The organism is Acinetobacter sp. BSP-28 (assembly GCF_044130285.1).
Taxonomy (GTDB): Bacteria; Pseudomonadota; Gammaproteobacteria; order Pseudomonadales; family Moraxellaceae; genus Acinetobacter.
On the sequence record NZ_JBIQOB010000005.1, the window covers coordinates 57672 to 115342 of the forward strand.

Annotated in this window: 52 protein-coding genes and 1 riboswitch (1 of these 53 only partly in view); of the genes, 38 read left to right on the forward strand and 14 right to left on the reverse strand. The window is 42.9% G+C overall.

Annotation, left to right across the window (positions count from 1 at the left end; all coding sequences use genetic code 11):
• Positions 1 to 719: the 3' end of a glutamate--cysteine ligase gene (gshA, locus tag ACE01R_RS04980; protein ID WP_395548468.1), read on the forward strand. It extends 859 nt beyond the left edge of the window; only the last 719 of its 1578 coding nucleotides appear in the window; its start codon lies off the left edge, out of view; the stop codon is at positions 717 to 719.
• Between the two features lie 18 nt (positions 720 to 737).
• Positions 738 to 1262 carry a disulfide bond formation protein B gene (locus tag ACE01R_RS04985; protein ID WP_395548481.1) on the forward strand — a complete coding sequence of 175 codons (525 nt, stop codon included), beginning with the start codon at positions 738 to 740 and terminating at the stop codon, positions 1260 to 1262.
• Positions 1263 to 1311: 49 nt separating this feature from the next.
• On the opposite strand, the gene ACE01R_RS04990 is transcribed toward ACE01R_RS04985, so the two are convergent.
• Positions 1312 to 2643 carry a hypothetical protein gene (locus tag ACE01R_RS04990; RefSeq protein ID WP_395548490.1) on the reverse strand — a complete coding sequence of 444 codons (1332 nt, stop codon included), beginning with the start codon at positions 2641 to 2643 and terminating at the stop codon, positions 1312 to 1314.
• Between the two features lie 248 nt (positions 2644 to 2891).
• On the opposite strand from ACE01R_RS04990, the gene ACE01R_RS04995 reads away from it, so the two are divergent.
• Both ACE01R_RS04995 and parE read left to right on the forward strand, forming a co-directional pair.
• Positions 2892 to 3476, forward strand: coding sequence for a YqiA/YcfP family alpha/beta fold hydrolase (locus ACE01R_RS04995; RefSeq protein WP_395548492.1), 585 nt, complete (start codon positions 2892 to 2894; stop codon positions 3474 to 3476).
• A gap of 14 nt (positions 3477 to 3490) precedes the next feature.
• The gene (gene parE, locus ACE01R_RS05000; protein WP_395548497.1) at positions 3491 to 5371 is read left to right on the forward strand and encodes a DNA topoisomerase IV subunit B; all 1881 of its coding nucleotides are present in this window, start codon (positions 3491 to 3493) and stop codon (positions 5369 to 5371) included.
• 46 nt (positions 5372 to 5417) lie between these two features.
• On the opposite strand, the gene ACE01R_RS05005 is transcribed toward parE, so the two are convergent.
• A complete protein-coding gene (locus ACE01R_RS05005) occupies positions 5418 to 5924 on the reverse strand; it encodes a GNAT family N-acetyltransferase (protein ID WP_395548499.1) in 507 nt (168 codons plus the stop codon).
• 111 nt (positions 5925 to 6035) lie between these two features.
• On the reverse strand, positions 6036 to 6785 hold the full coding sequence (locus tag ACE01R_RS05010) for an outer membrane protein OmpK (protein ID WP_395548500.1): 750 nt from the start codon (positions 6783 to 6785) through the stop codon (positions 6036 to 6038).
• 490 nt (positions 6786 to 7275) lie between these two features.
• On the opposite strand from ACE01R_RS05010, the gene ACE01R_RS05015 reads away from it, so the two are divergent.
• The 5 genes from ACE01R_RS05015 to ACE01R_RS05035 all read left to right on the forward strand — a co-directional run bounded on the left by ACE01R_RS05015 (position 7276) and on the right by ACE01R_RS05035 (position 11697).
• Positions 7276 to 7653, forward strand: coding sequence for an HPF/RaiA family ribosome-associated protein (locus tag ACE01R_RS05015; protein ID WP_395548502.1), 378 nt, complete (start codon positions 7276 to 7278; stop codon positions 7651 to 7653).
• Between the two features lie 180 nt (positions 7654 to 7833).
• Positions 7834 to 8376, forward strand: a complete 543-nt coding sequence (locus ACE01R_RS05020) for an ankyrin repeat domain-containing protein (RefSeq protein WP_395548504.1) — start codon at positions 7834 to 7836, stop codon at positions 8374 to 8376.
• A gap of 15 nt (positions 8377 to 8391) precedes the next feature.
• Complete coding sequence (locus ACE01R_RS05025) at positions 8392 to 9162, forward strand: transporter (RefSeq protein WP_395548506.1); 771 nt, start codon at positions 8392 to 8394, stop codon at positions 9160 to 9162.
• An 11-nt stretch (positions 9163 to 9173) separates the two neighbouring features.
• Positions 9174 to 11012: a protein-disulfide reductase DsbD gene (gene dsbD, locus ACE01R_RS05030; RefSeq protein ID WP_395548512.1), complete on the forward strand. Its 1839-nt coding sequence runs from the start codon at positions 9174 to 9176 to the stop codon at positions 11010 to 11012.
• Positions 11013 to 11016: 4 nt separating this feature from the next.
• Positions 11017 to 11697 carry a glutathione S-transferase family protein gene (locus tag ACE01R_RS05035; protein ID WP_395548515.1) on the forward strand — a complete coding sequence of 227 codons (681 nt, stop codon included), beginning with the start codon at positions 11017 to 11019 and terminating at the stop codon, positions 11695 to 11697.
• On the opposite strand, the gene ACE01R_RS05040 is transcribed toward ACE01R_RS05035, so the two are convergent.
• The gene (locus ACE01R_RS05040; protein WP_395548516.1) at positions 11694 to 12893 is read right to left on the reverse strand and encodes a GGDEF domain-containing protein; all 1200 of its coding nucleotides are present in this window, start codon (positions 12891 to 12893) and stop codon (positions 11694 to 11696) included. The two genes, ACE01R_RS05035 and ACE01R_RS05040, sit on opposite strands and share 4 nt — an antisense overlap.
• A 257-nt stretch (positions 12894 to 13150) precedes the next feature.
• Here ACE01R_RS05040 and ACE01R_RS05045 point away from each other — a divergent pair, with 257 nt between their 5' ends.
• Entirely contained in the window at positions 13151 to 13717 is a 567-nt protein-coding gene (locus tag ACE01R_RS05045) for an FMN-dependent NADH-azoreductase (protein ID WP_395548517.1), read from the forward strand.
• Positions 13718 to 13804: 87 nt separating this feature from the next.
• On the opposite strand, the gene ACE01R_RS05050 is transcribed toward ACE01R_RS05045, so the two are convergent.
• A complete protein-coding gene (locus tag ACE01R_RS05050; RefSeq protein WP_395548521.1) occupies positions 13805 to 14716 on the reverse strand; it encodes an alpha/beta hydrolase in 912 nt (303 codons plus the stop codon).
• Between the two features lie 155 nt (positions 14717 to 14871).
• On the opposite strand from ACE01R_RS05050, the gene ACE01R_RS05055 reads away from it, so the two are divergent.
• Positions 14872 to 15309 carry a DUF2147 domain-containing protein gene (locus ACE01R_RS05055; RefSeq protein ID WP_395548523.1) on the forward strand — a complete coding sequence of 146 codons (438 nt, stop codon included), beginning with the start codon at positions 14872 to 14874 and terminating at the stop codon, positions 15307 to 15309.
• A 76-nt stretch (positions 15310 to 15385) separates the two neighbouring features.
• Here the strand turns inward: ACE01R_RS05055 and ACE01R_RS05060 are convergent, their stop codons facing one another.
• Positions 15386 to 15733, reverse strand: a complete 348-nt coding sequence (locus ACE01R_RS05060; RefSeq protein WP_395548524.1) for a Spx/MgsR family RNA polymerase-binding regulatory protein — start codon at positions 15731 to 15733, stop codon at positions 15386 to 15388.
• A 482-nt stretch (positions 15734 to 16215) separates the two neighbouring features.
• A complete protein-coding gene (locus ACE01R_RS05065) occupies positions 16216 to 17034 on the reverse strand; it encodes an exodeoxyribonuclease III (protein ID WP_395549497.1) in 819 nt (272 codons plus the stop codon).
• 40 nt (positions 17035 to 17074) lie between these two features.
• On the opposite strand from ACE01R_RS05065, the gene pyrE reads away from it, so the two are divergent.
• Complete coding sequence (pyrE, locus tag ACE01R_RS05070; protein ID WP_395548526.1) at positions 17075 to 17725, forward strand: orotate phosphoribosyltransferase; 651 nt, start codon at positions 17075 to 17077, stop codon at positions 17723 to 17725.
• A 964-nt stretch (positions 17726 to 18689) separates the two neighbouring features.
• Complete coding sequence (locus tag ACE01R_RS05075; protein WP_395548527.1) at positions 18690 to 19154, forward strand: MarR family winged helix-turn-helix transcriptional regulator; 465 nt, start codon at positions 18690 to 18692, stop codon at positions 19152 to 19154.
• 374 nt (positions 19155 to 19528) lie between these two features.
• Here the strand turns inward: ACE01R_RS05075 and ACE01R_RS05080 are convergent, their stop codons facing one another.
• Positions 19529 to 19720, reverse strand: coding sequence for a DUF3565 domain-containing protein (locus tag ACE01R_RS05080; RefSeq protein WP_395548528.1), 192 nt, complete (start codon positions 19718 to 19720; stop codon positions 19529 to 19531).
• A gap of 117 nt (positions 19721 to 19837) precedes the next feature.
• Between ACE01R_RS05080 and gshB the strand changes: the two genes are divergently transcribed.
• Positions 19838 to 20782: a glutathione synthase gene (gene gshB / locus ACE01R_RS05085; protein WP_395548529.1), complete on the forward strand. Its 945-nt coding sequence runs from the start codon at positions 19838 to 19840 to the stop codon at positions 20780 to 20782.
• A 47-nt stretch (positions 20783 to 20829) separates the two neighbouring features.
• Here the strand turns inward: gshB and ACE01R_RS05090 are convergent, their stop codons facing one another.
• Entirely contained in the window at positions 20830 to 22035 is a 1206-nt protein-coding gene (locus ACE01R_RS05090; protein WP_395548531.1) for a CynX/NimT family MFS transporter, read from the reverse strand.
• A 419-nt stretch (positions 22036 to 22454) separates the two neighbouring features.
• On the opposite strand from ACE01R_RS05090, the gene murG reads away from it, so the two are divergent.
• The 7 genes from murG (at position 22455) to lpxC (ending at position 30570) form a co-directional block, all read left to right on the forward strand.
• The gene (murG, locus tag ACE01R_RS05095) at positions 22455 to 23552 is read left to right on the forward strand and encodes an undecaprenyldiphospho-muramoylpentapeptide beta-N-acetylglucosaminyltransferase (RefSeq protein WP_395548538.1); all 1098 of its coding nucleotides are present in this window, start codon (positions 22455 to 22457) and stop codon (positions 23550 to 23552) included.
• Positions 23553 to 23565: 13 nt separating this feature from the next.
• Entirely contained in the window at positions 23566 to 25014 is a 1449-nt protein-coding gene (gene murC, locus ACE01R_RS05100) for a UDP-N-acetylmuramate--L-alanine ligase (protein WP_395548548.1), read from the forward strand.
• A 56-nt stretch (positions 25015 to 25070) separates the two neighbouring features.
• Positions 25071 to 26000, forward strand: a complete 930-nt coding sequence (locus ACE01R_RS05105) for a D-alanine--D-alanine ligase (RefSeq protein WP_395548566.1) — start codon at positions 25071 to 25073, stop codon at positions 25998 to 26000.
• A gap of 3 nt (positions 26001 to 26003) precedes the next feature.
• A complete protein-coding gene (locus tag ACE01R_RS05110; RefSeq protein ID WP_395548584.1) occupies positions 26004 to 26858 on the forward strand; it encodes a cell division protein FtsQ/DivIB in 855 nt (284 codons plus the stop codon).
• Between the two features lie 71 nt (positions 26859 to 26929).
• Positions 26930 to 28192 carry a cell division protein FtsA gene (ftsA, locus tag ACE01R_RS05115; protein WP_395548593.1) on the forward strand — a complete coding sequence of 421 codons (1263 nt, stop codon included), beginning with the start codon at positions 26930 to 26932 and terminating at the stop codon, positions 28190 to 28192.
• 160 nt (positions 28193 to 28352) lie between these two features.
• Positions 28353 to 29543 carry a cell division protein FtsZ gene (gene ftsZ, locus ACE01R_RS05120; protein ID WP_395548598.1) on the forward strand — a complete coding sequence of 397 codons (1191 nt, stop codon included), beginning with the start codon at positions 28353 to 28355 and terminating at the stop codon, positions 29541 to 29543.
• Between the two features lie 124 nt (positions 29544 to 29667).
• Positions 29668 to 30570: a UDP-3-O-acyl-N-acetylglucosamine deacetylase gene (lpxC, locus tag ACE01R_RS05125; protein WP_395548600.1), complete on the forward strand. Its 903-nt coding sequence runs from the start codon at positions 29668 to 29670 to the stop codon at positions 30568 to 30570.
• 97 nt (positions 30571 to 30667) lie between these two features.
• Here lpxC and ACE01R_RS05130 read toward each other — a convergent pair whose 3' ends face one another.
• Positions 30668 to 31108 carry a DUF721 domain-containing protein gene (locus ACE01R_RS05130; protein ID WP_395548601.1) on the reverse strand — a complete coding sequence of 147 codons (441 nt, stop codon included), beginning with the start codon at positions 31106 to 31108 and terminating at the stop codon, positions 30668 to 30670.
• A 107-nt stretch (positions 31109 to 31215) separates the two neighbouring features.
• On the opposite strand from ACE01R_RS05130, the gene ACE01R_RS05135 reads away from it, so the two are divergent.
• The 10 genes from ACE01R_RS05135 to recJ all read left to right on the forward strand — a co-directional run bounded on the left by ACE01R_RS05135 (position 31216) and on the right by recJ (position 45042).
• Entirely contained in the window at positions 31216 to 31905 is a 690-nt protein-coding gene (locus tag ACE01R_RS05135; protein ID WP_395548603.1) for a M23 family metallopeptidase, read from the forward strand.
• Between the two features lie 304 nt (positions 31906 to 32209).
• A complete protein-coding gene (gene aceE / locus ACE01R_RS05140; RefSeq protein WP_395548604.1) occupies positions 32210 to 34924 on the forward strand; it encodes a pyruvate dehydrogenase (acetyl-transferring), homodimeric type in 2715 nt (904 codons plus the stop codon).
• 2 nt (positions 34925 to 34926) lie between these two features.
• Positions 34927 to 36954 carry a 2-oxo acid dehydrogenase subunit E2 gene (locus tag ACE01R_RS05145; RefSeq protein WP_395548606.1) on the forward strand — a complete coding sequence of 676 codons (2028 nt, stop codon included), beginning with the start codon at positions 34927 to 34929 and terminating at the stop codon, positions 36952 to 36954.
• Positions 36955 to 37143: 189 nt separating this feature from the next.
• Positions 37144 to 37284, forward strand: a riboswitch (yybP-ykoY riboswitch).
• A 73-nt stretch (positions 37285 to 37357) separates the two neighbouring features.
• Positions 37358 to 37933, forward strand: coding sequence for a TMEM165/GDT1 family protein (locus ACE01R_RS05150; protein WP_395548608.1), 576 nt, complete (start codon positions 37358 to 37360; stop codon positions 37931 to 37933).
• A 181-nt stretch (positions 37934 to 38114) separates the two neighbouring features.
• The gene (locus ACE01R_RS05155; protein WP_395548610.1) at positions 38115 to 38912 is read left to right on the forward strand and encodes an MBL fold metallo-hydrolase; all 798 of its coding nucleotides are present in this window, start codon (positions 38115 to 38117) and stop codon (positions 38910 to 38912) included.
• Between the two features lie 98 nt (positions 38913 to 39010).
• The gene (locus tag ACE01R_RS05160) at positions 39011 to 39376 is read left to right on the forward strand and encodes a YkgJ family cysteine cluster protein (protein ID WP_395548611.1); all 366 of its coding nucleotides are present in this window, start codon (positions 39011 to 39013) and stop codon (positions 39374 to 39376) included.
• 373 nt (positions 39377 to 39749) lie between these two features.
• Entirely contained in the window at positions 39750 to 41216 is a 1467-nt protein-coding gene (guaB, locus tag ACE01R_RS05165; RefSeq protein WP_395548613.1) for an IMP dehydrogenase, read from the forward strand.
• A 125-nt stretch (positions 41217 to 41341) separates the two neighbouring features.
• Positions 41342 to 42673 (forward strand): phosphoglucosamine mutase, encoded by a 1332-nt coding sequence (glmM, locus tag ACE01R_RS05170; protein WP_395548615.1) that lies wholly within the window; start codon positions 41342 to 41344, stop codon positions 42671 to 42673.
• Positions 42674 to 42682: 9 nt separating this feature from the next.
• Positions 42683 to 43339 carry a pyridoxamine 5'-phosphate oxidase gene (pdxH, locus tag ACE01R_RS05175; RefSeq protein WP_395548617.1) on the forward strand — a complete coding sequence of 219 codons (657 nt, stop codon included), beginning with the start codon at positions 42683 to 42685 and terminating at the stop codon, positions 43337 to 43339.
• Complete coding sequence (gene recJ / locus ACE01R_RS05180) at positions 43339 to 45042, forward strand: single-stranded-DNA-specific exonuclease RecJ (RefSeq protein WP_395549498.1); 1704 nt, start codon at positions 43339 to 43341, stop codon at positions 45040 to 45042. The genes pdxH and recJ overlap by 1 nt, the downstream gene beginning before the upstream one ends.
• Positions 45043 to 45086: 44 nt before the next feature.
• Here recJ and ACE01R_RS05185 read toward each other — a convergent pair whose 3' ends face one another.
• Together ACE01R_RS05185 and ACE01R_RS05190 are read right to left on the reverse strand one after the other, a co-directional pair.
• On the reverse strand, positions 45087 to 45842 hold the full coding sequence (locus ACE01R_RS05185; protein ID WP_395548619.1) for a putative porin: 756 nt from the start codon (positions 45840 to 45842) through the stop codon (positions 45087 to 45089).
• Positions 45843 to 46020: 178 nt separating this feature from the next.
• Complete coding sequence (locus tag ACE01R_RS05190; protein WP_395548621.1) at positions 46021 to 46806, reverse strand: putative porin; 786 nt, start codon at positions 46804 to 46806, stop codon at positions 46021 to 46023.
• Between the two features lie 419 nt (positions 46807 to 47225).
• Between ACE01R_RS05190 and prfB the strand changes: the two genes are divergently transcribed.
• From prfB to ACE01R_RS05215, 5 genes are all read left to right on the forward strand, one after another.
• A protein-coding gene (gene prfB / locus ACE01R_RS05195) for a peptide chain release factor 2 (protein ID WP_395548623.1) occupies positions 47226 to 48321 on the forward strand; the annotation gives its coding sequence in 2 pieces (ribosomal slippage) (positions 47226 to 47297 and positions 47299 to 48321; 1095 coding nt in all).
• A gap of 234 nt (positions 48322 to 48555) precedes the next feature.
• Positions 48556 to 48858, forward strand: coding sequence for a helix-turn-helix transcriptional regulator (locus ACE01R_RS05200; protein WP_291354159.1), 303 nt, complete (start codon positions 48556 to 48558; stop codon positions 48856 to 48858).
• 39 nt (positions 48859 to 48897) lie between these two features.
• A complete protein-coding gene (locus ACE01R_RS05205) occupies positions 48898 to 49974 on the forward strand; it encodes an alkene reductase (RefSeq protein WP_395548626.1) in 1077 nt (358 codons plus the stop codon).
• A gap of 109 nt (positions 49975 to 50083) precedes the next feature.
• Positions 50084 to 51364 (forward strand): 3-deoxy-D-manno-octulosonic acid transferase, encoded by a 1281-nt coding sequence (locus tag ACE01R_RS05210; protein ID WP_395548628.1) that lies wholly within the window; start codon positions 50084 to 50086, stop codon positions 51362 to 51364.
• Positions 51365 to 51567: 203 nt separating this feature from the next.
• Positions 51568 to 52281, forward strand: a complete 714-nt coding sequence (locus ACE01R_RS05215; RefSeq protein ID WP_395548637.1) for a 16S rRNA (uracil(1498)-N(3))-methyltransferase — start codon at positions 51568 to 51570, stop codon at positions 52279 to 52281.
• Here the strand turns inward: ACE01R_RS05215 and ACE01R_RS05220 are convergent.
• Together ACE01R_RS05220 and ACE01R_RS05225 are read right to left on the reverse strand one after the other, a co-directional pair.
• Positions 52264 to 53241 carry a mechanosensitive ion channel family protein gene (locus ACE01R_RS05220; protein ID WP_395548640.1) on the reverse strand — a complete coding sequence of 326 codons (978 nt, stop codon included), beginning with the start codon at positions 53239 to 53241 and terminating at the stop codon, positions 52264 to 52266. The genes ACE01R_RS05215 and ACE01R_RS05220 overlap by 18 nt on opposite strands.
• A 111-nt stretch (positions 53242 to 53352) precedes the next feature.
• Entirely contained in the window at positions 53353 to 53934 is a 582-nt protein-coding gene (locus tag ACE01R_RS05225; RefSeq protein WP_395548641.1) for a DUF805 domain-containing protein, read from the reverse strand.
• 293 nt (positions 53935 to 54227) lie between these two features.
• On the opposite strand from ACE01R_RS05225, the gene acs reads away from it, so the two are divergent.
• The gene (acs, locus tag ACE01R_RS05230) at positions 54228 to 56171 is read left to right on the forward strand and encodes an acetate--CoA ligase (protein ID WP_395548643.1); all 1944 of its coding nucleotides are present in this window, start codon (positions 54228 to 54230) and stop codon (positions 56169 to 56171) included.
• 130 nt (positions 56172 to 56301) lie between these two features.
• Entirely contained in the window at positions 56302 to 57483 is a 1182-nt protein-coding gene (locus ACE01R_RS05235; protein ID WP_395548647.1) for an acyl-CoA dehydrogenase family protein, read from the forward strand.
• The last annotated feature ends 188 nt before the right edge of the window (positions 57484 to 57671 follow it).

Below are 57671 nucleotides of genomic sequence, written 5' to 3' on the forward strand. Positions count from 1 at the left end.
ATGATGAACAGGGTGAACCGATTCAAATCAATGATCATGTGCTGCAAATTGAAAACGAATACTACAGCTTGGTTCGTCCGAAACAGGTGCCTCAGGTGGGAGAAACTCCATCCCAGGCACTGCAAAATCGTGGGGTCGGTTATGTTGAGCTTCGCGCAGTCGATGTCAATCCGTATAGCCCGATCGGGATTGATGAAAACACGGCAGCATTTCTGGAAGTTTTGGCCCTGCATTGCCTGGTACAAGAAAGTCCGGATCTGTTGAATGCTGAACAGGAACAGATTGAGCGTAATCAGGCCGAAGTGGTGAATCGTGGTCGTGCACCAAATGCATCGATCATCGATGCAGCTGGAGAGCATCCGATTGAAGATTGGGCACGTGCACATGTCATGGAAATGCAGCCTTGGGCTGATTTACTGGATGCGACCTATAACACCGACATGTATTCAGCAGCCTTAACGGTCATGCTCAGTCGCATTGATGAAGTGGATGAAACCCTGTCAGCACAGGTTATTGCCGATACTTTGGAACATGGTGGGACATGGGGTTTTGGCAGTATGATGGCTCTGCAACATGCAACGACTTATGAACAGCATAAATTAAGCCCGGATACTTTGGCTTATTTTGATGGTTTAGCGGGGAAGTCATTGCAACAACAACAGCAACTGGAACAGGATAATACGCTCAGCTTTGAGCAATATCTTGCCGATTATCGATAAAAATTAAGAGGATTTACCATGCAATGGAGTTATCGCTTCTTGAGTGGTTTTTTGTTTTTGGCCAGCGTCATTGGAATGGCGTTTGCGTTGTATCTGGAACATGTACAAGGACTTGAACCTTGCCCGCTGTGTGTGTTTCAACGTATCGGCTTGATTGGCTTGGGGATTGTTTCTCTGATCGCTTTTTTGCATAATCCGAACTCAAATGCGGTTAAACGTATTTATGCCCTGTTGGGTTTAATCAGTATTCTTTGGTCAGCAGGCGTGGCAGCGCGTCATGTCTGGCTGCAAAATTTGCCACCGGATCAGGTGCCGAGTTGTGGTCCGGGCTTGGACTACTGGATAGAAACTTTACCTTTAAAGTCGGTCTTTGAACAGGTGCTGACAGGTTCGGGCGAATGTGCCAAAGTGGACTGGACTTTCTTGGGGCAATCCCTTCCGGTATGGTCATTGGCTTTCTTTGCTGTACTTGCCTTGATCAGCCTGTGGCAACTGTTGCGTCGCTATCCGTTTGTGAATGCTAAAGCTGCGAAGAAAAAATAAAGATTTTTATAAAAAAAGCCAACTGAATGTTGGCTTTTTTTTATTTTACTTAAGTCAATGCAATGCCCGTCAAATCTTCCAGTTGCATCCGGTATTCATGTACTTCTTCTTTGACCTGTTCATTTTGCGGCGGGTAGAACCATTTCACAATCAGTTCCGCCACACTGGAATGATAGTTAATTTCAAAATGGCTTAAGCCATAAAAGATAGCTTTATGTGATTCCGGTACTTTCAGTTGAAAACGCGGATTTGGATGTTCACCTAAGGCACTTTCCACACTCACCAGATAGTCCCCGAGTACCTTTAAGGTTCGATTCTTTTTATTTTCATATTCAATGGTACCTGCAACCAGGTAGGTATTGATATGTTTTGGTAAGGGCGCCGGTTTACGGTTGTCATCCATGCCGCCAATCCGGGCATGATTATGTTCCCAGTCATCATCGCGGACACTGCCATAGCGCAAATCCAGAATGCCATTGCTGCGGATATTGACAATATGCCGGATGATTTTCACAAAGGGAAAATGCCCGAGTTTGTCCTGCAGAATAAAGCCAAAACGTTCCAGTACTGCACCATGGTGCGGAGAACCCAGGCAGACCAGGTTTTCCGTCAGATGTATCCATTGATACATGTTCTGTTTGCCGTAAAACAGGGCACTGCGTAAGACCAGGCCGCCCATGCTGTGGCCAATTAAATCAATGCTGGTAATGCGCGGATTGCGACGAATCAGATCTTCTAGGGTATGGGAAAGACTACGACCATTGGCCGAGATACGACGTCCGCTATTGTAGTTCAGGTACAGCATGGTGTTGTTGTCACGTTGTGCCAACAATTTCTCGCCTATACCGCCATATTGCGTGTTGCTCCAGTCCAGATGGTTCATGCACAAGCCATGTACAAAAATGACCACACGACCGGATAAATCACCCTTTTGCAGTCCACCATAGTGGTCATACAGCACCATCGGCAGTGCCATCGGGTTCTGGTATTTTAATAAATAATCACCCAGCACCCCGTTGAGTACACCGACCAGAAAGTGCAGGGTAGGCGTTAGTGGTTTGTCATGTAATTTCGGATATTTTTCAATAATCTGACGTAAACCTGGTGCCAAAAGATAGGATCCGTAATTAAGCAGGGTATCGTAGGAAAACTGATACAGTTTTTCGATATAAGGAATTTTTTGTAATTTTTTTGAGCGTTGCTCACTCATGCCAAACACGCTAATTAAAATTTCGCGTTGAATCGCCTGGATCAGATCCTGCATTACGTCGTTGAGACGAGTCGTGACCAGTTGTGCGAGACCTTCCAATACATCAGCCTGACTGGGTGGTGTACGGTCCCATCTACAATAGGTTTCATGTAATGGGGTTAAACTCGGCATTTGATCCTGTCCTTTTTGAGACCATGTTTCCCATACCCTTTATTTTTTCTTGGGATCACGGTATAAACTCTTAACTTTTCATTTTATATCGTTCATCTCGAACAGCTTTTACAATAACGATGATTGAGCTTCGGTATTAATTTTTTTGTCTGACAATCCTTGTTATATCTACATTAAAACAGATGGGTAGCTAAGACTTAGGGATAAAATAAATTTAGTTTAAATTTGACCATGATGCAATAAAAACCATGAACATCATTTATTTACATGGATTTCAAAGCAGTGCTTTATCCATAAAAGGCCAGCAGATTAAAGACTATTGTCAGCAGCAGAGCAATGTTCAGGTTCATCTGCCAGATCTCAACATGCCGCCAGAGCAGACAATGGCGCATGTGGCTGCCATGATTGAAAGTCTGGATCGGGTCGTGCTGGTGGGGAGTAGTTTAGGCGGCTTTTATGCGACACAGCTGGTCGCAAAGTATGGTGTACCGGCTGTTTTAATTAATCCGGCTATGCGACCATGGCAACTGTTCCGCGACTTATTTGGTGCCGAGCAGATTCCCTATGTGGTCAATGCTGAATGGACATTGGATGATAGTCATCTGGATCAACTCGAGCAGATGGCAGTGCCATTTGTGCAAGATGCAGACAAAATTTTAGTGTTATTACAACAAGGTGATGAAGTTTTGGATTATCGTGAAGCACAGCGCTATTATAGTAATGCTCCGCATCAGTCCATGCTGATTACCGAAGCAAATGGCAACCATGCGATGGAAAATTTCGCAGACAAAATACCGATGGCATTACAGTTTTTATCGGATTGTATAAATTAAGGAAGCAGTACAACGTGTCTCAATATACGGCTCAATCACTTGAAGTTCTATCTGGTTTAGATCCGGTACGTCGTCGTCCGGGTATGTATACCGATACCACTCGTCCAAACCATTTGGCGCAAGAAGTCATTGATAATGCTGTGGATGAGGCACTTGCAGGTCATGCCAATAAAATTACCGTCACAGTGTATAAAGATGGTTCCCTGTCGGTTGAAGACAATGGCCGGGGGATGCCGGTGGATATCCATCCTGAATATGGTCAGAGCGGGATTGAAATTATCCTGACCAAGCTGCATGCCGGCGGTAAGTTCAGTACCGATAACTACCAGTTTTCCGGTGGTTTGCATGGAGTAGGGATTTCCGTGGTGAACGCGCTATCGACTCGTGTTGAAGTCGAAGTACAGCGTCAGGGCAACCTGTATAAAATGGCCTTTGAGCAAGGTGAACCGGTTGCACCGCTTGAAGTACTGCAAGGTAAAGCACCGAAACGTGCCACAGGAACCACGGTACATTTCTGGCCAGAAGCCAAATATTTTGATTCGCCCAAGTTTGCCCTCAAAGCATTAAAACATAATTTAAAAGCCAAAGCCGTTTTAGCAGCAGGCCTGGAAATCAATTATGTTGATCAGATCAATGATGAAAAGATCAGCTGGCAGTTCGAAAATGGTCTAGTTGACTACTTAATGGATGAGCTGGAAGACCGTGAAATCATCCCAAGTCCTGCTTTTGTGGCCACTGGCGAAGCTGAACGTGCAAGTGCCGAATTTGCGATTTGCTGGAATGCCGAAGGCGGCGAACAAATCCAGGAAAGCTATGTCAACCTGATTCCAACCGCGCAAGGGGGTACCCATGTCAATGGTCTGCGTTCAGGGGTCACCGATGCCATGCGCGAGTTCTGTGAACTGCGTAATCTGTTGCCGCGTAATTTGAAACTGTCTGCGGAAGATGTCTGGGATGGGGTGAACTATATTCTGTCCTTAAAATTCCAGGAACCACAATTTTCCGGGCAAACCAAAGAACGTCTGTCGAGTCGTGAGGCTTCCGGTATTGTGCTGAATATTGCCAAAGATGCCTTTGCACTGTGGCTCAATCAGAATTCAGACATTGCCATGCAGCTGGCTGAATTAGCGATTGCCAAGGCGGGTCGCCGTTTAAAAGCGGCGAAAAAAGTTGAACGTAAGAAGATTGTTTCCGGACCTGCACTACCGGGTAAACTGGCAGACTGCGTAGGGCATACCCTGGAAGAGTCGGAACTCTTCATTGTGGAGGGAGATTCTGCGGGCGGTTCAGCCAAGCAGGCACGTGACAAGAATTTCCAGGCGATCATGCCGATTCGCGGGAAAATCTTGAATACCTGGGAAGTATCTTCCGATGAAGTCCTGGGTTCTCAGGAAGTACATGACATTGCGATTGCCATTGGGGTGGATCCGGGCAGTGATGACCTGTCAGAACTTCGTTACGGTAAAATTTGTATTCTTGCCGATGCCGATTCTGATGGTTTACATATTGCGACTCTACTTTGTGCTCTGTTTGTAAAACACTTCCCGACCATGGTGGAAGAAGGACATTTGTTTGTAGCGATGCCGCCATTATTCCGTATTGATGATGCTAAAGATGTGCACTATGCACTGGATGAAGACGAGCTGGAAAGCATTCTGAAAAAATGCAAAAGCAAAAATCCGCAAATCACCCGATTCAAAGGTTTGGGTGAAATGAATGCCAGCCAGTTGCGTGAAACCACGATGGATCCGAATACCCGCCGTTTAGTGCAGCTGGATCTGGATGACGCGCATTTTACTGCAGGCCTACTGGACAAATTACTTGCGAAAAAACGTTCATCGGACCGTAAACACTGGTTAGAACAGAAAGGTAATCTGGCTGATCTCGTGGTTTAAGTTCGAGTTATTCCTAAATTAAAAAATCCCGCATGTGCGGGATTTTTTATGTGTTTAAATTGAGTTGCATCAACACCAAATCACGCCATTTTCCAAATTTCTGTCCAACTTCTGGCATATAACCGGTTTGTTTAAAACCTAATTTTTCATGTAACACAATGGATGCCCGATTTTCATGATCAATCGCCGCAACCATGACATGAATGTGATTTTGCCGTGCATGATCAATCAGTTTTAGCATTAAGGCTTTGCCCAGACCTTGTCCGATAAAGTTCGGATGGATAAACACAGAATGTTCAACCGTGTGTTTAAAGCCAGTAATTTGACGAAATGAAGAATAATCGGCATAGCCTGTGATTTGTCTAGATTCGGCATGTTCGGCGATAAATAAAGGAAATTGTTGAGCATGAAGGTCATTAAACCAGTTTATAACATCTTCTAACGATTTTTCCTGGTCATTCCAGGTTGCTGTTCCAGTTAAAATTTCAGCATTATAAATTTTCAGGATGTGTTCTAGGTCTTGTGGTTGAGCAGGGCGGATCAGAAATCCCATGAGCATTTGCCGAACGGATAAATAGACTAGGGATTTTAGAAATAAACCTGATTTTCAGCAATAAAAAAGCAAGACCGAAGCCTTGCTTTTTTAACGTTCAAAACGTGGTGCTTAGAAGTGATATTTAACCAAAGCACTTACGTCGTTTTGATCAACGCCTTGAATACCAAATTTGTTGTTCCAAACTGAGTGTTCGATACCCACATATAATTTGGTTTTAGGTGAAATGTGTTTACCTACATTCCATTTGTACTGGCTGGTCCAGTTCAATTCGCTTGCTTGAGCGCCTTTTTCAGCTGTTGACCAATCCAGGAAGGCATCTACAAGGAAATCTTCAGAACCCAATTTAAATGGAACGGCATAAGTGATTGTCATTTGATAATCATCTTTAGTGAAAGCTGATTTCGAATCGTTATCTACTTTATAGAAGTTCACATTTGCATACTGTGTGTATGGAATATCTAAAGCGAAACCAATACCGTACAGGAAGTTATTAAACTCTTGGTTTTGATCATATCCGGCATTGTGTTCCCAAGTTGTCGCAATAAGGACATCTTTAATTGGACCAAAAGAAAGGTCTTTACCAGATACTTCGCCTAAGCTTAAACGTGGCGCTAACTCTAAATATGTAGATTGTTCATCATTGCCATCTACTTGTTGGTCAACAAAGAAAAATACATCAGAGTATTTAAGTTTAGCTGCATATTCTGCAGTCACAGTAGTACGGTCTTCAGTACCTACTTTATAGTGATCACCATAAAGACCAGTCAAGCTGAAGTCTTGCCATACCACTGGCGAAGCCTGTGTGAACGCAGCAGTTGAAGCCAATGCGCATGTAGCAAAAAATTGTGTAAGTTTCATGAAAAAATATCTCCCCCGAGAAGCACACAAAGGATACAGATTCTTAACCAAAAATAAAGCCAAATTTGATCAATGGATAAAAAAAAGTCTATTTTTCTCAGATCACTCATCATCAAAATCACATACAGCTTTGATACCCAAAAAATACATGTTGATAAAAAAGTAAAACGGTTTGAAGAAGGTATTTTAGCTTCAAAGAAATAATGTGATATTTATCAAATTATTTAAGGGGAAAACTTAAATCACCTATTCTTTATAAGGTATTTAAAAAAATATCAAAATACTACTTGCATAAGCTTCGCTTAGACCCTTATATTCAAAGCATAAGGACACGAATCTGCAGACTCAAAAGTGTTCATCATTCAATGTGGAGGAATTCGTTCCAGACTAAGTTGAAGATGCTCAGCGCTGTTGTTAACAGCAAGGTTAAACGTGCCAAGATAAGAAGTTTTGCACAAAAAGATTTGATGAATAAAGAGGATGAAATTATATGAACATTGAAATCCGTACCGATAAAAACATCCAAAATAGTGATCGTTTAATTACTTATGTTCGTGCAGAACTGAATGCTGAATTCCAACGTTATAGCGAACGTATTACCCATTTTTCAGTTCATTTTAGTGATGAAAATGGTGCCAAAGGTGGTGCAGATGATATTCACTGCATGATCGAAGCGCGCCCAGCAGGGTTAAAACCTGTGGTAGTGAATCATCATGGTCATAATATCGATACTGCTATCCATGGGGCAATAGACCGTTTAAAACGCAGTTTGGAACATTTATTTGAAAAGATTGATGACCCTCGTGCTGCGGTGCCGGCAGTTGCTGAAGATACAGAAACAGCTGATGTAGATGAAGTCAATCATTAAGCGAAATTTTGCTTCAGTCGATAAAAAAAAGCTCTTCGGAGCTTTTTTTTATGGGTTTTTTAATCCATTATTTGTGGATAAATCAAAACACATTAAAAATATATTCGTTATAGATTTAGCTAAAACAAATGACAGTTTATTCGGCATAATAGTCAAAAATGATTGAAGAGTATTTTCTCCATGTTAACAGCGCAACAACAAGTCTTTGTACAGGCAATAGAAGAGCTGGATCTTGCTCAGGTGCAACGTCTTTTGGCAGAAGGTCTCGATCCTAATTTTATTGATCTGGAAAAAGGACCTGCAATTTCTGTCTGGTCAGATGGTTTGTTCCACTGGTGGGAACAGATTTGTGAAGCCTATGAAGCGGGTTCACCTTTATCTGAACAAGAAAAGCAGCAGAATTTGGCTGTTCATCTTGAAATTTTAGAGGCTCTTATTCAAGCCAAGGTGAATTTACATTTATGGGATGCCGAAGAACTGTATGGTCCATTATGGGATGCTGCCAGCTCTGCCTGTGTGCCTGCAGTAAAACGTTTATTGGATGAAAAAGTAGATCCCAATACCAAAGATGAAGATGGTCTGACCATTTTATCTTCCATTAGTGATTTATTCTTTGATTGTGATTTTGATGAAATCAACTGGTCGGAAGCCTTAGCCGAAGAAAAGCAAACTTTAGAATTGCTCCGTAGTTATGGGGCTAAAATGACTAAAGAATTAACATAATTAGTGAGACAACTCATGTCAGTAGTAAAAACAGTAAGTTTCATTTTTGCAGCGGGTTTCAGTATCAATGCGATGGCTGCCGATTTTTCTTTTGACCGTCCAGGTGCGGGAATAGGCACAGGGATTACGCCTGTCGGTCAGCTGGCATGGGAACAAGGCTTACCAAGCCTAAGCTATTCAGAAAGCAGTGATGAAAATGGGGTAAAAGTTAAAAATACCACTTTAAATGCCGACATGCTGTTGCGTACCGGTTTAGCCAAGGATCTTGAATTGCAATTAGGCTGGCAAGGTCCATCCTGGTCAAAAACCAAAACAGCAGGCCAGTCCGTTGAAGAGGATGGTTTGGGCGATGTCAGCATTGGGGTAAAAAAGGCCATCAATCTGGATGATGAAAAGCTTTCTATGGCCATTTTAGCTGAAGCTATTCTTGCAACCGGCAATGATGAGTTTAGCAATGAAGATGATATTTACAGTCTAACTTCGGCTGTTGCTTATGAGTATAGTGATTTAATCAACACCTCTATTACCATCCGTTATGAAGCACAAAACAGCAATTGGTCCGTGACTGCGATTCCAACGATTGAATATAAAATTACTGACAAATTGGCCGGTTTCTCTGAACTGGTCTATCGCAAAGCAGAAAGTGAACATTATGAATATTCACTGGGTTCAGGTGTTATCTATGCACTGAATGACCGTGTGCAAATGGATGCCAGTGTGGGTGTTGACTTAAATGGTCGAGATAAAAGCTACCAGTCAGGTTTGGGTGTTTCATTCCTCTTTTAATTAAAAAATAAATGCATATGAAAAAGCATCTTCAAAATAGTGGGTTCTTGTTTTATTTCGCTGTGAGCGGATTTATTTGTAGCGTCATTTTATTATTTTCAATGACTTTACAAGCCCAAGATCAATTGCTCTCTGCAGAAGATGCTTTTACTTTTTCAGTTGAATCTAATCGTGAGCATGAAGCACAACTGAATTGGAAAATCCCGGATCGTTATTATTTATACCAACATAAGTTTGAAGTCCAGCAAGGGGCTCAGAAACTTGCTTTAAAATTGCCTAAAGCCACCGATTTGTATGATGAAAACTATGGGGAGACCCAAGTTTATTTTCACAATGTCCAATTCACCGTTCCCACCGAAGCATCTAAAACCTATCAGGTGACGTGGCAGGGCTGTGCCCAAGACCGAATTTGCTATCCACCACAAACCATTGAGTTCCAGACCGATATTGATGGCTTGGTGCTGTTGCAGAATCAGGCCAAAACAAGCAAACGTCTACTTGATCTTTCAAACAGTTCAGTCAGTGGTCAAACAACTATTAGTGCTGAACCGAATAGCATCCAACCGAATGAAAAACCTGTCCCGTTAGATACCGCTCAAGACCAAATGTGGTCGGAAAAACTGGCTGAAAGCTCTTTGGTTTATGGCTTATTGCTGTTCTTCGGTTTAGGCATATTATTGGCATTTACGCCGTGTTCATTACCGATGCTGCCGATTTTAACCTCGCTCATTGTCCGTGACAGTAAAGGACTGAAAGCCTGGATGATTGCTTTGGTCTTTGTCTGTAGCATGGCGATGGTCTATGCCATTTTGGGTTTAATCGCATCATCAGCAGGACTGAACTTCCAGCGCTGGTTACAACAGCCTTCCACACTGATTGCTTTTAGCGCGCTCTTTGTTTTGTTCGCCCTGAATTTATTTGGCTTGTTTGAAATTAAATTACCGCATGCTTTAGTGAACCGTTTAGATCGGGTGCATTCACTGCAAAAAGGCGGAAGCTTAGTGGGTGCAGGGGTGATGGGTATGATCTCGGCACTGTTGGTCGGTCCTTGTATGACCGCTCCACTCGCTGGGGCACTGTTATTTATATCCCAGACCCAAAGTCAGTGGCAGGGAGCAATTTTACTGTTCACATTGGGTTTTGGCATGGGAACTCCTTTGCTTCTAGCCAGTGTATTAGGTTCCAGGGTTCTGCCTAAAGCAGGGCTGTGGATGCACCAGATTAAGGTGTTTTTTGCCTTTATTATGTTGGCGTTGGCACTGTATTTTATTCGTCCACTAATTTCTGAAGCTTGGTTGCAATGGCTAAGTTTGGGTTTAGGCATCATTTTTATTGCTTATTTAAGCCCCCGAATCATCCGACAAACCGCCCCATTCAAGTGGCTGTATATTTTGGCATTGCTCGTGGTGGTTCCGTATCTGGCCTATACTCAATATCAACACAGTCAACGCTTCTTTGTTAAAGAAAGCAGTACTCAGGCAACATGGCATGTGGCTAAAACAGCCGACGAATTTCAGCAGTTATTAATCAGTGCACCCTCTGAGCAAGGTATTATTATTGATGTCTATGCAGACTGGTGTGTGGCGTGTCAGCCGATTGAACATCGGGTTTTAAAATCGGCTCAAGTGCAACAAGCTCTTGCTCCGTATTTTCTGATTAAACTGGATTTGAGTGACTATGATGCAACGCATCAGACTTTATTGAATCAATGGGATATTTTAGGGCCACCGACCTATTTGTTTTTAGATGCGAAGCAGCAGGAAATTCGTGGTTTACGTCTAACCGGTGCCTTTAGCGAGGCCGAATTACTGAAACAGCTCGATCTGTTTCACCAGCATATAGGACAATAATGTGATGTATCAGCTCTATATTGCCAATAAAAATTATTCCAGCTGGTCAATGCGCCCTTGGTTAGTGCTAAAAGCGTTTGATTTGCCGTTCGAAGAAATCATGCTTCCCTTTCCGGCAGAACGGAACACTGGCACATTCAAACAGGATGTATTGACCATTAACCCTAATGGTAAAGTTCCGGTATTAGTAGATAATGACTTGATGCTATGGGATTCGCTGGCTATTTGTGAATATCTGGCAGAACGACATCCCGACCAGCATTTATGGCCGAAAGATGTTAAACAGCGGGCACGAGCACGATGTATTTCAGCAGAAATGCACAGTGGATTTACCAGCTTGCGCAATGCCTGCGGTATGAATATCCGTGCCAGTTTAGCTGAGGTGGGCAAATGCTTGTGGCAGGACAATGCTGAACTTCGTCAAGATGTCGCACGTATCGAGCAGATCTGGTCAGAGCGTCCAGATGTGAACGGTTTTTTATGTGGTGAATTTTCAATTGCCGATGCATTTTATGCCCCGGTCGTGACGCGGCTCATGACCTATGCCTTACCAGTCAACCAGTCTACACAGCAATATATGCAGACCATGCTGCAGCATCCGGCTGTGAAACTGTGGATTGAAGAGGCATTGAAAGAAGAAGCCTGGGTGAATTATTTAGAGTCGTATCAACAGCAACCGCTTTAGCAGGGCTTGGGTTCAGTAAAAAACTCTTGCTCATAACACTTGACCTGATTACGTCCGCAGGCTTTGGCAACATACAGCGCCTTGTCTGCCTGGCTTAGCAATTGTTGTGGATTTAGTGAGTTGCTGGATAGCGCAATGCCAAAACTTGCGGTAACCGGAATGATTTTTCCTGAATCACTGCATAAATGAAGTTGTTGGATGGCCTGACGACAACGTTCAGCAATAATTTGTGCCTGTTCCAGAGAAGAGTTATTTAAAATCAGAATAAATTCTTCTCCGCCAAAACGACCGACCACATCGCTATCACGAATAATCTGTGACAGAACTTGACTGACCTGAATCAGGGTTTCATCGCCCTTATCATGCCCGTATTGGTCATTAATGCGCTTAAAATGGTCGAGGTCAATGAGGACCAGGGCATAAGATTTACTTGGCTTGCGTTCCAGTTTTTCCAGGCAGTAATTGATGCTGCGCCGGTTAAGTGCATTGGTCAGTGGGTCAACCTGACTTAAATGTTGAATCAGTTTTTCCCGATGACGCCACTGGCTGAGTAAAATTTCAAATAAAATGAGGCAGGTAATTAAAATAGGTACGATGAAATACATCATCGTGAGCACCCAAAACATATTTTGGTAGGACTGGGTATTTAGATAAAACAACGGGCCGTAGCTGATTTGACCCTGCACACTTAAATACCCGCAAACCAATAAAAATAATGTGGCCGGGAGGAGGGCACAGTAAACGATTTTACGGCTAAACAGCACTAAGCCTACAGTGAGCAGGCACATGTAAGTGATCATGGTGGCGGGACTGAGTACGCCGACCACATAACCATCACGACATAAGGAAATGACTAGAATTCCCACAGATACATAGGGCAACCATTGCTGTACCCAAGCTTTTTTACGCCATACCGAACATGGGTAAATTAGCCCAATAAAAACGGTCAAAATCAGGATATTCAGTCCCAGCTGTAGTTTGAGCAAGGGTAAATTGACCCAAGGCCAGACTTCAGGGGATAAAAGTACAAAAACTTTCCAGATAATCCAGATGATATGCACCGAACTTCCTAAAATGAGCATTAAAATGCATTTATTCAGGACACTCCAGTTCATTACGCCCCCATCTTCTAACAGGTATTTCGTAATTTTGTCTTTGAACGTGAAGTTGAGATTCGGTGAAATGCTTGGCTTCATTCGATAGATATAATCCCTGGTTCTTTAAATCATAAGTTAATGTGAGATAAGTAGATTTATTTTTAATAATTCACAACATAGCACGTTTTTTTGTCAATAGTAATGCCTGTTTTTTGTACTTTTGGGTAAAAAAGTACACCGCTTGAATAGTTGTTGTTTTAAAAATGGAACGGTGTGTTGTGTGTAAACATATTATTCTATTTTTGATGGTCGATTAAAATGCCTACATTGAATAAATAAAGATGAAGGTAACAGGCATGAAAGTTTTACATATCGATTCCAGTATTTTAGGTGATGCTTCTGTTTCACGCCAATTGAGCCAGGCGATTGTCACTCAATTGCAAGCTAAGCATGCAGATGCAACTGTAGAATATCTGGATTTGGCAAAACAGCCCATCCCACATTTAACTGCTGAAATTTTGATGGGGCAAGATGCTGAACAGGCAGCCTTAGGCGAAAAAATTATTCAGCAATATCTGGATGCTGACGTGGTAGTAGTGGGTGCAGCAATGTATAACTTTGGCTTGCCTTCTACGCTAAAAGCCTGGATTGACCGCATTAGTGTGGCGGGTAAAACCTTTAAATATACTGAAAACGGTCCTGTCGGTTTGGCCGGCGAGAAAAAAGCCTATATCGCCAGCAGTCGTGGTGGCGTGTATGGTGAAAATAGCCCGGCAGATTTTCAGGAAGGTTTCTTGAAGACGGTATTTAACTTCACTGGTGTAAGTGATGTCGAAATTATTCGTGCAGAAGGCGTCAATATGGGCGCAGAGTTAAAAGATCAGGCGGTTGCCAGTGCTTTGGCTCAGGTACAAACCCTGTGATGTGAACACATGCAATAGATGATTCCTTTTTGGTCAGCTTCGGCTGACCTTTTTTATGGAAAATGCTTACTTAATCATTGCCTAAATCTAGCTTTGATCCAATGCATGGGCAAACTCGGCCAGATCGGCCATTGCCTGCTTGGCTTCATCAAACCAAGCATGGAACATCTGAAAATTGTGCCACATGCCAGTATAGATTTTAAAGGTCACTGCTACATTGGCCTGTTCCGCTTTTTCCTTAAAGCGCTGCGCATCATCCAACAGAATTTCTTTCGATCCTACTTGTACCAGTGTGGGAGGCAATCCGGTCAAATCTGCAAACAGGGGGGAAATAGCGGGATGTGATTTATCCATAGATTTCGGGACGTAATAATCAATCCCTGTCTCTAAGGTTTCAATCGACAATAAGGCATCATGTTTCTGGTTATAGCGTAAGGATTCACTAGTAAGGGTTAAATCTAAAAACGGTGACAACAGCATCAAACCACTGACTTGAGGCAGCTGTTCATCACGAATTTTAAGCGCCAGGGCCAAAGCCAGATTGGCACCACAGGAGTCCCCGGACAAAATAATATCCTTGGCCTGTATGCCTTGAGCGAGCAAAATATTGTAAACATCAAACAGTGCATCCAGAGCTTCGGGAAAAGGCTGTTCAGGTGCCAACGGATAATCCACATGCAGCGCTTGCATCTGGGTACGTGCCACCATGTCAGATACAAATGCCCGATGGGTATTTAAAGAGCCTAAAAAGAATGCACCGCCGTGAATATGTAAAATCAGCTGTGTGACGTCATTATAAGGTTTGATTTCTTCTGCACGTAAACCGGCAAGACGAATCGGGCGAATACGGACATTCTTATTCTGTGGAAATAGACGGCACATTTGTTCAATGGCAAAATGTGCTGAACTTGGCGGTAAGTTAAACTGGCTCGGTAAACGGATGGTGGTTTTTAAGAAGCTTTCTGTAATTAATTGTTTCCATAACGGACTTATCTTCATGTTTTTTCCATCTTGTTCTATCTTTTGGGGGATAACTGGATATTTACCAATTCAAGTTACAAGATTACACTAAACGGTCACACGGAAAAATTGCAAAAATGTTGTGACTTTTTAATACTAAGGCCGTCTACACTAGACTAGGAAACGAAAAAAAAATGAAAAAAATTGCTCTTGCATTAGGATTGCTCGGATTAACAGCTTTGGCGAATGCTACTGATCCTTTAAATGGCACAGTTTGGAAAACGATTGACGATAAAACAAAACAACCCAAAGCAATCGTAAAATTTACTGAACAAAAAAATGGCACGTTGTCTGCGACTATTCAAAAGACTTTAACACCAGGTGAAGAAAATAGCTGTACCAAATGTGAAGGTCCATATCACAACAAATCATTGAAAGGTTTGAAAATTGTTCACGGTCTTAAAAATGTAGGCGGTACAAGCTATGAAAATGGCACCATTCTTGATCCTTCTTCAGGCAAAACTTACAAGTTAAAGGGTGAACTCGCGAATGGCGGTAAAACACTAGAATTACGCGGTTTTATTGGCGTATCAGTTTTAGGTCGTAACCAAACCTGGATTCGCGCAAACTAAGTTTGCCCAGCCAAATGGATTAAACAAAAAAAGCCTGACATTGTCAGGCTTTTTTAATGTTGGCGATGCAGGACGTTTATTTTAATGCCCGATACGCTTCTTCATCAAAGCCCACGATATAACCTGAAGCTGTTTCAAGCACAGGGCGTTTGATTAAGCTGTTATGGCTGGTAAGCGCTTCAATGAGATTATTTTCACTGGCCAAAGCCGTTTGTTGTTCCGCTTCGCTCAGTTTACGCCAGGTGGTACCTTTTTTATTTAGGATGACCTCCTGACCCTTGGCATCCAGCCATGTTTTTACCGTTTCAGCAGCAATACCTTGTTTCTTGTAATCATGAAACTCATAGGCAAGACCGAGTTCATTGAGCAGGTCAAAGGCTTTTTTCATTGAATTACAGTTTTTGATGCCATAAATTTTAAGCATAAGTGAATTATTCCGTTTTCTATTCTTCAATAGCGTAGCGAAAATCATCCAGAAGCTCTAGAGTGAATTTAAACTATTCAGAATCAAGAAAATAAATGTAAATGTCATCAAACTGACATTAAGATTTGCCAATATAGCGGCATAAATAAGAATAATTTGATTATTTTGAATATAAAAATGGATGATTAAAAAATATAAAAAAGGGATCAATAGAAAAGAGAAAACCCGCATTTAATCATCCTGATTATGCGGGTCTCATTTCAACGTCCATTGTCACATCCTTGCAAAATAAGCTACCGAAGTGGTTTATTCTGTTTCATCCTACGGCGTCCTGTCCTTTTTCAGTCATCCTGACTTATCCCTTTGCCGTGTGGGTATAATGCCCTTAAAACATTTGTATAAAAATACACAAACGCGTCAAGTATTGTAAGATTTTAGAGGGTGTTAAGTGAACACTTGTTCACTTAAAAGAAGGTCATTGTTTAGATTTTATAATCAATAATCACCGGTGCATGGTCGCTAAACCAGCTGTCTTTATATACCCAGGCATTGACAGTACGTGCTTTCCAGTCTGGTGAGCAGGCTTGGTAATCAATACGCCAACCCACATTTTTAGCACGGGCTTGTCCGCGATTTGACCACCATGAATATAGTTCTGCTTCCTTACGCACTTCACGGAAAGTGTCGACATAACCCAGATCATCATAAATATGATCGAGCCAGGCACGTTCATGCGGCAAACAGCCTGAAGATTTCTGGTTGCCTGACCAGTTTTTAATATCAATACGTTTATGCACAATGTTGTAATCACCACAGACAATGATCGATTTATCTTCATCACGCCATTGTTTTAAGATGTCTTGGTATTGGTCTAGGAAATGATCTTTACGGGCTTGGGCTTCTTCACCCGATGAACCTGAAGGCAAATACAGTGAACAGATGTATACTGGCTTGTCTAAACCTAAGTCAAATTCAGCAGATATAAAGCGCCCCTGAGAATCTGCCAATTCAAAGCCTAAACCATTGCTCACTGACACGAAAGGCAAACGGCTATAAATGGCGGTACCGGCATAGCCTGCACGTTCTGCAGGGAACAGGTGCGTATACCAGCCTTCAGGTCTAAATTTTTCAGTCCACTGCGCATGGGTGATCCGGCTTTCCTGCATACAAATGACATCGGCATCTGACTGTTCCATCCACTCAAGCAAGCCTTTGGTCACGGATGAACGCAAACCATTTACGTTAATTGAAACGACTCTTAGAATTTTTTGATCACTTGGATAGCTACTCTTTGGTATCATGCGCAAGTCTTACCTCTATTTATGAATTTTGGAGCACCTCATGACCTCGCCAGCTCAATTTAACCCTCAAGCTTTTATCGAACTTGCATTATCACGTGGTGTGCTTAAATTTGGTGAGTTTACTTTAAAATCGGGTCGAGTGAGTCCTTATTTTTTTAATGCGGGTTTACTGAACGATGGCGAAGCGTTAACGCTATTGGCTTCAGGCTATGCAGACAAATTAACGGCATGTGACAACGTAGAAGTGATTTTTGGCCCTGCATATAAAGGTATTCCATTTGTTGCTGCAACTGCTGTAGCGTTGTCACAAAATCATGGCGTAAGCGTACCTTGGGGTTTTAACCGTAAAGAAGCTAAAGATCACGGTGAAGGTGGGGTGCTGGTCGGCGCTTCAGTTGCAGGTAAAAAAGTCTGGATTATTGATGATGTGATTACTGCAGGCACAGCGATTCGTGAAGTGGTGACGATTCTTAAAAATGCCGGCGCGCAAATTGCCGGTGTATTGGTGGCTTTAGACCGTCAGGAAAAAGGTCAGGGTGAATTGTCTGCCATACAGGAAGTTCAAAAAGAACTGGAAATTCCTGTTCATGCCTTGATTACCATGAAAGATTTGATGAATTTCCTGGATGCCAAAGGTGATAAAGAGGCTTTAGCAAAAATGGAAGCCTATCGTGTAAAATACGGCATCTAATAGCTCGATGCTTAAAAAAGGAAGCCATGTGCTTCCTTTTTTTTAATTTTAAAAAATTGATATGATTGCTAAAAAAATCACATGAAAAGGTATTCAGATCTTAGACAAACCTTTAGCCATATTGATCATGCGTTTATCTTTGGCATGCAAGAATACTCACAAACAGACGCTGTTGAAGTTGAGCTCCATTTTCATCTATAGAGTCTAACCCCGTATTTATGCAGCGCGAAGACAGGAAAAGCTTAAGAGAAAATTCCCTTTTCCTCGGGCTTTATATACGAATAGATCTTTTAAATTTTTGCGGCTCAGAAAACTTGATTTTTCAAAGTAAAAATTATGCTTTAAATTTATTCTATATAAAGATATCTAATAAGTTAATGATTATTCAATAAATTATATAAAATGCATATTGCAATTGATTAATAATGGATTATTTTTCACTCATTTTTTAAAAATCTAAAATTTTATGCTCTAAAGGTATAAAATTTTTATGGATAAAAATACTAAATTAAACAATATTTTATTTTTATCAATAAATATAAAAAATTCATGAATTGAATTTTAACTTATTTTAATAGACCAAAAATTACAGAAAATAGAGGATTTTTCCAAAATAAATAATAATAATTCTGTCATATTTTTAAACATTTACTGAAATAAAATGGTATTTTTTGTGATAGATCATTTAACCATTAAAGTGATTTAATCGGCTTGAAGAATAACAATAGATAAACACAAAAAGGAACTTTATTTAAAGTTTGGCTCTCTAATTCTTTTTATAAAAAGAGGCTCACAGAAGCGAAAAAAGAATTAGGGAGTTAATATTAACTGAGATTGATATAGAGAGCATGAATACCGGATATGGAATGAGTGAAAATGTAAGCTGAAAATAAAGTAGCTACATAAAATGGAATGTATTTTAAAAGAGTTTTAATGATCTTAATAGATTAGAAGAGGTGAGGTTGTGGCAAAAAAGTACAATAAATTTTTATCTGGCTCTGCAGATTTTAATTTGGAAAATTCTCTATATCACTGGATTACTCAAGTCCATGCTCAATATGTACAAAACGTTGATCATGCATTAAAGAAATATGGTTTAGATAATTCACGCCGTCGTATCTTGCTGGCATTAAAATCCAAAAATAAGGCTAGCGTATCTGATCTGTCGGAGATGTTGATTTCTAAAATGTCGACCACCACCAAAGTGGTCTATCGCTTAAGAGATGAAGGATTAGTGAGTACTTATTGTTGTGAACAGGATGCTCGAATTACCCGAGTATTATTAACAGAGAAAGGACAACAAACGATTCAGAAAATTAATGATCTTAGCCTGATTGTGTTAGAACAATCTTTTGATGGTTTAACCCCTCTGCAAATTGAGAAAATGTTGGATAACCTTAAGCATATTTTTAAAAATCTTGCGCCTTAAAATTAGTTGAAGTAAATAGTTATTTAAATAAATTGCTAATAGATTTTTTATGTTGGGGAAAGTTTGATTTCTTTTATTTTGAAATAAAATTGAGAATTATTATTTCATTTAAACTCTAATAGGGGTGGATTTTAGTTTCTGATAAAATAATTATGTTTAATTTTTATTAAATGGAAGTTGAATTGCTTGGGGGTAAATATGGTTAATGTGGATTGTAATTTTTTTAAAATTTTAATTTAAATTCACTATATTTTATTGTTTGAAATATTTCATTTGTGTGGTTGTAAATGAAAATCATTTTTATATGGGTCAATAATATTAAAATATTATATTCTGGATAAATGGTTCATTATTTATCCTTTATATAGAAATAATTAAATTTGTTCTTCACATTTCTTGCATTCCAACATTAGCCCCAGTTTCTCTTTTCGGCCCTGTTCAGTGATGACCCAAGGGCGATTTTGCCAGGGCGGATTATGCCGTACATGCTGCGTATGACCACAGGCTAGGTCAGCGACCCAATGATTTTCTTCATCTAAATGAAATCCAACAATGGCTTGTTGCATCAACTACTCCTTAAACCGCTTTATACAATCATATAAAAGCTTTACTAAAATTGAGAAAAAAGAAAGATTAAACTCCGCTATACTTTTCTCAATTTAAAAATACATGAGCAGATCGATATGCGCGTACTTGTTGTGATGGATCCCATCGAAAATGTAAACCTGAAAAAAGATTCCTCTATGGCAATGCTGTGGGCTGCCAGCCGTCGTGGACATGAGTTGGGTTATGCATTGCAGCAAGATTTATATATCGATCAAGGTAAAGCCTTCGGTTTGATTTCACCACTGAAAGTGTTTGAAGACTATAACCATTATTATGAATTGGGCGAAAAGAAAAAAGAATCCATCGCAGCTTATGACGTGGTGTTGATGCGTAAAGACCCTCCGTTCGACATGAACTTTGTTTATACCACTTACATTCTGGAACAGGCAGAGCGTGAAGGGGCGTGGATTATCAACAAGCCGCAAAGTCTGCGCGATTGTAATGAAAAGCTATTTGCCACTCAGTTCCCAGAACTTCAGGTACCGACTTTGGTAACTTCAAATGAAGGTCTGATCCGAGAGTTTCTGAAAGAACAAGTCGATGTGATTGTAAAACCGCTTGATGGTATGGGTGGTACAGGTATTTTCCGCTTATATCAAGATGGCATCAATATTGGGTCGACGATTGAGATTCTGACCAATAACGGTACCCGACCGATTATGGCGCAGCGTTATATTCCAGAAATTGTTGAGGGCGATAAGCGCATCTTGATGGTGAATGGTGAGCCTGTACCTTACTGTTTGGCACGTATTCCGCAAAATGGCGAAGTCCGTGGCAACTTGGCGGCAGGTGGTTTGGGGCAAGCCCGTCCCTTAACTGAAAATGATAAAGCTATTGCTGCAAAAGTAGGACCTTACTTACGTGAAAAAGGCCTGGTTTTTGTTGGTTTAGACGTAATTGGCAATTACGTGACTGAAATTAATGTCACCAGTCCAACCTGTATCCGTGAAATTGATACGCAATTTGGGACATCAATTGCGGATGATTTATTTGATGTGCTTGAAGCGGGTCAAACAAAATAAATCTGTCAGTCAATGCCTTATAAAAAGAGCCGATATGGCTCTTTTTTTTATGCCGTATCACGTCTGAAAAAATACAGGCTACTGAGTAAGCCGATACACGACAAGCTCGCACAGACCCAAGCGATACTTGACCATTGTTGGCTTTGAGAAATCAAACTTGCCGTGAAGGGCGGAATAAAAAACTGTGCACAGGCAGACAACTGTAATACTAGCCCTACAGAGGCTGCGGCAGCATTGGCACGGGGTACATGTTGTAGGGTAATAGCAAAAATTGTCGTTGGAATTAAGCCCCCCAACAGGGAAAATAAGATCGCGCTAAAGTATTGAAGTTCAAAGCTTAGCCAGTGACCTGTACAGAAAGCTAAAAGGCTGGTCCCACACATGGCGATAAAGCCCAGTATAAGCAGGGTTTTCGCCTGATAGCCCCGTTGTAATAGCATTCCTGCCCCAAATGTTCCGCCTAAATTAGCTAGTACCACAATGGAGACTAATCCGCCTGCAACTTTAAGATCAAATCCATCTGCAACATACATGCTTGGAAGAAAGCCGGTGACGGTGATCCATTGACTGGTGTAACAGGAAAAAATCAGCGCCAGTAATAAAATTGGAGGATGGCTGAGCGTAGCTTTAACGATTTCCCAAAACGAAGAAGTGGCTAGGGGAGTTGAGGTGATTGCAACAGGAGTATCGGGTGGAGCAGGATTAAAGTGTAAATAAAGATGCACCATCCAGGCAATGAAAAATGAACAGAGCCCAAGCATGGCCCATATGCTTTGCCAATTCATCCATTCAAGTAGCTGGGGAATAGTTAAAACGGCAAGACTGACCCCAACTCCCATATAAGAGCTCCAAAGCCCCATCTTAAAACTCAAGTGTTCAGCAGAACTGATTCGTTTCAGGATGGCGGGTGCACATAAAGAAATGGTTAAAAAACCCATCCCTTCTAAAAAGCGAAACAGATACAGGACAGTAATATGCTCAATCCATAAGCCCGCAAGGCTGCTCAGTCCCAAAACAATTAAGGCGGTGATAAGACTGCGTTTCAGTCCCCATTGTTCTGAAAATGCGCCAATCAACAGGGCAAATAACATGCCTGCACCTTGCACCAAAGACAGTGAAAACCCCGCTTGGGTGAAGCTTAACCCCAGTTCTTGTTGCAAGATGGGGATCACTGCAGATAATTTGCCGACATGAATGGCTGCTAAGTAGCCTGCCAAGATAATCCAAAGATCGCGCAGTGAAATTTTAGACATAACCCCTCATGCCATCGCTAAATTTTTTGAGACGGCTCATTATCTATAGGGCTTTGAAATGGAATAACATCTTTTTTGAATGACTCTGAGACAAATTAAGCCTGATTGTGAGCTGTATTTAAAGGTTAAATAATAGGTAATATTTTGAAAAAATTAGATTATTTTTATTTTTTATCGGATTTTGACGTATTTAAGATGGTGAAAATACTTAAAATTTGAATGATATTCATCACTTAAGTCTAACAAAAATAGCAGACCTGATAATAAAACTAGTTTAAACTTTAAAATCTGAAGAAAAAAACAATGAACCGCATGTTGAAAAAAAGTAAATAAACTTTCACGGTTATGCGTTTGTGATTACAATTGTTGGCTTAAAATCAAATTTCGTTATCCTTATTTTAGAATTGAAGAATTAGACTGTGACCGAAGCAACGCAAACAAAGCCCAAACATGTCATGATGATGGCTGCCGGAACCGGTGGACATGTTTTTCCAGCACTTGCTGTTGCCAAGGAATTACAGCAGCAGGGGATTCAGGTGTCTTGGCTGGCAACGCCAACAGGTATGGAAAACCGCTTATTAAAAAATCATAATATTCCAATTTACCAGATTGATATTCAAGGTGTGCGTGGCAATGGTGCTGTGCGTAAGTTATTGGCACCGTTTAAAATTTTAAAAGCCACCCTAAGTGCCATGCGCTATATGAAACAGCTTAAGGTTGATGCTGTTGCCGGTTTTGGCGGTTATGTGGCTGGCCCCGGCGGTTTGGCGGCTCGTGCCTTGGGTATTCCCGTGATTATTCATGAGCAAAATGCCATTGCGGGTTTTACCAATACCCAATTATCGCGTATTGCAAAAAAAGTGTGTCAGGCATTTCCCGACACTTTCGCTGAAAGTGAAAAAATTGTGACCACAGGCAATCCAGTACGTAAAGAAATTACTGAAATTTTAAGCCCGTCTTGGCGTTATCAAGAGCGTGAAAAAGCAGGTTTGCCGCTACGTGTATTGATTGTCGGTGGTTCATTGGGCGCACAAGCATTAAATGAACGTGTGCCAGAAGCCTTAAAACAGCTGAATGTACCGTTGAACGTGTATCATCAGTGTGGTCAAAACCATACCGATGCAACCCAGGCACGCTATGCAGATAAACCGGCATCATTAGCGGTTGAAGTACAGCCCTTTATTGAAGATATGGCCAAAGCCTATTCTGATGCCGATTTGATTATTTGTCGCGCCGGTGCTTTAACCGTGACTGAAATTGCAACTGCAGGTGTGGCAGCCGTTTTTGTGCCGTTGCCAAGTGCGGTAGATGATCACCAAACCGCGAATGCCAAATTTTTAGCCAAAAGTGGGGCGGCAAAAATTTGTCCACAAGCTACCTTAACGCCAGACAGTTTAAAAGAACTTTTAGTCCCGTTGATGAATCGCCAATTGTTGTCTGAAATGGCAGTCAAGGCGCGTCAACAGGCTCAATCAGATGCAACCCAACACGTGGTTCGTTTAATTCAAGAATTGTAAATTAGAGTAATATATGTCTCCATCTACTCCTGCTGATCAAGCAAAAAAGTTAATCAAAGTGCCTGAAATGCGCCGTATCAAACACATTCATTTTGTAGGGATCGGTGGTGCAGGGATGTGCGGCATCGCAGAAGTATTGAAGAACCAGGGCTATCAAGTGTCTGGTTCAGACATCAAAGCGTCTAAAACTACGGCGCAACTTGAAGAAAACGGTATCAAAGTTTATATCGGTCATACGGCTGAAAATATTAAAGATGCCAATGTACTGGTGGTTTCAACCGCAATTGATCCTGAAAACCCGGAAATTAAAGCTGCCATTGAAAGCCGTATTCCAGTGGTTCGCCGTGCAGAAATGCTCGGTGAGCTGATGCGTTACCGTCACGGTATTGCCGTTGCTGGTACGCATGGTAAAACTACCACGACAAGTTTGGTGACGTGTATGCTGGCGGAAGAAAACCTTGATCCAACCTATGTGATTGGTGGCTTGCTGAACCGTACCGGTGTGAATGCAGCACTGGGTGCCAGCCGTTACATCGTGGCTGAAGCCGACGAATCAGATGCATCATTCCTGCATTTGCAACCTATGGCCACGATTGTGACCAACATCGATGCTGACCATATGGATACGTATGGCGGTAGCTTTGATGTCTTGAAAGATACTTTTGTCCAGTTCCTGCAAAAACTGCCATTCTACGGTCTGGCTGTGGTATGTGGTGATGATGCCAACATCCGTGAAATCATGCCGCGTATTGGCCGTCCACTTTTAACTTACGGTTTTAATGAAGACAATGACATCCGTGCGGTAGATGTTGATCAGGACGGTATGCGTACTCACTTTACCGTGCTGCGTAAAAACCGTGAACCGCTTCGTGTAACAGTGAACCAGCCGGGTCTGCACAATGTATTGAATGCCTTGGCGGCAATTGGTATCGCCACCGATGAAGGCGTTTCTGATGGCGCGATCTGCCGTGCACTAGAAGGCTTTAGCGGTGTAGGCCGTCGCTTCCAGGTGCAAGGTGAATTTGAACTTGCAGATGGCAACGTTAAATTGGTGGATGACTATGGTCACCATCCTAAAGAAGTCGAAGCCACCATTAAAGCTGCGCGTCAAAGCCATCCGGACCGTCGTCTGGTAATGATGTTCCAGCCACATCGCTTTAGCCGTACCCGCGACTGCTTTGATGACTTCGTCGATGTATTGTCACAAGTCGACCAATTGTTATTGCTGGAAGTGTATCCTGCAGGCGAAAAACCGATTGTTGGGGCAGACAGTCGCAGTCTGGCGCGCAGTATTCGTTTGCGCGGTGAGGTTGAACCTATTTTGATTGATCCTGTAGATGGTAATTTACAAAATGTGATGCAAAAAGTGTTGCAGCCAAATGACTTGTTATTAACGCAAGGCGCAGGTAATGTGGGTGCTATCTCGATTGAGCTTGCACAAAATAAATTGTATTTAAAATAATCACTTTGTGTGTTTTTGAATGTGATCGTTCAGTTATAAAGTTTAAGGATATAAACGTGGCAAATGCTTCAAAATTCGGCAAAGTTGCTGTATTGCTTGGTGGTAAATCAGCTGAGCGCGAGGTTTCTCTAGATAGTGGTAAAGCTGTGCTTGAAGCATTGGTGCGTTCGGGGGTGAATGCCGAAGCTTTTGACCCGCAAGAGCGTAGTGTGACTGAACTGGTCAACTATGACCGTGCCTTTATTGTGTTGCATGGTCGCGGTGGTGAAGATGGTCAGATTCAAGGTACATTGGAATGGTTGAATTTGCCTTATACCGGTACTGGTGTGCAAGGTTCTGCTATTGGCATGGACAAGGTAAAAACCAAGCAGGTATGGCAAGGTTCAGAGCTGCCAACTGCACCCTATCGCATTGTGACCAAAGACTCTGATCTGGATGAAATTGTTGAGAGCATTGGTCTGCCATTCATTATCAAGCCGGTACATGAAGGTTCAAGTATTGGTATGAGCAAAGTTGAACGTAAAGAAGACTTTGCCGATGCGATTGCCAAAGCGACTGAACATGATGCCGTGGTGATGGCAGAAAAATGGATCACCGGTCGTGAATTTACCATTGTGATTTTAAATGGTCAGGCTTTGCCGATCATTCGCCTGGAACCGCCAAAAGATGTGGCATTCTATGATTATGAAGCCAAATACAACCGTAATGACGTGCAGTACGGCATTCCATGCGGTTTAACCGAAGAAGAAGAGAAACGTCTGCAAGCTTTATGTTTACGTGCTTTCCAGGCCGTAGGTGCAAGCGGTTGGGGCCGTATTGATGCCATGCAGGATGAACAGGGCAACTTCTGGTTATTGGAAGTAAATACTGTTCCGGGCATGACCAGCCATTCTCTGGTACCTAAAGCTGCCAAAGCTGTTGGCTATAGTTTTGAGGAATTGTGTGTGGCTATTTTAGAACAGACTTTAACGGCTGCGGCTCACTAAACTATGGCTCAACTCCCTGCTTCAATGCGTCGTAAACGAGCAGCAATTACCTCCATTCATGATAAGCCACCTACACGTAAGGAAAAGCTTACGAATCTGGGTGGCTGGTTATTGATGCTGGTTGCACTTGTGGTATTGGCTGTGGGGGTATATGGTCTGTATGGTGTCATGACTGATGCACAGGTGGCAAAACTGAGTGTGGTGGGTACACGTTCAGAGGCAGAAAATCGCCAGGTCATGACCCATGTTGCGCCCAAGGTGACTGAAAATTATTTTACCTCTGATCTGGAACAGATCCGCGATCAGGCTTTAGAGTTGTCTTGGGTGGATCGCGTGGTGGTCTCACGTGCCTGGCCCAATTCAATTCGTGTGCGAGTGATGCCTCGTCATGCGATTGCCCGTTGGGGAACCGGGCGATTATTGAGTGATAGTGGCGATATTTTTGCCGAAGTGGTGCCGCAAAATAACCAGAAATTACCTTTGCTGCATGGTCCTGCTTCTCAGTCAAAAATGATGATGCGTCGCTACAATGAAATTAACCAGTTATTTTTGCCGGTCAACATTCGTTTAAAAGAATTATATTTAACAGAACGTATGACCTGGTTCATGCAGTTTGATTCGGGGTTGCGCATTATTGTCGATCAGGATCAGACCATGGGTAAACTTCAACGCTTGAGTCATCTGGCACAAAGTGATTTAAAACCGGTTTGGGCTAAAATTTCATCAGTGGATTTACGTTATCGAAACGGATTGGCCATACAATGGAAGAATTCAGCACCACCAAATATTGTAAATGGTCATTTTGTTGTAACGATTGATGACACAAGCATTGCAGATGTAAGAACGGTAAAGCCATAATTGAGCGGCTTTATATAAAATAGAGGCTTAAGGCCATAAATTAACTAAACACGTAATGGTAGTAGTAGATAATGAATGAAGCTGTTCCCTCGGTTGTTGCGATTGACATTGGGACACACAAAGTTTCAGTTTTGATTGGTAAGGTACATGCGCCAGACAATATCCAAGTGATTGGGATGGCAACAGCTCGTAACCGAGGCATGAATAAAGGGAAAATTGTAAGTCTCGACAAGGTCATCACTGCAATTAAAAATGCCGTACAAGAAGCAGAAGATATGGCTGAATGCCGGGTGCATTCCGCTTGGATTTCAATTCCAAGTGCAGAATTAAAAAGCTTTTATGCATCAGGCCGCACACCGATTGAAAATAGCGACCATACAATTACAACCAGCGAAGTGGTTCGTGCGCTCGAGTTGGCCAAAGCCAGTCATTTGACTTCAGACCATTATCTGGTGAGTGCGGTACCTTTAGGTTTTGAATTGGACGATTCTGCGGAATGGGTGCAAAATCCGATTCGCATGTCTGCACATAGCATGATCGGGCATTATCAGCTCATGATGTTACCGATCAGTACCATGCAGAATCTGGATCGTGCGCTGAAAGGTGCCAATATTGGCGTTGAGAAAATGGTGGTTTCCTGTTTGGCAACAGCTGAAGCCAGTTTGCTGAAAGATGAAAAAGAATATGGTGTATGCTTGGTTGATATCGGTGCCGGCACCACCAATATTGCTGTCTATCTAGATGGTCGCCTGGCATTGACGCATACCTTGCAACGCGGTGGTGAGCATGTCACCCGTGATATTGCTGCGGTATTGCAAACCACAACTGAAGAAGCTGAACGGCTGAAGTTGTTATATGGCTGTGTTGACCTGAAGGTGGTAAAACCTGACCATATGATTCAATTTCAGGGCATTGATGGTCCACAGACCATCAGTCGTATTGAGTTGGCGGAAATCATTATTGCGCGTTATGAAGAAATTCTGACCCAGGTTCATCAAGAGTTACAGCGTAATGGGGCCATTCATGGTTTGTATCATGGGGTCGTTCTGACTGGTGATGCCAGTCAAATTGAAGGCATGGTGAATTTGGCACGTCATCTGTTGGGTGTGTCAGCGCATTTAGGCAATCCGCCGGTACAAGTGCATGCGGATGAACAAAATCAGGCGGCTTTGCGTCGTTCACAATATGCGACTGCTGCCGGTTTGTTGATGTTTAGCCAAAGCGATACGCAAGATACGATTGTAGAGGCGACAGATCCTGAAAAACTGACTGTTTTTAAGCGGGTAGGTCGGGCATGGTCAGCGTTAAACAATCAGTTAAAATCGATATTTTAAGTGAAATTTTTTGGGAATATTGTTAGGAAGTTGTACGTCTAACGGCTTGGACTTGACAAGCTTGTAGTTGAACAGCATCCTAAAACACAATTTTTATTAAGATCAAGGCAGTATACGGGCTTAAGTGACTGCCAATTACGAATTAGGAAATCCAAAGGTCATGGCCTCATTTGAATTTTTAGAAGATGATCAAAACGATAGCAACGGTCAAGCCCGTTTCACTGTATTTGGTGTAGGTGGGGCTGGTGGTAATGCTGTGCAACACATGCTTGAATCCGACATTCAAGGAGTAAAATTTGTTTGCGCTAATACCGACAAGCAAGCTTTAGACCGTATGAATGCCCAATTCAAAATCCAGTTAGGTGAACAAAGCACGCGTGGTTTGGGTGCTGGTGCAAATCCTCAAGTGGGTCAAACCGCTGCTGAAGAAAGTCGTGAGCTGATTCGCCAACATCTGGAAGGTACAGACATGGTATTTGTCACTGCCGGTATGGGTGGTGGTACAGGTACCGGTGCTGCGCCAGTTGTTGCTGAAATTGCGAAAGAAATGGGTATTTTGACCGTAGGTGTGGTGACAACTCCATTTAACTTTGAAGGTAAACGTCGTCAACAGTCTGCTGAAAAAGGCATTGAAGCTTTAGAAGCGCATGTCGATTCACTTATTATTATTCCTAACCAGCGTTTGCTTAAAGTATTCCGCGACATTTCAATGAAAGATGCCTATAAAAAGGCAGATGACGTGTTGTTAAATGCGGTACGTAGTATCTTTGATCTGGTCGTTCGTCCTGGTCATATCAACCTTGACTTCGCCGACTTGAAAACTGCCATGAGTACGCGTGGCTATGCCATGATGGGTGTGGGTTCAGGTCGTGGTGAAACCCGTGCGCGTCAAGCAGCTGAACAGGCTATTCGTAGTCCATTACTCGACAACGTTACCATTATGAATGCCAAAGGTATTTTAATTAACGTGACTGGTGGTGATGATGTGACCTTCGGTGAAATTGAAGAAATTACCGATGTAGTCAACCAGATTGTCGATCTGGATGAAGGTCAGGTGTTCTACGGTACGGTATTCGATCCGGATGCGCGTGATGAAATTAGCGTAACCGTGATTGCAACCGGCTTAACCCGTAATTCTGCGGATTCGGCAGATACAGTAAAACGTCCATCAGTACAGTCTGCAACACGTCCAGTCAATCATACGGCGCAGGCTGTAGTTGAAGATGATGATGTGCCAGCAATTCAGCGTCAGCAAAATGAGGCAGCAACGGCACCCGCTCCAGCAGTGGGTTCAGCACGTCCAACGCCAATGAGTATTCAAGATTATTTGAAAAATCAGCAACGTAAATAAAGATAAATTTATGCAGACTGCATAAATTCAACAGAAAAGGTAGCCTTAGGGCTACCTTTTTATTTTTTATCAATGGCTAAATATGCTAACGTATAGCGGTTTGATGAGCAGATGATAGAAAAACATGTTGAAACAACGTACCCTACAGCGTGTCGTGAAAGCGAGCGGTATTGGTCTTCATAGTGGGCAAAAAGTCTTGATTAACTTTGTGCCGCACCATGTGGATGGGGGTATTGTATTTCGACGTATCGATTTAGATCCGCCGGTGGATATTCCTGCAGATGCAATGCTGATTCAAGAAGCATTCATGTGTTCTAATCTTGTTCAGGAAAATGCCAAAGTCGGTACCATTGAACATGTCATGAGTGCCATTGCGGGATTGGGGATTGATAACCTGATTATTGAAGTTTCGGCTTCAGAAGTTCCGATTATGGACGGTAGTGCAGGTCCATTTATTTACCTGCTGATGCAAGGTGGATTACAAGAACAAGATGCACCGAAAAAATTTATAAAAATTTTAAAACCTGTTGAAGCATTAATTGACGATAAACGTGCAGTATTTCATCCGCATGATGGCTTTCAACTCAACTTTACCATTGATTTTGACCATCCGGCATTCAAAAAAGAATACCAGTCTGCAACCATCGACTTTTCTACCGAAACCTTTGTCTATGAAGTCAGTGGGGCGCGTACCTTTGGTTTTATGAAAGATTTGGACTATTTAAAAGCCAATAATCTGGCCTTAGGTGCCAGCTTGGAAAATGCCATTGGAGTGGATGAAACCGGTGTAGTCAATGAAGAAGGGCTTCGCTTCTCGGATGAATTTGTACGTCACAAAATTCTGGATGCAGTGGGGGATTTATATCTCTTAGGACACCAGATTATTGCCAAATTTGATGGTTATAAGTCTGGGCATGCTTTAAATAATCAATTATTACGCAATGTTAAAAGTGATCCAAGTAATTATGAAATTGTAACATTTGATGACATTAAACAGTGTCCAATTTCTTATGTAAGTGTGACATAAGTTATTGTCTTTTAATGTGAGTGTTATAATGTAACAAGACGAACTGTTAAGCAGTTCACATCTTTTTTTTCTTAATTCAAAGATATGCCTGTATTGGTTACTTTTTATTTCTTGCCAAACGTAGCATAGCTTGGCTAAGCTTAGGATCACTTACAAAGTCGGCAGCACCACGAAGTAAGTCTTGAGTATCTGGACTAAGGGATCGGGACAGAGATTGGGGTTTTAGAGGGGGTTGCGTCTGAATTCTTAAGCGTACTTGCAATTTTTGTAAGTCTTTAAATTCAGGCAATTGTAACAATTGGGCGATATATTGCTTTTGAAGATATGCAAGTTGACTAATCATGGCTTGATTTTCACCTGTAATCGTCAAAATGCCATGTTGATAACAAACAACTTGCCATTGCTCCGGTTGGGGCAATATCGGTTGAATGAGTTTTGTAAGTTTCTGCCATGCAGCAACTTGTGTAGAGAGAAACGTAAAGTTTCCTGTTTTTAAGTGTTTTCTTGTTTGTTGAAAGACGTTCACTGGTTCCGACATACATTGTTCCTACATATTTGTGTCTTAATCTTACGCACTTCTTTTAGTGGATATCAAGGAAGAGATCACGCAAGGACATTGACTAAGAACAGTTAAAAGAGGTTTTTATGCATACGCGACGTATTTTATTAGCGTTTTCATTGGCAGCTTCTGCCGCATCTGTAGCTTTTGCAGATTTAGTTGAATTAACTCCTAACTCTAACAATGCATCAGTAGATCGCATTGAACAATTGACCCGTACTTTGGCTCAAGGGTCTTATGCAGAATCAAATGACATTGATATTCCTGCTGAAACGCGAATGAACGTTCAATTACGTGAAAAAACAATTGAATTAAACAATGAATCTTTAGCGAAAAAATATCGTTTAACCAGCTCGAAAACTTATTCTGGCAATCCTTACTCCTGGTTGGTATCTCATCCTCTTCCAGACATGAAACGTGTGAGCTCAAACTTTGGTGGCCGCACCATGGGTGGTCGCGCTGAAAATCATTCAGGTTTAGATTTGTCTGCGCCAAGTGGTACGCCTATTTATGCGACTGGCCCAGGTGTAGTGACTAAATCGGGTTGGGGTACAGGTTATGGCCAATACGTGGAAATTAATCACGGTAATGGTTATTTGACCCGTTATGCACATGCGTCGCGTTTGATTGCCCGTGTCGGTGATCGCGTAGAAGCAGGAGAGCAAATTGCCAACGTAGGTTGTACTGGTCGTTGCACTGGTCCACATTTACATTATGAAGTAGTGAAAGATGGACAACGTAAGAATCCATCCACTTATTTAGCAATGTTGCCTTAAGTTTGATACCTATTGACCCCTATAGTTGATAATTACTGATGACTACAGGTATTTGCATATTCATTAAAGAGTAGCTCTAGGGCACTTAGAGCTTTCGAATATAATAGTATCATTCAAGAGAATAGTTATTGTATAAAAAACCGCCTTTATTGGCGGTTTTTTGTTTTATTGCGTAAAGAATGGTCAATGAGTATTTATTATCTAAATAATAGTGGTATTCCGTATTCAGCTGTAGCGATAACTGATGCTCTCTAAAGTATGGTACATATAGAGACTATAAATAAGCTCAAGGAATAGGTGAAATATGGCGTTTTATGGTGATACCGACGCGCAGGAAACCCAAGAATGGCAAGACGCATTTGACTCGGTTTTACAGCATATGGGTACTGAGCGTGCTGCATTTTTGTTAGAAAAACTCTATCAGCGCGCGATTGCCAAGCATGTTCCTATTCAGCGTCTAAATACTCCTTATCTCAATACCATTTCAGTTGATGAAACACCGGCTATGCCAGGCGACCAAGATATGGAGCGCCGTATCCGCGCCCTGATTCGCTGGAATGCCTTGGCGATGGTGTTACGTGCCAATAAAACAGGTGACGACCTGGGTGGTCACCTGGCAAGTTTTGCATCCTCTGCAACCTTGTACGATGTTGGTTTTAACCACTTCTTCCGTGCCAATAGCGACCACTTTGGTGGTGACATGATCTACTATCAAGGTCACTGTGCCCCTGGTATTTATGCACGTTCATTCCTTGAAGGTCGTTTGACTGAAGATCAACTGAACAATTTCCGCCGTGAAGTGGGTGGCAATGGTTTACCGAGTTATCCGCATCCTTACTTGATGCCGGATTATTGGCAGTTCCCGACCGTATCGATGGGTCTGGGTCCGATCATGTCGATCTATCAGGCGCATATTCAAAAATACTTGATGAACCGTAGCCTGATTAAAGAAGAAGACCGTAAGGTCTGGGCTTACCTTGGCGATGGTGAGATGGATGAACCGGAAAGTACAGGTGCGATTTCGCTTGCCGGTCGTGAAAAGTTAGACAACCTGATTTGGGTGGTGAACTGTAACTTACAGCGTCTTGATGGTCCGGTGCGTGGTAACGGTAAGATTATCCAGGAACTTGAATCCTTGTTCCGTGGTGCTGGCTGGCGCGTGATTAAAGTGGTATGGGGCCGTCATTGGGATCCGCTGCTTGCCAAAGATGAGTCAGGCGCTTTAAAAGCCGTGATGGAAGAAGCGGTTGATGGTGATTATCAGCGTTATCAAGTCAAAGGTGGTGCTTATACGCGTGCACACTTTTTTGGTAAATACCCAGAAGCTGAAGAACTTGTTAAAGGTTTAAGTGATGAAGACATCGATAACTTAAACCGTGGCGGTCATGACCCTTACAAAGTGTATGCTGCCTATGCCGAAGCAATGAAGTCTACAGGTCAGCCAACCGTAATTTTAGCGAAAACAGTTAAAGGTTATGGTCTGTCTGAAGAAATTGAAGCGGTCAATAAAACGCATCAAATCAAGAAAATGCAGCTTGAATCACTCAAGTATGTGCGTAACCGTTTCAACTTGCCATTTACCGATGAACAGCTTGAAGAAGTTCCATTCTACCGTCCAAGTGAAAACTCGCCTGAAATTAAATACATGAAGGCACGTCGTGAAGCATTGGGTGGCTATCTGCCTGCACGTCGTAAAGATAGTGAAGTTTTGGCAATTCCAGAGCTTTCAGTGTTTGATGCCGTATTAAAAGGTTCAAACGGCAAGCAACAATCAACCACGATGGTCATGGTCCGCTTAATTTCAGCGCTGCTGAAAGAAAAAGCCATTAAAGACCGCGTTGTTCCGATCGTACCGGATGAAGCACGTACCTTTGGTCTGGAAGGCATGTTCCGTCAGTTGGGTATCTATGCTGCACATGGTCAGAAATATACTCCTGAAGACCAAGAACAGCTGATGAACTATCGTGAAGCCAAAGATGGTCACATGTTGCAGGAAGGGATTAACGAAGCCGGTGCAATGAGTGCATGGGCAGCCTTGGCGACCAGTTATTCAACCAATAACCTGCCGATGATTCCGATGTACATGTACTACTCGATGTTTGGTTTCCAGCGTATCGGCGATATCGCATGGGCAGCCGGTGATGCACAGGCACAAGGTTTCTTGCTGGGTGCAACTGCGGGTCGTACCACATTGAACGGTGAAGGTTTGCAGCATCAGGATGGTCATTCGCATATTCTGGCCAACACCATTCCGAACTGTGTGTCTTATGATCCATGTTTTGGTTATGAGTTAGCGGTCATCGTACATGATGGCTTACAACGTATGTATGTCAATCAGGAACGTGTGTTCTATTACCTGACCGTAATGAACGAAAACTATGAGCATCCTGAAATGCCGCAAGGCGTGGAAGAAGGCATCAAGCGTGGTATGTATCTGCTTGAACAAGATGACAAAGCCACTGTCCAGCTGATGGGTTCAGGTGTGATTCTTCGTGAAGTGATTAAAGCTGCGAAAATCTTGCGTGATGAATACCAGATTCACTCGAACGTGTGGAGTGTCACCAGTTTCAACGAACTGGCACGTGATGGTATGGCATGTGAGGAATACAATCGCCTGCATCCACTTGCGGAAGACACCAAAGAATCTTGGGTATCTCAACAGCTGCGTGAAACTGACGGTATTGTGGTTTCTGCAACCGATCATATGCGTGCTTATAGCGAACAGATTCGTGCCTATCTTCCAGACAATCGCCCGTTCGTAGCCTTGGGTACAGATGGTTACGGTCGTTCCGATACCCGTGGCAATTTGCGTAGTTACTTCGGTGTCGATGCCGCGCACATTGTAGTAGCGACCTTGAAGAAACTGGCTGATGAAGGCGAAGTTGATGCACGTTTGGTAAAAGATGCCATCTCCAGCTTCGAACTTGATACTGATCGTCCTGTCGCTTGGGCCCCTCAAGCACATCCTGAAGTTCAGGCAGTTGCAGACTATAAAGAACAATCAGGTGAGGAGAACTAAGCATGCAAATCAAAACACCTGATATTGGGGTAGATAAAGCTACCGTTGCTGAAATTTTAGTGAAAGTGGGCGATAGCGTCGCGGTAGATGACAGCCTGGTTTTGCTTGAATCGGATAAAGCTTCTGTTGAAGTGCCAAGCACTTCGGCAGGGATTGTGAAAAGTATTACGGTTGCAGCGGGCGATGTTGTTTCAGAAGGTTCGGTACTGATTGAACTGGAAGCTGAAGACGGTTCAACTGGCGCAACTGAAGCCCAGGAAGCAGATGCTTCACAAAAGGCTTCGGAAAATACCCCGACGTCTTTGCCTGATCAAGAAATTATGCAGGAACTGGCATCCCATCAACCTGCAGCTTCAGCAGCAACGACCCAGACCAGCAGCTCTGCAGTGGTTGAGGTGAAAGTACCTGATATTGGCGTAGAGAAAGCCCTGGTCGGCGAAATTTTGGTTCAGGTGGGTGATGAAATTTCTGTCGATCAAAGCATCGTAGTGGTTGAATCTGATAAAGCTACAGTAGAAGTGCCAAGTACCGTTTCAGGTACGGTTGAGCGTGTTGAAATCCGCGAAGGTGACACGGTCAAAGAGGGTGTGGTCATCCTGACGGTGAAAACTGCGGGTTCATCACCGGCTACACAGCAAGAGGCTCCTCCTCCGGCTAAACAGGCTTCTGTACAAACAGCCCCTGAAGCTAAGGCTGAAACAGTAGCACAAGTATCCGTAGCGCCTGCTGGGGATATAGAAGTGAAAGTGCCAGACTTAGGGGTAGATAAAGCTGCTGTCGCGGAAATTTTAGTTCAAGTCGGTGACACGGTTGAAGCGGATCAAAGCATTATTGTGGTTGAGTCAGATAAAGCCACCGTTGAAGTGCCAAGCCCATCAGCAGGCGTGATTAAAGCCATTCATGTTGAAGTGGGGCAAAGTGTCAGCCAAGGCGTGGCTCTGATGACCATCGAAGCGGAAGGACAGGCAGCAGCTGCTATAGCTCAGCCAGCCAAAGTTGAAGCTGCTCCCGCAGCCAAAGCAGCACCTGCTCCGGCAGCAGCGCCACAAGCGGCTACATCTGTAGAACAAGCGCCAGGCCAATCAGCTGATAAGCTGAGCAAAGAGCAGAATGCTGCCAATGCCAAAGTATATGCAGGTCCTGCGGTACGTAAGCTGGCTCGTGAGTTGGGTGTGGTACTTGCTGAAGTGAAAGCATCAGGTCCGCATGCACGTTTGATGAAAGAAGATGTTTTTGCTTATGTGAAAACACGTCTGACAACTCCGCAAGCCGCTCCTGTAGCACAGGCCGTAGCACAAGTTTCTGGTTTGCCTAAACTTCCTGATTTTAGTGCTTTTGGCGGTACTGAAGAAAAAGCCATGACCCGTCTGCAACAGGTTTCTGTGCCGCAGTTGTCGTTGAATAATTACATTCCACAGGTGACGCAGTTTGACCTGGCAGATATTACCGAGCTTGAGGCATGGCGTGGTAATCTCAAGGCTAAGTTTAAACAGGATGGCATTAGTTTGACGATTCTGGCTTTCATTGCAAAAGCAGTCGCTCATCTGTTGAAGGAAGAGCCGTATTTTGCAGGCCATTTGGCGGATGATCAAAAATCGGTATTGCTACGTAATGAAATCCATATGGGTATCGCGGTAGCGACACCGGATGGTTTGACTGTGCCGGTATTGCGCAATCCAGATCAAAAATCAATCAAGCAAATTGCAGTTGAACTGGGTGAATTGAGCAAGAAAGCCCGTGACAAGAAATTGTCACCGAAAGACTTGCAAGGTGCCAACTTCACCATTACCAGCCTGGGTTCAATTGGCGGTACTGCATTCACTCCATTGGTGAACTGGCCTCAGGTGGCGATTTTGGGTATTTCACCAGCCACTATGCAACCGGTTTGGAATGGCACAGGCTTCGATCCTAAACTGATGTTGCCGCTGTCATTGTCTTACGACCACCGTGTGATTAATGGTGCAGATGCAGCACGCTTTACCCATAAACTGACCAAATTGCTAGCGGATATCCGTAGCTTATTGCTCTAATTTAACTTGATGTTCGCTAAAACCCTGCTTCGGCAGGGTTTTTTTATGAAAGGGCCTTGGTATTGAGAAATGCAAAGGCTCATCCATGGCATGGAGGAGAAGAGGAATGCGGCTGCGTAAAATATTGCTCAGCTTAAAAATGATATGTTTAAAGTCATTTGAAAATTTTTATCTTTCAGCTTAAAATGCATGCACTTCATTGGGGAGTAGCCGCTTTTTACGCAATGTAAAAAGGTGATGGTCAACATAATTGTTCAACAGAACATGGTCATCATAGCAAAGAACCAAATCAGCTTTTTTTAAGCTTCTTTTGTTGGCAAGACCTTTGATTTATCACTCCGCAGATTTTGGCTAGCAGGAGCGATAAGTCATCGGCAAATTTTGCTAGCCAGAGAAAGATCACATGTATGAACTGCTTATCTCTACCGCTATTGTTACCCTCGCTGAAATGGGTGATAAAACTCAATTATTAGCACTTTTACTTGCGGCACGCTTTCGTAAACCCGTTCCTATTCTACTTGCCATTTTACTGGCGACCTTGTTGAATCATGGTATATCGGCTGTACTGGGTCAGTGGATTACTACAGTCCTTAATCCAGATGTATTGTTGTGGATTGTATCGGTTGGTTTTATCGCGATGGCACTATGGATGCTTGTTCCAGACGAACTTGAAGATGAAACCGATAATATTAATAAATGGCAAAAATATGGCGTGTTTGGTGCAACCTTTGTGTTGTTCTTCCTGGCTGAAATAGGCGACAAGACCCAGGTGGCAACCGTTGCTCTGGCTGCGCGTTTTGACAGTGTATTCTGGGTGATGCTAGGAACGACAATTGGTATGATGATTGCCAATGCACCAGCAGTCTTTGTCGGAAATAAGCTGGCTGATAAATTGCCAATTCCACTAATTCATAAGATTGGCGCAAGCATATTCTTGATTATTGGTGTTGCAACCTTGGTGCAACATTATTTCTTCTAAAGTTGAATCATAGTGAAAAAATCCTGGCATTTTAGTCGGGATTTTTTATTGCAAAACGCATCACAATTTACTGATAAATATACCAATATTCATAGGTTATTTTGTTGTAAATTCCCATGAATCCCTATATGTTGAGAGGAATTAAAAAGTTAGTCTAAAAACGATATTTTGGGGAATGGGTATGGCGTTTGATCGCACCACATCACAAGTACTATTTGATAATGGTACGCATAAATGTATTAGTTTTACCAGTTTAGTGAAAGGTGAAGGTGTACAGGCAAACCAGTTTCTAATACTAGATAATGAACGTGCTGCAGTGCTGGATCCAGGTGGCGACTTGACCTACGTTCCATTGACGATGGAACTGAACAAATATACCCGTCTAACCAATCTTGATTATGTCATGGCATCCCATCAAGACCCCGACATTATTACTTCTATGCCACGCTGGCTGGTCTATACCGAGGCCAAAGTGGTGGCATCAAAATTATGGGCACGTTTCTTACCGCATTTGAACTCGGCTTTCATGAGTGACCGGATGAAAGGGAACTGGCTAGATCGTCTGGTCGAGTTGCCTGACCATGGTCAGGTGATTCCATTGGGTGAATCGAGCATTATTGCCGTTCCGGCACATTTCCTGCACTCGGTCGGTAATTTCCAGTTTTATGATCCGATTGCCAAAATTCTGTTTTCTGGCGATATGGGAGCATCGATGGTTGAAGATGCCTCTAAACCGCTGGAAAATTTTGCTGCGCATATTCCGAAGATGAAAGGCTTCCATCAGCGTTATATGTGCTGCAATAAAGTGATTCGTCTTTGGGTGAACATGGTGCGTACCATGGATGTGGAAATGATTGTGCCGCAGCATGGAACTCCATTTATTGGAAAAGAACAGATCAATCAGTTCCTGGACTGGATTGAAACGCTGGAATGCGGTGTCGATTTAATGGATGAAACAGTTTTTACTTGTCCTGAATAGTTCAAGAAAAATTTCAAATTTTTCTTGTGTAGAAAAACAACATTTTTTATATTTTCTGCCTGCAAAAAAACTTTTTTTGATGACGAGAATTTATAAGAATGTTGTCTCAAGTACCCACTCAGGATGCCTGTTTAAGTTGTGGCGCGTGCTGCGCCTATTTTCGAGTTTCATTTTATTGGGCAGAAGGTCTGGCCATGCCCGAACACTATACGGAACCTGTAACAGCAGTATATTCGTGTATGGCAGGTACCAATCAAACATCACCACGCTGTATTGCCCTAATGGGTGAAATAGGCAAGCAGGTGAGCTGTGGCATGTATGAGGCACGCAGTTCCTCGTGTAAGGAAGTGCAAATTGCCGATGAACAATGCAACAAGGCAAGACAGGCACATAACATGATCCCCTTTGTGCCGCTTGAAGTTTTTGAGTCAACCAATGATGAAGATTTTGATCAGGTCGTCTAACGATCAAGTCAGAAATTCCAGATAAAGCAGAGTGAAGACTCTGCTTTTTTTATGAATAGATTCAGGCGATAGTAAAATAATTGAGTTTATCGCTATCTCTACAAAGTCGAGGTATTCAGGTTGAGGAAAATAAGCATGATGGCTGAGTGCGATGATGATCAAATACGAGATCTATTTATCTATCTAAGCGATTTTTTTAGCGCTTAAATAAAATGTGTATAAATCAATTCCGCCCGAATCGCTGCATTTAAATCAAAAAACTCAATAATATTCAGCGATATAAATTATTTTTTGCATTGCCAAGGGAAATTAGCATGAATAAAATTGTTTTTTTTGTTTATAATAGCGCACGGAAATTACCAGTGAGACTGTTATGTTGACCATCGTTCAAGAAGCTCTAACCTTCGATGATGTCTTATTACTCCCTGCCTACTCAACTGTTCTCCCAAAAGATGTCTCCTTAAAGACACGCCTCACTCGTGGCATTAACCTGAATATTCCTCTTGTGTCAGCAGCTATGGATACGGTGACTGAATCCCGTATGGCAATTGCAATGGCGCAAAATGGCGGTATCGGTATCTTGCACAAAAACATGGATATTGCTGCACAAGCTGCAGAAGTACGCCGTGTGAAAAAATTTGAAGCGGGTATGGTGAAGGATCCTATCACCGTAACGCCAGAAACAACTGTTCGTGAACTGATTGCAATCACTCAAGCCAACAATATCAGCGGTGTGCCTGTTGTTAAAGATGGCAAGGTTGTGGGTATTGTGACTGGTCGTGATACACGTTTCGAAACCAATCTGGAACAACCTGTCAGCAATATCATGACAGGTCAAGACCGTCTGGTGACTGTTCGCGAAAACGAATCAAAAGAAAATATCCAGGCACTTCTGCAAAAAAATCGCATTGAAAAAGTACTGGTGGTTGGTGATAACAACGAACTTAAAGGTTTGATTACAGTCACTGATTTCCGTAAGGCGGAACTTTATCCAAACAGCTGCAAAGATGACTTAGGTCGTCTACGTGTTGGTGCGGCAGTCGGTACTGGTGCAGAAACACCAAGCCGTGTTGAGGCATTGGTTGAAGCAGGTGTAGATGCCATTGTTGTCGATACAGCGCATGGTCACTCTGCCGGCGTGATTGAACGTGTTCGTTGGGTAAAAGCCAACTATCCGCAAGTTCAAGTGATTGGCGGTAATATTGCCACTGGTGATGCTGCGCTTGCGCTTCTTGATGCAGGTGCGGATGCGGTCAAAGTTGGTATCGGTCCTGGTTCGATCTGTACCACACGTATTGTTGCCGGTATTGGTATGCCGCAAATCTCTGCAATTGACAGCGTTGCCAATGCCTTGAAAGAGCAAATTCCATTGATCGCAGATGGTGGTATCCGCTTCTCTGGCGATATGGCGAAAGCGATTGGTGCGGGTGCAAGCACGATTATGGTCGGTTCATTGATGGCGGGTACTGAAGAAGCACCGGGTGAAGTTGAATTCTTCCAGGGCCGTTATTACAAGGCTTACCGTGGTATGGGTTCATTGGGTGCAATGGCGGGTGCAACAGGTTCTGCTGACCGTTATTTCCAGGACGCTAAAGCCGGTCAGGAAAAACTTGTACCAGAAGGTATTGAAGGTCGCGTACCTTACAAAGGTCCTATGGGTAACATCGTTCATCAAATGATGGGTGGTCTGCGTTCTTCTATGGGTTATACCGGTTCTGCAACCGTGAACGATCTTCGTCAAAATGCGAAGTTTGTGAAAATCACAGCCGCGGGTATGTCTGAATCACACGTGCATGATGTGACCATTACCAAAGAAGCACCGAACTACCGTGTTGGTTGATTTTTAGTAATCAAAATCAGGAAAAGCCGTCATTTATATGACGGCTTTTTTGATTTTGGTGTAAAGTATTTACAGTAAAATGGGATGATTAATTTCCCTATAAATGTATAAGAAGTGAGTAGAGAATGAGTTATTTTGGAACAGATGGAATTCGTGGAAAGTTTGGGGAGCTTCCAATTACACCTGAATTTGCCCTGAAGTTGGGTTTTGCTGCAGGTAAAGTTTTAAAACAATTCAGTAATAAGAAAAAACCGATTGTTGTGTTGGGTAAAGATACGCGTTTATCAGGCTATATTTTAGAATCTGCATTACAGGCCGGTCTCAATGCGGCGGGTGTATATGTGCATTTGCTTGGTCCCTTACCTACCCCTGCGATTGCCCATTTAACCCGAGCTTTACACGCCAGTTTGGGCATCGTGATTTCAGCTTCGCACAATCCTTATTTCGACAATGGCATCAAATTCTTCTCTAGCGAAGGTAAAAAACTGCCGGATGAGATTCAAGAAGCTATTAACCAGGAACTGGAAAAAGAGTTAAAAATAGAAGACACCGCAAACTTGGGTAAAAGTGTGCGGGTGAAAGATGCCAATGGCCGTTATATTGAATTCTGTAAATCCACTTTCCCTTACCATTTTGACCTCAGTAACTTAAAAATTGTGGTGGACTGTGCCAATGGCGCTGCCTATAACGTGGGACCATCGGTATTTAAAGAATTGGGTGCCAAAGTTGTATCATTATATAATGAGCCAGATGGCCTAAATATCAATCAAGACTGTGGTTCAACCCATCCGGAAAACCTGCAAAAGGCAGTGCTTGAACATCAGGCCGATTTGGGTATTGCCTTTGATGGCGATGCAGACCGCGTGATTATGGTGGATAAACATGGTGAGCAAATCACCGGGGATCATATCCTGTACATTCTGGCCACTCAGGGCAAGCACAAGCCTGCGGGCATTGTCGGTACGGTCATGAGCAATATGGCACTTGAATTGGCCCTAGAAAAAGCGCAAGTTCCATTTGTACGTGCCAGCGTGGGTGACCGTTATGTGTTGCAAGCTCTGGATGAAAAGGGCTGGGTGATTGGCGGCGAACCATCAGGGCATATCCTGACGCTAGATAAAAGCACGACGGGTGATGCCATTATTGCTGCCTTGCAGGTACTGACCGTTATGGTCGAGCAGCAAAAAGCCCTGCATGAATTGGTAGAAGGTTTTACCCTATTGCCGAATGTATTGGTCAATGTACGTCTGTCGGAAATGTTTGATCCGTATGCTGTACCTGCATTGGTGGCTGAATTTGATCAGGCTGAAGCACAATTGAAGGGTCGTGGTCGTTTACTGATTCGTAAGTCGGGAACAGAACCCGTCATTCGTGTGATGGTTGAAGGTGATAACCTTCAGGAAGTAACTGATTTGGCTAATCACCTTGCAGACAGTGTACGTGCTAACGCAGCATAGGGGAACAATATGAATGATGTGATTAAAGACTTGAGCGAACTTCGCTTAAGTTACCAGAAAGGGGAATTGCATGAGACTCATGTGGCTGAAAATCCGCATGAGCAATTCTTGAACTGGTTTAACCATGCTTTAGAAGCAAAACTGCATGAACCCTATGCCATGTCATTGGCAACTGCCAATGCACAAGGTCGTCCGCATGTGCGTACCGTATTATTACGCGGTGCGACTGAAGCAGGTTATGATTTTTATACCAATTATGACAGCCAGAAAGGTCTGGATCTGGCAGAAAATCCTTATGCAGAACTGTTGTTCTATTGGCCTGAGCAAGAACGCCAAATTCGTGTTGGTGGCCGCGTTGAAAAAATCTCTTTAGAGGAATCAACAGATTATTATCATAAACGCCCGCGAGACAGCCAGATTGCAGCGCATATCAGTACGCCACAAAGTGGTGTGATTGTCAGTCGTGAGGAACTACAGACTCGTTTTCAGATTTTGCAAGATCAGGTGAGCGATAAAGCAGAATTGGCAAAACCTGAATTCTGGGGCGGCTATCGCCTGCAAACGGATTATTATGAATTTTGGCAAGGTCGTCCTAACCGTTTACATGACCGCTTGTGTTATGAAAAAATCGACGGTAAGTGGAACTTACAACGACTCATGCCTTAATGCCAAAAACACTGATTCAGCAAAGACCATTTATTACACGCCCTGAAAACTTTCAGGGCGTGTCGCCGTTTATTGCGCAAATTTTAGCGCGCCGCGGTGTGCAATCGGAACAAGAACTTGAACTGAAATTGAAGCATCTTTTAGCGCCGACCATGAAGGGTTTAGAGCAAGCGATTCAGCTGATTGACTTAGCTATTGATCAGCAAAAGAAAATTGTCATTGTGGGAGATTATGATGCCGATGGTGCCACCAGTACGGCATTGATGATTTTAGCCTTGCGGGATATGGGGGCGAATGTCGCGTATCTGGTGCCGGACCGTTTTAAATATGGTTATGGACTGACGCCTGCAATTGCCGATCTGGCTTTTAGCACTTTTCAGCCAGATTTACTGGTTACGGTAGATAATGGTATTTCCAGCCATGCCGGGGTGGAACAGGCACAAGCACATGGCATGCAGGTGATTATTACCGATCATCATCTCACCACCAAAGAAACGCCTAAAGCAGAAGCCGTGGTCAATCCGAACCAGTTGGGCTGTGAATTCCCCAGCAAGGCTTTGGCCGGGGTGGGGGTGGCGTTTTATCTGCTCGCCAATTTGTCCAGTTATCGCAGCCAATTAGGCAAATCAACCTCAAAAGTGGCCCAATATCTCGATCTGGTAGCTTTAGGTACCTATGCCGATGTAGCCAGTCTGGATTATAACAACCGTATTTTGGTCGATGCCGGAGTAAAGCGCATACGGCAAAATCAGTGTCGTGCAGGGATTAGTGCATTACTGGATATTGCCGGACGTGATCCAGCCTTCTTAAAAGCTCAAGATCTAGGATTTGTATTAGGTCCGCGTATCAATGCGGCTGGACGTATGGAAACCATGGATATTGGCATTGAATGTCTCCTGGCTGCAGACATGCAAAGCGCTTATCCTCTGGCACAACAATTAAATCAATTGAATACTGAGCGCCGTCAGGTCGAGACCCAGATGAAGCAAGAGGCTTTGTCTGAACTTACCCAGCTGGAGTTGGACCAAGATCATTTACCAGCTGTGCTCATTCTGTTTGAGCCACATTGGCATCAGGGCGTGATTGGGATTGTGGCCGGTCGCTTAAAAGAACAGTTTCATCGTCCCAGTATTGTTTTTGCCGCGGATGAAGATGGCATTCATATTAAAGGCTCTGCCCGCTCTATTGAAGGCGTGCATATACGTGATGCGATTGAAATGATTGCCGAGCAGCATCCACATTTGGTCAGTCATTTTGGCGGACATGCCGCTGCTGCAGGTTTGACCATTCAAAAACAGCATTTTGATGAATTTAAGCAGGCTTTTGAAGCTTTAATCTCAAATATGGATGAGTCACTGTTTCATGCCACTTTATGGACCGATGGTGAATTGCCCACAGAAAATTTTCACATTGAAACCGTGGATTTTCTGCAAAATTTAACTCCTTGGGGACAAAAGTTTCCATCACCGATTTTTGAAGGGGTCTTCAAGGTTCTGGATTATCGCTGGCTGAAAGAAATACATTTAAAGCTGCGCCTGGCTTTGCAAAATGGTCAAATTGTGGAAGCGATCGCTTTTAATGCCCGTGAAAAATTTGAATTTAATGCCATGCAAGACAATGTACGATTAGTCTATGAAATTGATAAAAATGAATTTAATGGCAACGTCAGTTTACAGCTGCGAGTGATTCATCTGGAACAGTAAAAAAACCGCTCAGTGGAGCGGTTTATGTTTGTCATTTAAAAAATTTAGAAGCGATATGCACCACGTACAGCAAAGACATTACCTGCATCAGCAAAGTTGAAGGAACCTTCCAGACTGACTTGTTGATTCAAGAATTTTTTTGCACGAATGGTAAATACGTCGCTATCTTTTACATCGCTGTCCGCAAAACCAAGACCTAAGCTGAAGGTATTATCCAGATATAAGTCGGCACCTAAATTATAGGCATCAAGATCGCCAAAATTCGCGCCTGCTTCAAAATTCATATCATACTGACCAACTCGAGTTACATATTTGGCACGTAAAGTGGGGTCAATACCATCATCTATATCATTGTCATAGCCGGCAAGACCTGCAGCAAGCAATAAGCCAGGTACAGGTAAATAGCCTAATTCTGCCGAATAAAGCGTAGTATCAAAATCGTCAAAGCCTTCCTCTTCTTCACTTACTTGACCAAGATTTCCGCTTATATAAAAATCGGAATTTGGAACAAAGTATTCAATACCGACATTGAATATCGTATTTTCATAATGATCATAATCAATATAAGAAAGGCTGGCATTCACATTGCTGGCACGGTTTAAAAATGCAGCTTCATTGTATGGATCATTTTTAACTAGCACTGAATTAAAGTAGTAAGTTCCATCAATTCCAAAACCGGTAGAAGTATCCGCATTGTCTGGATCCACAATAGCAATTGTACCTCCCAGTTCAGCTTTGTAGGCATGTACAGTTCCCAGACCAGCAAGAAGTGCTGTAGCAAGCGCAATTTTTTTAAACATAGAAAGTTCCCCAATTGTTATTAAAGTGATTCAGCATGATTTTATCTTATAGTTGTAACAAATTGTATATTAAATAGCCGTACAGTCAATGAGCATTTCCTGTCTAAATGATTTATTTAAAAGCAAAAAAATGGCCCATCCGAAGATGGGCCATTTGATGAAAAGGGATTATATGTGCTTAGAAGCGGTATTTAGCAGCTACACCAAATGAGTTGTAGTCATTATTACCAACTTCACCAAAACCAACTCGACCTTCAAGGCTGACTTGTTGGTTAAAGAATTTACGCGCATTAATGCCAAATTCATTTTGATCAGTTAAGTCGTTGTTGTAATAGTCAGCACCAACACTTAATGATTTATCAATGAAGTAATCTGCAGCAAGATTGAACTCGTCTAGATCACCAAATGATGCACCTGCTTCAAGATTGATGTCTTTACCATTACTAAGCTGAGTAACGTATTTGGCACGAAGTGTTGGATCTACGCCATCATCATTGTCGTTGTCCCAACCTTTTACACCCGCAGCAATTAACAGGCCTGGTGCTGGAAGGTAGCCGACTTCAGCTGAATAATAGGTAGTGTCAGTATCAAATTTACCTAGCGGTGTGTTTACTTCAGTTTCATTTCGGCTGATATCACCACCCAGATAGAAATCTGAGTTTGGAACATAGACTTCAGCACCAATACCATAAGTGTTGTCATCTAAATCACCACGCTCAGCAAATGTTGCGTGCGCATTGACGTTGCTGGCACGGTCAAGGAATGCTGCTTCTGCAAGTGGCGCATTACGAGTTTGAACGGGGTTAAAGTAATAAGTACCATCTACACCGAAAGCACTACCTGAACTGCCGTTATCTGGATCAATATAAGCTGCTGCTGCGCCTACTTCGGCTTGGTATGCATTGGCTGTACCTGTAACTGCTAGAGCAGAAAGAAGTGCTGAAGCAATCGCTAATTTTTTCATGGATACTACCCCTCAAATTTCGGTTAAAAATAATACATTTTTTGTTACAACTTTCAGTCTAGACCAAAACAAAACTAGGTCAATCCATCGAAAGTTACAGAAATGTTTCTAACGTAATATTGTGTAATTAATATTTAACAACTATTTGAAAAATATAGAAATATTAAAATGTTTTGTTTTATTAAAATTGTGGAGGTTTTATGAATTTAGACGTTTTTTACATAAAAAACCGAGTATTTTGTAACATAAAAATGATTTTAATCTTAAAAATGCTCTCCTGATTAAGTGTTTTTTATAAGCTGTTTTTATTCACTATTTGCTCAATTGTTATTGAATTCAAGCCCTCTAAAACTGCATCGATGCTCTGTGTTATAATTGGTGGCTATTTAAGCCTAATATTCTGATTGAGAGTAATTCACGTGGAAATTAATCCTTATCTAAACCAATTAAAAGACTTAAACGACCGTGGTCTAACATTACGGGGGTATCTTTGACTACGATCTGAAAAAAGAGCGTTTAGAAGAGGTTCTCCGCGAGTTAGAAGATCCAGCAATCTGGAATGATCAAAGTCGTGCGCAAGCGATGGCCAAAGAAAAAGGCGAGCTTGAAAACGTATTAAATGTGCTTGAAGGTTTATCAACACAGCTTGAAGACGCGCAAGCGTTGCTTGATTTAGCGGTTGAAGCAGACGACGAAAGCTTGCTTGAAGATGTACAAGCAGAGTTAGATGCGTCTGAATCGGAACTGGCAAAACTTGAATTCCGTCGTATGTTCAGTAATCCAATGGATCCGAACCCATGTTACGTGGAAATTCAGGCCGGTTCGGGTGGTACGGAAGCACAAGACTGGGCATCCATGTTGCTTCGTATGTATATGCGCTGGATTGAACGTCATGGCTTTAAAGCAGAATTGATGGAAGAATCTGACGGTGATGTTGCCGGGATTAAATCTGCAACAATCCGTGTTGAAGGTGAGTATGCCTATGGCTGGTTACGTACCGAATCAGGTGTCCACCGTTTAGTGCGTAAATCGCCATTTGACTCGGGTAACCGTCGTCATACTTCATTCTCGGCCGTGTTTGTTTCTCCTGAAATCGATGACAATATCGAAATTGATATCAATCCTGCAGACGTTCGTACCGATACCTATCGTGCATCGGGTGCAGGTGGTCAGCATATTAACAAAACCGACTCTGCGGTACGTTTAACCCATGCGCCAACAGGAATTGTAGTGGCTTGTCAGAACCAGCGTTCCCAACATGCCAACCGTGACCATGCCTGGAAACAGTTACGTGCAAAACTCTATGAATTAGAGATGAAAAAACGTACCGATGCTGCGCAGGCGCTGGAAGATACCAAGTCCGATATCGGTTGGGGCAGCCAGATTCGTTCATACGTACTGGATGACTCGCGTATTAAAGACTTGCGTACCAGCGTGGAAAGTTCAAACACGGGTGCTGTACTGGACGGTGACCTGGATAAATTTATTGAAGCCAGCCTGAAACAAGGTCTCTAAGTTTATTGCTTGGAAAAGCAGAGGCCAGCCCTCTGCTTTTTTTAGCTTTAAAATCTGTAGATAAGCAGGATGAAATGACCTTGATCAGATAATGCTAGAATGATCTAGATTTGAATAAAATTACAGCAATTTACAAAATGACTCATAATATCGATAATTTTCGATATTAATATCGTATAAATTCGATATAATGATTTTTGCGAAGGTGCTGATCATGAACATGAGTGAAATGAGATGGACACAGAAGCGATTTATAAAGCCTTAGCCAACCCGATTCGACGTCAGATTCTGCAATGTCTAAAAGAACCTGAGCGTTTCATTTCCACTGAAGAATGTGGAGATGATTTTAGTCGTGGTGTATGTGCGGGGCATATCGAAAAAATCGCGGATATTTCCCAATCGACCATGTCTAATCATTTATCGGTGTTGCAACAGGCAGGACTGATTCAGGTGACCAAATATGGGCAATGGTCTTATTTCTCTCGTAATGAAGCACTGATTCAGGAATTTTTACAACATTTACAGCATGCGCTTTAGACTTTAATCAGTCCAGGCCAGCTGTAAGAGGATGGCTTGATGACAGATTTTTCCACCCCAATTCAATTTGGTGAACTCAAACTTAAAAACCGTGTGGTGATGGCGCCATTAACACGCAGCCGTGCTACAGCAGACCGTGTACCTACACCAATGATGGCCGAATACTATGCACAGCGTGCCAGCGCAGGTTTAATCATCTCCGAAGCGACAGTGATTTCAGAAGAAGCCAACGGTTATGAAAAAACGCCGGGTTTATTTACCGATGCGCAAGTAGAAGGCTGGAAACTGGTTACAGATGCCGTGCATGCCAAAGACGGTTTGATTGTGGCGCAATTGTGGCATGTGGGACGGGTATCTCACCCTGATCTGTTAAATGGTGAAACACCGGTTTCAGCCAGTAATGTGAAGCAAGCTGGTTATGTCAGTCTATTGCGTCCTAAACGTGAATATGTAGTACCACGTCCACTGGAAATTTCAGAAATCCATGCCATTACCGAACAATATAAACAGGCAGCAATTAAAGCCAAAGCTGCCGGTTTTGATGGGGTGGAACTGCATGCAGCCAACGGTTATCTGATTGACCAATTTTTACAAAGCAAAACCAATCAACGTGAAGATATTTACGGTGGTTCGGTAGAAAATCGTGCCCGCTTCTTATTAGAAGTTGTAGATGCACTGATTGAAGTGTGGGGCGCAGGTCGTGTCGGGGTGCATCTGGCACCACGCGGTGATGAGCATGATATGGGCGATGCCAATCCCCAACAAACCTTTGGTTATGTACTGGAACAATTGGGTCAACGTCAAATTGCCTTCTTCTTTACCCGTGAATATCTGGCCGATGACAGCATCAGCCTAGACATGAAAGCACGTTCAAACGGTGTGCCGTATATTGCCAATATGCGTTTAAGCCGTGAAGATGCGCTTGAACTGTTGGAGTCGGGTAAAGCGGAAGCGGTGTCTTTTGGTAAAGCTTATATCGCCAATCCAGACCTGTTTGAGCGTTTGGTGGAAGATGAATCACTAAATGAATTGAAACTGGAAAACATGATTGGAACCGATGTGGCAGAAGGCTATATCGACTATCCATTCTTAAATAAGCAGTTGGCTGAAAGCTAAGCTTAGACCTCACCAGGCAGAATAAATCATGCCACAGAGCAGAATTCATTAACATATGAAGGCTGCTCTGTTATATTTTGCCGATTGAACATGATTTGAGGCAACTTGTTTGGCTACTCCTTTTTGGTACAACGCAGCACTGACTCTGATTAAGCCATTGTATAAATGGCAGATTAAAAAACGTGCGCTGAATATGGAGCAATTGCAACAAGAATGTCTTGAGCGCTTTGGTCCATTTCAGGAACCGAAAAACCTGCATGCCCTCTGGTTTCATGTGGTATCGGTTGGAGAAACCAACGCGGCCCAGCCTTTAATTGAACATTATCTCAAACTCGGTCATCCGGTACTGGTTACCAATACAACCAAGACTGGACAGGCCCGGGCCAAATCGCTGTTTTTAAAAGCACCTTATGAACATCTGTTTCAGGCCGTGTATTTGCCTGCCGATCAGAAAAAATTAGTTCAGGCGTTTTATCAAAAATATCAGCCCAAAGTATTGGCGTTGGTGGAAACTGAAATCTGGCCGAATTTAATTGATCAGGCGCAGCAATTTAAAGTGCCATGTTTACTGATTAATGCCCGGCTTTCGGAAAAATCTGCCAAAGGTTATGCCAAGGTTCAAGGGCTGACCCAAGGCATGCTGAATGGTCTGGAACGCTTGCTGACTCAGGATCAAGCCGCTTTAGATCGCTACCGCAATTTAGGCATGGCTGAGCAAAGAAGCCAAGTACTCGGCAGTATTAAATTTGATATTCATGCACCGGAAAGCTTTATTCAACAAGCGCAGCAATTACAGCAAGACTGGCATTTATCGGCACGTAAAATCATCACCATCGCCAGTACCCATGCCCCTGAAGAACAGAAACTGTTAACGGCTTTAAAGCCTGATTTAGCGAAACATCCAGAACTGCTCGTCATTGTAGTGCCACGTCATCCGGAACGTTTTGATGAGGTGTTTCAGATTGCCCATAACTTAGATCTAAACACCCAACGTCGCAGTTTAGGGGAAGCTATACAGTCAGATACCCAAGTCTATTTAGCCGATTCAATGGGGGAAATGTGGCTGTGGTATGCACTCAGCCAAGCCTGTTTTGTCGGTGGTTCATTGAATGAGCCAGGGGGTGGGCATAATATTTTAGAGCCGGTTGCATTAAATGTGCCGACTGTTTTAGGTAAAAATTACTTTAACTTCCAGACTATTGTCGATGAATTTGTAGCTGTAGACGGTGTGAAAGTCGTGGATGATGCAGAGCAGGCGGCGAAAGTTCTGATGGAGCTGTTAAATGATCACAGCGCTGCAGACCAGCTGAACCAGCATGCGCAGAAAATTATGTTGCAGAACAAGGGTTCTTTAGCCAAACATATTGCGGTGATTGATCAGTATATTTAAATATTTCAAATTCACCATACGGCCTCATTTTGACAGAAAAGTTTAAATGCTGATTCGTAGGCAATCTCTACTTTTGAGGGATCAAAAGTAGCAAAAATCCTTTGCTGATCTGATACAGCATCCATGCTGTACAGATCAGCGGGCGACATCCCTGTCGCCTCCCGCGTATCTTATTATATTGAACTATTCTGTAGCTGAAGATTATGAACATCGTCCTCCTTGACCCACGCCAAACTGAATCAGAAATCTGGACGATTAGTTCGAAACGTCAGTTAGAGCATCTACAGCAACATCTGGAGATTGCAGTCGGTGACACGCTGAAAGTGGGTATTCGTGATGGAAAACGTTATCTGACCGAAATTGTGGAAGTGAGCGAACACGCGATAAAATTAAAACCGCTCAAAGAAGAAATCATCCCTGCAAAACTTCCTGTGACTTTAATTGTCGCCATGCTACGTCCGAAAGTACTACGCCGTCTGATTATGGATAGCGTGACTTTAGGGGTAGAAAAAATTATTTTGCTGCATAGCTATCGGGTAGATAAAAGCTATTGGCAGACGCCTTTTTTACAACAAATCGATCATTATGTAACTCTGGGGCTGGAACAGGCCGGAGATACGGTTGCACCAAAAATTGAAATCCATAAACGCTTTAAACCTTTTGTTGAAGATGTGCTGCCGGGTTTAATTACGGCAGAATGTCCTGCCTATGTGGCCCATCCTTATGCAGACTTGAAAATGCCGTTTGCGATTGATCATCCCTGTACGATCGTGATTGGCCCAGAGGGTGGTTTTATCCCTTATGAAATTGATTTACTGATAAAAAACGGCTGCCAAGCGGTGAGCTTAGGCAACCGTATTATTCGAACCGAAACCGTAATTCCTTATGTATTGGGCCGCTTATTTAGCGCGTGCTGATTCAGCCATTTCCGCTCCATCATTTCCCCGGTAGACTTTTACTTCCTGTACTGGGTAAGGAATAGAAATGTTGTGTTCAGCGAAGGCTTCAATCACATGTTCTTGAACGTCACTGATGGATGCCGAGGTTGTGGTTTCAGTGGTGTCTACCCACCAGCGCACATTCAGGTTAATTGAGAAATCCGCCAGCGCACTGACATTTACACTAAATGCTGGCTGGCTGAGGATGGTTTGGTCTTTATCCAAAATGCCCATGATGATGTTTTTGGCTTTTTGCACATCATCTTCATAGCCAATGCCGACCACAAACTCACAGCGGCGACGTTGATAGGCAGTATTTACCGTTACCGGGCTGGTATAAACCGTTGCGTTTGGAATCACGATACGACGGCCATCGGGTGAACGCAAGAACGTCGCACGGATCTGGATATCTTCAACCGTACCTTCCATGCCCGACACGATAATGTCATCGCCAATTTTGAACGGTTCGCTCAGTAAAATCAGAATACCGGAAAGCAGGTTCTGGAAGATGTCCTTGAACGCAAAACCGATCGCGACCGAACCAATCCCTAAGGCACTCATCAGCTGACCTGGGGTGAATCCTGGAATGGCAATGACCATGGCAATCAGGAAACCAAAGAAAATAATGGCTGAACTACCAACACGGTTGAGTACCAGAACTAAATTTTGTTTGGTATAGGTACGGTCTGCCAATGCTTTACGGACAAAAAATTTAAATAATTTTGACAGTAAATAGAAGATGGTGAATACCACCAACGCAATACAGATATAAGGTAAACGTTCCCAGAATGCCTCGACAAATTTATCGATGGTCGAGTAGGCATCATTGTATTTTTCGGTATGTTCAAGCACGGTTTGTGCCGTTTTTTCACCTGCTTCATGCAACAGATCGGATGTGCCCTGAGTCACTTCACTCAAGGCATTGTTTTGTTCAGCCACTGGTTTTCCGGATCATAAAAATTATGCGTTATTTTGCCTGAAACGCAGCAATAATTTAACCAACCATACGGGGTATTCACTGTAGTTTTGTGAAGAAACTGTCAGCAGCTTTTAAAAATATTGCGTGCCTTTTTGAATCACTTCTTGCGGCATTTCCAGTTCACCGGTACCGAACATATAAGACACCATGCTGCCTGAAGCCAGAAAACTCAGTACTGTAATGATGATCATCAACCAGGCCAATATTTTTTCCCAAACCGGTGTTTCGCGCGGCAGCCCATAGTTATTGATGCCTTTGGTTCCAGACCCCAAAAGCAAATACAGCCCCATAAAAATATTCACCAGTGGCAGCAGAAACAGCAGGATCAGCCAACCACTACGGTTCAGATCATGTAAACGGCGTATGGTAATCACGATCAAAAAATAGATATACAGCACCAGAATGGCCACAAAGCCCAGTCCGGCTATTCCTGTCAGGGTGTTGACGAACTGATTGTCCATCGACAAGGTATGGATGTTAAAGATACCCATCGTCAGGCTAAGAGCTATAGTGGCAAAGAAAGCAATCAAATGCACAAACCCATACCAGCCAATTGAACTCAGACGACCAAAACGACCTTCGGGAGAGAGCGGATTATCTGCCTTGGCCGGTTGGGAGCGTGAAAAAAAGGGGGAGGAGTCTTGCGGATTCATACGCGTTTTCCGGATAAAATTTAGATAAGAAAAATGTTGTATTTAGCAGAGTTAAAAGTACATTTTATGGTTAAATTATAAGATTAAATCAACAGATCAGATACGAATAAAACCATATTTTTTGTTGAATACGATAAGGGGTCTGTGTTTTAAATTGTATAAATAAACTACGACCAAAGCATGATTGAAGCGGTTGAAAAACAATCGTCATACTGTAAATATGCAGTCAATAAAAAAGCAATAACGCGGCATAACATCTCGTGATGAGATGAATAAGATCAAGGAAGTAAATAATGAATGAGATCTATCCTGTACCAGAAGAATTTAAAAAAACCGCTCGCACCAATGAGTCTGAATATTTCGAGCGCTATCAGAAATCCATCGAACAGCCTGATGAATACTGGGCTGAACAGGCCAAAAAGCTGGATTGGATCAAACCTTTTACCCAAGTCAAAAATACCAGTTTCGACAAGGACAATTTCAAAATTGAATGGTTTGCCGATGGGCAACTGAACCTCAGTGCCAACTGTCTGGATCGACATCTTAAAGAACATCCGTATAAACCGGCGATTATCTGGGAAGGTGATCATCCTTCACGACATAAAATTATTTCCTTTAACGAACTCTATGATGAAACTTGCCGTTTTGCCAATGTGCTGAAGAAGAACGGGATTAAAAAAGGCGACCGGGTGGTGCTGTATATGCCGATGGTCTCGGAAGTCGCGATTGCAATGCTGGCCTGTGCCCGGATTGGCGCCGTACATTGCGTGGTGTTTGGCGGCTTTTCACCGGATTCTCTGGCCAGCCGGATTGAAGACTGTCAGGCCAAAATGGTCATTACTGCCGATTCCGGCATGCGCGGCGGTAAGCCGATTCCATTGAAAGAAAATGTCGATGCTGCACTGAAAGTGCAGGGCACCGAGTCTGTTCAAAATGTGATTGTGGTACACCGTACCGGCAACCCGATTGAAATGCAGCCAGGGCGTGACTTGTGGTATCACATGGAAATCATGTCGGTCAATGAAATCTGCTCGCCTGAACCGATGAATGCCGAAGATCCTCTATTCATTCTCTATACCTCAGGTTCCACCGGCAAGCCGAAGGGCGTGTTGCATACTACCGGTGGTTATCTGACCTATGTGAATTCCACTTTCCGTGAAGTGTTCGATATTAAACAAGACGATGTGTTCTGGTGTACTGCGGACGTAGGCTGGATTACCGGACACTCCTATGTGCTCTATGGTCCACTCTCCAATGGAACCACGACGGTGATGTTTGAAGGCGTACCGCAATATCCAACCTGGGCACGTACCGGCCATATTGTCGATAAGCATAATGTCACCATCCTCTATACGGCACCCACGGCCATTCGTGCCATGATGCGTGAAGGCGATGCTTTTGTTCGCGAAAGTGACCGCAGCAGCTTGCGCCTGATCGGTTCGGTGGGTGAGCCCATCAACCCGGAAGCCTGGAACTGGTATTACACTGTGGTCGGTGAAAGCCGCTGTCCAATTGTCGATACCTGGTGGCAAACCGAGACAGGCGGCATCCTGATTTCACCTTTGCCAGGTGCAACCGATTTAAAACCGGGTTCTGCGACCCGACCATTGTTTGGTATCCAGCCTGCCATTGTGGATGCAGAAGGCAAGGAGCTGCAAGGCGAAGCGGAAGGCAACCTGATCATCAAGGATTCCTGGCCGGGGCAGATGCGTACCATCTGGGGTGATCCGGCGCGATTTATCGAAGCCTATTTCTCGACTTATCCGGGAAGTTATTTCACTGGAGACGGTGCCCGCCGTGACAAGGATGGTTATTACTGGATTACCGGGCGGGTAGATGATGTACTAAATGTTTCCGGTCACCGTTTGGGTACGGCAGAAGTGGAAAGTGCTTTGGTGGCACATGAACATGTGGCTGAAGCGGCGGTGGTCGGTATGCCGCATGACATTAAGGGACAGGGCATCTGTGCATTTGTTACCTTGCAGGCCGATTTTGAGGAATCCGAAGAGCTGCGTAATGAACTGATCAACTGGGTACGTAAGGTGTTGGGACCTGTGGCTACACCGGATGCCTTGCATTGGGCACCGGCTTTACCGAAAACCCGTTCCGGTAAAATCATGCGCCGTATATTAAGGAAAATTGCCGCCAATGAACTGGACACTTTAGGAGATACTTCAACCCTAGCCGATCCACAGGTGGTAGATAATCTGATTGCAACGGTCTATCCCGACAAATAAGTCATTTATAAAAATACCGCCGCATTCTCAGGCGGTATTTTTATTTTATGTATAAGCACAGCAGGCATTCAGATAAAGTAGCAAAACATCATCTGCTAAGCTAAAAATATAGCAATAATCAGATCATATTATGAATGCTTCATCCCCGCTTTTAACTTCAAATCCATTACACATCGCTCAACAACTTGCGGAACAGTTTGCAACCACTGCTGCTGAACGTGATAAACAGGGTGGCAACCCAAAACAGGAGCGTGATTTAATCCGTCAAAGTGGTTTACTGGGACTTGCTATTCCAACCCAATATGGTGGACAGGGTGCGGGCTGGAAAACGGTTTTTCAAACTATTCAAACGATTGCCCAGGTCGACAGTTCACTGGCACATGTTTATGGTTTTCATCATTTGCTGATTGCGACGGTGCAACTGTTTTCACAGCCTGAACAGTATGGCAAATGGTTTGAGCAAACTGCAAAAGAAAACCTGTTTTGGGGCAATACTTTAAATCCATTAGACCGACGAACCACCGCAGTCAAAGTGTCTGAAAATGAATATCTATTTCATGGTGACAAAAGCTTCTGTTCAGGTTCGATCGATTCCGATGTATTGCTCTGCTCAGCTTATAACGATGAAGGTAAATTGTTGATAGGTGTGATTCCGACAGCCCGAGAAGGGGTGAGCTTCTTAGGTGACTGGAACAATATGGGACAACGCCAGACTGACAGCGGTACCAGTCATTTTGAGCAAGTCAAAATTCAACATCATGAATTACTGCTCAATCCGGGGCCATTGAGTACCCCTTATTCGAGTTTACGTCCGCTGATTGCCCAACTGATTTTTGTGCACCTGTTTTTAGGCGTAGCAGAAGGGACTTTTGTAACGGCTAGACAAACCGTACAGAGCCAAAAAGCCTGGTCAAAATCTTTGGCGGAACATGCGGTCAATGATCCGTTTACGCAAAAGCACTTTGCCGAATTTTATGTACAGCTGGAAGGCGTGCGTTTACTGGCAAATAAAGCCATTGAGACCTTGCAGTGGGCTTGGAATATCGGTGAAGCACTTACAGCTGAGCAACGTGGTGAAGTCAGTATTGCTATTGCGACATCAAAAATTGCCGCGACCAATACTTCGCTGTATATCACACAAAATATTTTTCAGGTGATGGGGGCACGTGCGACCACAACCCAATTAAATCTGGACCGTTTCTGGCGTAATGTGCGTACCCAAACTTTGCATGATCCGGTGGATTATAAATATCAGGAAATTGGGGAGTGGGTGTTAACGGCTAAAGTACCTGATCCAAGTTTTTATTCGTGATGGAATAAGTAAAAGCCTTCTTTTAGGTGGTTTTTACTTTTAGGTTTTAAAAATGAATTAAGAGCGTGGAACGTGAAAAATCACTTAAAAAAGCCTAATTTGTGAAGACTAGGCTTTTAGTGATATTTAAATAATTGATTTATATAAAATAAATTTTAATTTCGTATAAGGTGTATTATGTTAATTTT

Coding starts and splice junctions, on each gene's coding strand:
- ACE01R_RS04985 (WP_395548481.1), top strand. CDS start 738: ATGCAATGGAGTTATCGCTTCTTGAGTGGTTTTTTGTTTTTGGCCAGC.
- ACE01R_RS04990 (WP_395548490.1), bottom strand. CDS start 2,643: ATGCCGAGTTTAACCCCATTACATGAAACCTATTGTAGATGGGACCGT.
- ACE01R_RS04995 (WP_395548492.1), top strand. CDS start 2,892: ATGAACATCATTTATTTACATGGATTTCAAAGCAGTGCTTTATCCATA.
- ACE01R_RS05005 (WP_395548499.1), bottom strand. CDS start 5,924: ATGGGATTTCTGATCCGCCCTGCTCAACCACAAGACCTAGAACACATC.
- ACE01R_RS05010 (WP_395548500.1), bottom strand. CDS start 6,785: ATGAAACTTACACAATTTTTTGCTACATGCGCATTGGCTTCAACTGCT.
- ACE01R_RS05015 (WP_395548502.1), top strand. CDS start 7,276: ATGAACATTGAAATCCGTACCGATAAAAACATCCAAAATAGTGATCGT.
- ACE01R_RS05020 (WP_395548504.1), top strand. CDS start 7,834: ATGTTAACAGCGCAACAACAAGTCTTTGTACAGGCAATAGAAGAGCTG.
- ACE01R_RS05025 (WP_395548506.1), top strand. CDS start 8,392: ATGTCAGTAGTAAAAACAGTAAGTTTCATTTTTGCAGCGGGTTTCAGT.
- dsbD (WP_395548512.1), top strand. CDS start 9,174: ATGCATATGAAAAAGCATCTTCAAAATAGTGGGTTCTTGTTTTATTTC.
- ACE01R_RS05035 (WP_395548515.1), top strand. CDS start 11,017: ATGTATCAGCTCTATATTGCCAATAAAAATTATTCCAGCTGGTCAATG.
- ACE01R_RS05040 (WP_395548516.1), bottom strand. CDS start 12,893: ATGAAGCCAAGCATTTCACCGAATCTCAACTTCACGTTCAAAGACAAA.
- ACE01R_RS05045 (WP_395548517.1), top strand. CDS start 13,151: ATGAAAGTTTTACATATCGATTCCAGTATTTTAGGTGATGCTTCTGTT.
- ACE01R_RS05050 (WP_395548521.1), bottom strand. CDS start 14,716: ATGAAGATAAGTCCGTTATGGAAACAATTAATTACAGAAAGCTTCTTA.
- ACE01R_RS05055 (WP_395548523.1), top strand. CDS start 14,872: ATGAAAAAAATTGCTCTTGCATTAGGATTGCTCGGATTAACAGCTTTG.
- ACE01R_RS05060 (WP_395548524.1), bottom strand. CDS start 15,733: ATGCTTAAAATTTATGGCATCAAAAACTGTAATTCAATGAAAAAAGCC.
- ACE01R_RS05065 (WP_395549497.1), bottom strand. CDS start 17,034: ATGATACCAAAGAGTAGCTATCCAAGTGATCAAAAAATTCTAAGAGTC.
- pyrE (WP_395548526.1), top strand. CDS start 17,075: ATGACCTCGCCAGCTCAATTTAACCCTCAAGCTTTTATCGAACTTGCA.
- ACE01R_RS05080 (WP_395548528.1), bottom strand. CDS start 19,720: ATGCAACAAGCCATTGTTGGATTTCATTTAGATGAAGAAAATCATTGG.
- gshB (WP_395548529.1), top strand. CDS start 19,838: ATGCGCGTACTTGTTGTGATGGATCCCATCGAAAATGTAAACCTGAAA.
- ACE01R_RS05090 (WP_395548531.1), bottom strand. CDS start 22,035: ATGTCTAAAATTTCACTGCGCGATCTTTGGATTATCTTGGCAGGCTAC.
- murC (WP_395548548.1), top strand. CDS start 23,566: ATGTCTCCATCTACTCCTGCTGATCAAGCAAAAAAGTTAATCAAAGTG.
- ACE01R_RS05110 (WP_395548584.1), top strand. CDS start 26,004: ATGGCTCAACTCCCTGCTTCAATGCGTCGTAAACGAGCAGCAATTACC.
- ftsA (WP_395548593.1), top strand. CDS start 26,930: ATGAATGAAGCTGTTCCCTCGGTTGTTGCGATTGACATTGGGACACAC.
- ftsZ (WP_395548598.1), top strand. CDS start 28,353: ATGGCCTCATTTGAATTTTTAGAAGATGATCAAAACGATAGCAACGGT.
- lpxC (WP_395548600.1), top strand. CDS start 29,668: ATGTTGAAACAACGTACCCTACAGCGTGTCGTGAAAGCGAGCGGTATT.
- ACE01R_RS05130 (WP_395548601.1), bottom strand. CDS start 31,108: ATGTCGGAACCAGTGAACGTCTTTCAACAAACAAGAAAACACTTAAAA.
- ACE01R_RS05135 (WP_395548603.1), top strand. CDS start 31,216: ATGCATACGCGACGTATTTTATTAGCGTTTTCATTGGCAGCTTCTGCC.
- aceE (WP_395548604.1), top strand. CDS start 32,210: ATGGCGTTTTATGGTGATACCGACGCGCAGGAAACCCAAGAATGGCAA.
- ACE01R_RS05145 (WP_395548606.1), top strand. CDS start 34,927: ATGCAAATCAAAACACCTGATATTGGGGTAGATAAAGCTACCGTTGCT.
- ACE01R_RS05150 (WP_395548608.1), top strand. CDS start 37,358: ATGTATGAACTGCTTATCTCTACCGCTATTGTTACCCTCGCTGAAATG.
- ACE01R_RS05155 (WP_395548610.1), top strand. CDS start 38,115: ATGGCGTTTGATCGCACCACATCACAAGTACTATTTGATAATGGTACG.
- ACE01R_RS05160 (WP_395548611.1), top strand. CDS start 39,011: ATGTTGTCTCAAGTACCCACTCAGGATGCCTGTTTAAGTTGTGGCGCG.
- guaB (WP_395548613.1), top strand. CDS start 39,750: ATGTTGACCATCGTTCAAGAAGCTCTAACCTTCGATGATGTCTTATTA.
- glmM (WP_395548615.1), top strand. CDS start 41,342: ATGAGTTATTTTGGAACAGATGGAATTCGTGGAAAGTTTGGGGAGCTT.
- pdxH (WP_395548617.1), top strand. CDS start 42,683: ATGAATGATGTGATTAAAGACTTGAGCGAACTTCGCTTAAGTTACCAG.
- recJ (WP_395549498.1), top strand. CDS start 43,339: ATGCCAAAAACACTGATTCAGCAAAGACCATTTATTACACGCCCTGAA.
- ACE01R_RS05185 (WP_395548619.1), bottom strand. CDS start 45,842: ATGTTTAAAAAAATTGCGCTTGCTACAGCACTTCTTGCTGGTCTGGGA.
- ACE01R_RS05190 (WP_395548621.1), bottom strand. CDS start 46,806: ATGAAAAAATTAGCGATTGCTTCAGCACTTCTTTCTGCTCTAGCAGTT.
- ACE01R_RS05200 (WP_291354159.1), top strand. CDS start 48,556: ATGGACACAGAAGCGATTTATAAAGCCTTAGCCAACCCGATTCGACGT.
- ACE01R_RS05205 (WP_395548626.1), top strand. CDS start 48,898: ATGACAGATTTTTCCACCCCAATTCAATTTGGTGAACTCAAACTTAAA.
- ACE01R_RS05215 (WP_395548637.1), top strand. CDS start 51,568: ATGAACATCGTCCTCCTTGACCCACGCCAAACTGAATCAGAAATCTGG.
- ACE01R_RS05225 (WP_395548641.1), bottom strand. CDS start 53,934: ATGAATCCGCAAGACTCCTCCCCCTTTTTTTCACGCTCCCAACCGGCC.
- acs (WP_395548643.1), top strand. CDS start 54,228: ATGAATGAGATCTATCCTGTACCAGAAGAATTTAAAAAAACCGCTCGC.
- ACE01R_RS05235 (WP_395548647.1), top strand. CDS start 56,302: ATGAATGCTTCATCCCCGCTTTTAACTTCAAATCCATTACACATCGCT.